Below are 57,671 nucleotides of genomic sequence, written 5' to 3' on the forward strand. Positions count from 1 at the left end.
CCAATTACAGTCATCGTTGCAGCGTGGGGCCTCTACATCGTCGCAGGGTTCGCCAAAGCGCTGCCCTTCATGCAGTCGGTGTTCTACGAACTAGGGTACTGAAAGCCCGGCCCCCTCACACGCGTTAGGTAGACTGCTGACAGAAGACGGAAGGACTCTCCCGATGAACCGCAAGGCCACTGCACTGGACGTCGCCAAGAGGGCGGGTGTCTCCAGGAGCGCGGTCTCCTTGGTTCTGAACGGCCGCGGCGACGGGAATGTGGCCAAGGAGAGCCAGGACCGGATCCGCGCGGCGGCGTTGGAGCTGAACTACTCCCCCAATGCGATCGCGCTGAGCCTGCGCAACCAGCGTTCCCGGGTTATCGGGATCCTGTCCGACGAAGTGGTGGTCAGCCCGTTCGACGGCAACATCATCGGCGGCGCGGATGACATTGCGCGCAGCCGCGGCTTTGTCACGGTTGTCATGGACACCGAGCGGGACAGCGCCCGGGATGCCGGCGCCATTGAGACCCTCCTGGACCGGCAAGTCGATGGGCTCATGTACGTCACAGTGGGCTTGAAACCGATCGACGTTCCGCAGGGCATGCTCCGCGTTCCGTCCGTGTTGGCCAACTGCTACGACGCCCTGCCCGAACCGCAGCTGCACCACGTGATTCCTGATGAGGTCACCGGCGGACGCGAAGCCACCGAGCACCTTTTGCAGCTGGGGCACCGGGACATCGCGCTGCTGGCAGGATATGAAGACTCGCCGGCCGCGCCACTCCGCGTTCAGGGGTACCGGGATGCGCATGCAGCGGCCAACGTTCCGCTACGGAGCGACCGGATTGTCATGGCCGGATGGGACATTGATGCCGGCTATCGCGGCGCCATGAAACTGCTCGACGACGTGTCCCCGGCTGATCGGCCCACGGCCATCATGTGCGCGAACGACCGCCTCGCCGTCGGAGTGACACTTGCGGCTGCCCGGCTTGGGCTCAGCGTCCCCGGGGACCTGTCCGTGATGGGCTACGACGATGAGACCCGGATCGCGGACACCATGGTCCCGGCGCTCACCACCATGGCATTGCCGCTGCGGGAGATCGGCCGCGCCGCGATGACCACGCTGCTGGACACCATCGAGGGAACCAACACCACAGGAAAGGGGACCACCGTGGAAACGATGGTCCCCTGCCGCCTTGTCATCCGGGAATCGACCGGCCCCGCGCCCACGCGCTAGGCCGCTGACGTCGCAAACACCAGAACAGCGCACGACGCCGGCCTGCCCCCTATACGGGAAGGCGCAACTCCCATACGTCGGCGGTCGCGCCGTGGGGCAAGGTGAGCTGCCATTCCTCTCCCGGAGCAGGGTAGGCCCGAAGGGTGGTGGCGACGGAACCGGAACGGTAGACCTCCACGAGGGAAGCATCGACGAAGATCCGGAGCTTCTCCCCCGCAGCCAGGGAACCTGAGTAGACCAGTTGGGCATCCGCCCCTGAACCAAGCACCAGCTCCACAGAGCCGGAACCAGAACCGGAGCCAGAACCGGAAGAACCACCGCGAACCAGCACCTCGGCAAACGCAGGCACAGCAACGGCACCGGCAGCACCCTCAGCCACAGCAGCACCCCGGTACGCCTCAATCTCAGGCGCAGGAGTGACAGCCAGCGCCCCGTCAACCACGGACAAAACGCGCGGATGCGTCAGGACACCCGACCACCCGGCGTCGTCGATTTCTTCCTGGGTGCGGCCCCGGCGACCGTCGCGTCCGGGACCTTCGTTGGCCCACCCCCACAGCAACGCTGCAGGCGCGGAGTCAGCAGAGCCATAGGAGAGCTGCACAATCTGCGGCGCGTAGAAGTCGCGGCCAAGATCCGCCTTCCCACCCGAAACGGGAGCAAACACAGGCAACCCCGTGGCAGGATCCGCGGACAGGGAGCCGGTCAGGTACCCCACCCCATTGGCGTGCTCGTGATCGTCCCCGGAGAGCCATAGCGAGAACATCATGACCCAGGTGGAGCCACCAGAAACGAGGGGTACCTCCACCAGCTGCGGGCACTCCCAGATCTCGGCCGGGGTGTGGACAGCAGCCACCGGATCAGCAGTGGTCAGCCAGATGCCTTGGTACTCCCAGACGTCAAGGGAGTCCACTGTGTACAGCAGCAAAGCGGCGCGCCCGTCGGAAAGCCCTGCACCCTGCATGGCGTAGCGGGCACCGTTGAAGTGGAAGATGAAGGGGTCGCGAACGGCGGTCACCAGCGGATCAGCCGGCATGGACGCAGCAACGTGCCCGTCCTGCTCCCAGGAAACAAGATCGGCGGAGCCACGGGCTATGACTACCTGTGAGTGCCCGCCGTGGTCCTGGATACCCGAATAACAAGCGGTGGGCACGCCATTGTCCGAGGTCACTACACCGGTCCAGCATCCGGCGGAGTCGGGCCCGCCCGCCTGGGGAGAAAGCGCCACGGGGTGCTCTTCCCAACGCACTAGATCACCAGAGCTCACATGCCCCCAGTTGATCTGAGAGTGCCGCGCGGACGACGGGTTGTACTGGAAGAACACGTGGTACCGGCCATTGATGTAGCTGATGCCGTTGGGATCGTTGATCCAGCCTTGCGCCGGGCGCGGGTGGAAGCGCGGGAAGGCGGGATCCGGGTGCGTTGCCGCCATGGAAAGCGAGGAAGAGAGTGCAAGGTCCGTCAACGGAACCCCTTTCAGAAAGACGACGAGAGAACTACTTGCCCGTACCGGCGGTGAGCCCGTCCTGCAGCGCGCGCTGGCCGAACATGAACACCACCAGCGCGGGAATCATGGAGAGGACAACACCGGCCAGGACCACTGAGATGCTTCCGGTGCCGAGGTTGCCTTGAAGGGAGACCAAGCCCAGCGGGAGGGTGAAGTTCTGCTCGGAGATGGTCATGATGAGTGGCCTGAAGAACTCGTTCCAGTGGAAGTTGAACGCCAGGATGCCCACGATCGCCAGGCCCGGCATGGCCAGCGGCGCATACACGGAGCGGAACGTCCGCCACGGCGAGGCGCCGTCGATCGCGGCCGCTTCAGCGAGCTCACCCGGCAACCCCATGAAGTACTGGCGCATCAGGAAGGTGCCGAACGCCGTCGGGATGGCCGGAATGATCAGCGCCAGAAGCGTGTCCGAGAGGCCAACACCGCGGATCAGCATGAAGACAGGCACGATCGTGACCTGTGCGGGCACCATCATGGTGGCCAGCACGATCGAGAACAGCGCGCCCCGCCCCCGGAACTTGAGGTGCGCAAACGCGTAGCCGGCCAGCGCGGCGGTGAGCATCTGCCCCACCGCGATCAAACCGGTCACCAACGCACTGTTCACTACCAGGGCCACGATGTTGAGCTGCTTGAACACTTGCTCGTAGGAGGTCAGGTCCGGGTTCAGCGGTAGGAAGGCGGGCGGCAGCTGGAAGGATTCCGACGGCGGCCGCAGCGAGGTGGACAGCGTCCACAACACGGGCCCCAGGACAAAGACGGACGCGATCAGCAAGACGATGACGCGGACGGCCACTGACCAGTCGCGCTTCTTTCGTGTAACTACAGGCGCCGTGGTGGTGACACGTTCTTGAATAGTGGTCATGACGGGCCTTACTGGTAGAAGACGAATCGTTTGCTGAGCCGGAATTGCGCGGCGGTGATGGCCATGATGATGAGCGTCAGGATCACGCCGATCGCCGAAGCCTGGCCGAATTCGAGGCGTTGGAACGCGGACTCGAAGATGACCATCACCGCCGTGCGTGTTGAGTCACCGGGCCCGCCGCGGGTCAGGACATAGGGCTGGTCGAACACTTGGAGGGCGTTGATGATCGCCATGACCGAGGCCACCAGCGTGGTGGGGCTCAGCAGCGGCAGGGTCACGAACCAGTGCTTGCGCCACCCGGTGGCGCCGTCGATGGACGCGGCCTCGTAGGTCTCCACCGGAATGGAGGCCAGCCCGCCGATGAAGAGCAGGAACGAGAACCCGAAGTTCTGCCACACATAGACAAGAATCACGACGGCGGCAGATCCACCTGGCGTCGTCAGCCACGGGACCGCTGGGATGCCGACGATGGACAGCATCCAGTTCACTACGCCGAACTGTTCGTTGAAGAGGTAGCGCATGAAGATGGACACCGAAGCCGCTGACAGGATCAACGGGAAGAAGAACGCGGAGCGGAAGAAGACCCTCAGCCACGCCGGAAGCTTCTCCTGCACCATGATCGCCAAGCCCAGTGCCAGTCCAAGCTGGAGTGCCACGGCCACCACAACAAACACGATGGTGTTCAGGAATGAGACCCGGACGGTGGGGTCCTGGACTACCTCGGCAAAGTTGTCGAAGCCCACGAACGTCGGCGCGGAGATAATGTCCCAGCGGAAGAACGCGAGCGCGATTGATGCCACGATCGGCAGCAGGGTGAAGATGCCCATGCCCGCGATGGTGGGCGCCAGGAAGGCCCACGGCAGCCAGCGTTGCTGCGCGCGGCCGAGTTTGGAGCCATGGCCGTTCTTGTGGGCGGCCTGGCGACGGCCCGGATCACTCCCCGTGCCCGTAGGCGTACTGGTTGCGGTGCTCATGGTTGCCTCCTCAGGGCAAGTTCGAGGTCACGCTGCATGGAGTTCAGGGCGTCTTTGAGTTGGCGCTCATCTCCGCTGACGGCAAGGCTCACGTTTTTCATGAGGGCAGTTTCGACGGCGGCCTGCTGGGGTGGCGCTGGAATGGGACCTGTGGTGGGGAACCTGTCCAGGGTGTCGTAGAAGACTTTCCAGTTCCGTGGACCAGTTCCTGCGTAGAGCTGCTCATTGACCATGGACCGCCGGGCCGGTGTGGTGTTCGGGGTAGGGAACACGATCTGCATGGCCTCAAGGCTGGAGCTGAACTTCACCCATTCCCAGGCGGCGTCCTTGTCCTTGGCGGTCTTCATGATCGCGTACCCGGCCGTGCCGAACTGGTGGCGCTGGGTCCGCCATTTCGGGAAGAACTGGACGTCGAATCCGTCCTCAGTCATCCCCGCCTCGTGGAGGCCTTGCACCCAATAGCCGCCCGCCGGCGTCGTACCTATCCTGTTGGAGGCGAAGAGGCCGATCAGCGCGCTACCGCCGCCTTCCTCGGGCCGGACACCCAGCCCGTCCTTCACCAGACCGCGGAGGTAGTCGAAGGATTCGAAGACCCTGGGATCGTCCGCGTTGGGTTCCAGCCACTGGTAGCCGCCGGAGCGAAGGCTGCGGGAGGGGTCGTTGGCGTAGAAACTGTCCCAGAGCCATTCGCCGCCCGGGGACTTGGTCTCCTTGAGGAAGCTTGTCTCGTTGGCGTAGAGCCACGGCACCACTCCGCCGAAGAGACGGTTGGTCCAGTAGTACGGCGTGAAGTCCTTGGGGTTGGCCTTCTTCATTGCCGCGAGTGTGCTGCGGAAGTCGGTGTGCGTCCAGTCATCGGCGGGCCGCTCCAGGCCTGCCGAACGAAGTGACGCGGTGTTGTAGTACATATTGGCCGCGTTCCAGTCGATGGGGAGCTGGAAGAGGCTGCCTTTGTACATGAACGCTTCCACCAGGCTGGGGTGGACGTCCTCGAAGTACTCCTTCATGTCCGCTGCGTCGCGGCGCAGGTACTCGTCCAGCGGGTGGGCCAGTTTTTCAGCGAAGAGCTGGGCACCTTCCGTGGCTACGTACACGACGTCCGGAGGGGTGCCCGCGGCCACCATGGTGAGGATCTTGGTGAAGAAGTCCTTCCAGTCCACGGCCTGGATCGCTTGGACCTTGACCTTGATTTCGGGGTGGACTTTGGCAAAGGCGTCGATGACCTTTTGGCGGGCCGCCGCGTCCGCCGCGGTGCCCATGATGGCGATGCTGAGGCTGTTGTCTCCCCGGCCTGGAATGTCCGTCCCGGTCAAGCGCGGCCACGACGCCGCGGTTACTCCAACAATCCCGGCGCCGAGGGCTGTGAGGGCACTTCTGCGTGTGAATTGACGCAAAGCCCCATTGGTTCCCGACATGTAGATTTCCTTCCCTAACACGTGTTAGGAAGCTTAAACCCGCCACCTAACACGTGTCAACCGTCACAGGAATGTTGCAGGCATCTCACTGAGCCCCGCCACGCGAAGGCAGTACTCACATGGGCCATCCAGAGAACTGTGGCACCCTAGACAGAATGAGTTCCCAGCAATTCCGCACCAGCGGGAGGTCGAGCAAACGGCCGCTTCAGCAGCGCAACGCAGGCGTTGGAACAGGATTCCTCTTCATCCTGGCCACGATCGCCAACGTGGTGGGCCTTGCCGCGACCTACTACTTCTTTGTTCGCACCACCATGGGCCAGTTCATCGACGAGTCAGCACTGGTTGAAGCCACGGTGTTGGGCGGAACAGCCGGCAGGGCCTCCACGGAATTCCTGGACATGCTCCCCATGCTTTCACTGGCGATCGCCGCCATTATGGTGCTCTTCGTGACCATCGCACGCCGCCGCTGGAAGGCTGCCGGCATCGCTGTCGCAGCCTGCGTCGCAGCCAACGTGGCCACCCAGATCCTCAAGTTCCTCATTCCGGACAGGCCCGACCGCGGTGTGCAAACCCTGGAACTGAACTCACTCCCCTCCGGACACACCACGCTGGCCGCCTCCGCCGCTGCCGCAGTGTTCCTCATGGTTTCGCCGCGCTGGCGCCCCTTGGCTGGCTTCCTCGGAAGCTCCTTCGCCGTAGCCACCGGGGTCTCCACGCTCATCAACCAATGGCACCGCCCGGCCGACGTCGTGGCAGCCTTCCTGCTCGTTGGAGCTGTCATGCTCCCCGCAGGGTGGCTCATCCTGCGCACCGGCAGCAGCTGGAATGTCTGGAAGGGATACGGCGAGCACTGGGCAGCATCCCGACTATGGGTATGGCTCACAGTGATCGCCCTGGTGATCGCCGGCATTGTTGCCGCATACTCCCTGCTTCAGGTCATGCCCGGCCTCAGCACCGACAGCACCATCGACTACTTCTGGGCAGGCACGGCGTTCATCGTGATCGCCGGATACCTATCAGCTCTCGGCGGCACCTGGCTCTTCGGCCTGGCGGCACGCAAGAGCTAAACGCGCTTCACGCTCGACGGCGGCGCACCACTTCGGCGCCGATCGCACCCGAGCCTATGGTGCGATTCGCGCTACCCGGCGCGCCTGGCCTGATCCTGGATGAAATGCCGGTCCTCATCAGTGAGCTGCGTCCCACCGTGGGCGTCCACGGTGTCGCTCTCCCCCGTCTCGCCATTGATGATCGCTGTGACGGTTCGGGGCACAATCATGGTTCCCGGGTTGTCGATGAGCCACTGTTGTGTGTCCGATGAGAGCTGGTCCCAGAATTCTTTGATGTGCACAACAATCAGCACTGCCCTTCATTGGTGGGGTGTGGATTCATGGAATGCGCCATTTGCGCCGGAGTGGTTCTCGGGTGATCGGGGGTGCAGGCCCTCCTTAAGGCTACGCCCGGCGCTACCTATCTTGACCCGAATGCGTCCGGGTTTCTGCGTGTGACGTCGACGGGGTGCAATCCATGGGTTACAGTTAATCCACTCGATGGATAAACAACGGCTAATCCCAGGAGCCCCCATGTCTTCCACCCTCAGCCCCGGCTTGAGCCCCACTGCCGGTCGCACTGCTACCGTTCCGGCATCCCGCGATCTCGTGGTGGACTTCATCCGCGTCGCTTGCATGTTTGCCGTAGTGGCCGTCCACCTGCTCATGATGGGCATCAGCGTGGACTCCTCCGGCGTCGGAGTAGGGAATCCCCTGACCTCCCTGAGCTGGTTCGCACAGGGAACGTGGTTTGGCCAGGTCATGCCGCTCTTCTTCGTGGTGGGCGGGTTCGCGTCGCTCACCTCATGGCGCAGCCTGCAGCGGAAGGGCGGCGACGCAGGTGACTACCTCCGGAACAGGGTGCTCCGACTGGTCCGCCCCACGGTCGCCTTGTACGCGTTCCTCGCCATTGCGTTGTGGAGTGCGACGGCGGCTGGCGTCCCGGGCGAGCTGCTGGCGGTTATCGCTGCGGGCGCTGGAGTCCAGCTGTGGTTCCTCGCTGCGTACCTGATCTGCCAAGCCATGGTGCCAACGATGGCCAAGCTCCATGGCCTGGCACCGTACCGGACCCTCGCAGCGCTGGCCGCGGGCGCCGTCGTCGTCGATGTCCTTCGCCTGGGCTTGGAGCGCAACCCGTGGGGCTTCGACTCGAACCCGATCGGCCTGTTGAATATGGTGTTCGTGTGGGGCTTGCTGCAGCAGCTGGGCTTCTTCTATGCCGATGGATTTTTTGACAGGTTCTCCCGTTGGAAGCTGGTCATGGCTGCCGCTGCTTGCTACCTCGTTATGGTTCCACTCACTCATTCCGGCCCGTATCCCGTGGATATGCTGACCAGCCAGAACCCGCCGATGTTCCCGCTCATCCTGGTGGGCTTGGCACATGTGTTGCTGGTGAAGGCCTTGTACCCGGTTCTGCAGCGGTTCGTGCACGTTGGCTGGGTGCAGAAGGTGATGTTCGTGGTGGGCAGCCGGGCGATGACCATTTACCTGTGGCACCTGCCGTTGATCATCGCAATGTTCGGCCTCGCTTTGATCCTGAGGCTGCCGTTCCCGGAGCCGGCCAGCACCGAGTGGTGGCTCACCCGGCCTCTGTTCTACGTTGCGGCTTGGGCCTTGGTGCTGCTCGTCTCAACCCCACTGGTCCGCTTGGAGCTCGCCACCACGGCCCTGGCTTCGGGTGCTTTTAGGCCCGCGATGTGGCGCATCGCTGCAGGGACTGTCCTGGCCATCATCCCGCCGTTCGTAGTGATGAGGACGGCCTTGGATGCGGCAAATGCGACGTGGGGCTTGGTGCTGCTGGTGATCGCGGTGGCCCTTGTTACCGGCAAAGTCCCGGACCGGGCGTGGAAGACGCCGCGGTTGGTGTCATCGGATTCGGTGGCCTCCTGACCCTCTTTGCAACGCCGAACGGCCGCAGAACAACCTGATGGGGTTGCTCTGCGGCCGTTGTTGGTCCAAACAGGGTCAGGAAGCAGCAGCTCCCAAAGGCTTATGGCATGCGGTAGAGGAAGGCGGCCATCGCGTCACGGTTGATGGGAGACAGCGGCCTGTAGTTTCGCTTTCCATCGGCTTCCACCCATCCAGTGGAAATTTCCATGTCCAGCATCCAAGCCATTTCCATATCGAATTGCTGCCCGTACGCAACGTCATTGAACGGCGACGGGTATGGGCTGCTGTATTCCGGTGAACCGGCCATCCGGTAAAGGAATGCCGCCATGGCATCACGGTTGATAGGCGTCAGGGGCCGGTATGTCCGCGAGCCGTCGCCTTCGGTCCAGCCGGAGGAGATCTTCTGATCCGCCAGCCACGCCATTTCCTTGTAGAACTGCTGCGTGGTCAGCACGTCCTTGAACGGGGACTTGGTCGGCGGAGTGTAAGCCGGCGAACCTGCCAAGCGATACAGAAAGGCGGCCATGGCGTCACGGTTGATGGGCGTCAAGGGCCGGTACGTTACGGATTTGTCCGCTTCCACCCATCCCGTAGAGATGCCTTCATCTGCCATCCAGGCCATTTCCCTGTAGAACTGTTGAGTGGTCAGCACGTCCTTGAAGGGCGAAATGGACGGCGGTACAAAATCCGGACCCTTGGCGCTGAAGCGTTCCGTCCACAATGTGGTGGCGCCGGGCAGAAGTACGTAGCCGTCCTTGGCCGCTGCCGTTACCGTGATGCGCCCCGTGGCCGAATGTATCCCCGGAGTAACTGGCTCGCCATCAATGAAGTAGTTGGTGCTTTCCGTGTCAGGAATGGCATAAGTGTCTTTGTCGGCAAAGGGAGCATCGGTAAACACCACAGGCTCAGGCGACACAGCCTTTTCCGCAGGGACCACCAAGGCAGTGGGTTCACTGACAACAGACAGCGAATGGTAGGCCTGCTTTGAACCGGAGACCTTGAGAGTAAGCGCCTTGCCGGAGTCCTCTTCAGTCGCCGTATACGTCTTGGCGGTGGCACTTTGGATAGGCTCCCCGTTCCGTTGCCATTGCAGGGCCAACTGGACGGGAGCAGGATCCCAACTGCCGGGGTCAGCGGTCAGCGTACCGCCAACATACGCATTACCGCTGATGGAGGGTACCCCGGCGCTTAGCGTTCCCACCCCGACTGGAGCTGTAGGAGCAGTGGTCACCGCCACGCTGGCTTGGTAGTTCTTGTTTCCGGTAACAGTCACAGTGAAAGTCGCGCCCAGGTCTCCGGGCCCCAGCGGATATTGGATCCCAGTGCCGTTGGTAAGGACGCCATTTCGCTTCCACTTGTAGTCCGTCCACACCTTGCCCGCAGGCTCCCAAACTCCGGGGGACAAGGTCAGCAACCCACCCACCACAGCGTCACCGGAGATGGTGGGAGTCCCGGGAACCACTGGGGAGGCGTCCGATGCAACGTCATTGAGAGCTGCCGTCGCATCCACCAACCCTGCTCCACAATTGCAGTTGTAGATCGGCCGCGCGGTCGCCTTCAGCTTCTGCTCTACGTCAGTGGGTGTAAGCGCGGGCAGTTTCGAATACATCAACGCCGCAATTGCTGCTACCTGCGGGGCGGCCATGGAGGTGCCTTCCTTGAGGTAGTAGTCCTCCGTGGTGGCAACATCCGTGCCGTTATTCAGGGTGGACACGATGCCGTCCGCACTGTTGTAAGTCATGTCCCCACCAGGTGCGGTGACATCGAGGTTGATTCCGAAGTTTGAGTATGAGGCCCTGTTACCGTCCCGTTTACTGGCACCCACCACCAAAACATTCGTGCAGTTTGCCGGGCTTACCAGCGATGCATCAATGTTTTCGTTGCCTGCTGCCACCACCACGGATGCGCCTTTGCTGCGGGCGAAGTCAGTGGCGTTTTGGTACACCGTTGAGCAGGCCGCGCGCCCACCAAGGCTCAAGTTGATGACGTCGGCAGGGTGGGTATTGTTCGGAACGCCGGCAACACTTCCTCCGGCTGCCCAGATGATCGAATCGGCGATATCGGAGGTGTATCCGCCGCAGATACCAAGGGCCCGGACGGGCACGATCTTGGCCTTGGGGGCTACTCCCGCAACACCCTGGGTGTTTCCAGCTACAGCAGCAATAATGCCGGCGACATGCGTTCCATGCCAGGAGGAATCCTCTGCCGACCATCCAGCACCGCACTGACCGTCGGAGGTTCTGTCGCCCTCATCCTGCGGGTTCCAATCACGGCCGTTGCCGTCACGGGCGGTTGCTGGGTCACTGATCATGTCGAAACCAGGGAGGACATTGGCGTTTAGATCGCTGTGGTTGAGAATGCCGCTATCGATGACGGCCACCACGCTCCCCTCGCCTTGGCTGACATCCCAGGCTCCCAAAACGCCCATCCCGCCGTTGCCAACCCCGTGGGCCCATTGCAGGCGGTAGTACTCATCATTGGGTGCCACAGCAAAAGGCCGCATGATGGTGTCGGGTTCGGCATATTCAACCCTTGGGTCTGCAGCGAGGGCAGTCACGAGCTCGCTGGCCTCTTCGGCGTCAAGCTTTCGTTCGGTCCGGACCACCTCCTGCCCCGTGGCCAGAGTACGAACCGCTTGGACTGGTACGCCCACGGTATCGGACGCCTCGCCAACGGCCGATCGGCGATCCGCCGACTGAATACCTGCCCGTTCCTTGAATTTCACGATGAACTGATCGGTCGGATCCGCCTCGGTGACCGTGGACTTCGACAGCGGTGCAGCACTGGGCCTGGGCTCATCGTCTGCAGAAGCAGGGAGGGCCGGCAGCACGGCGCCGGCCATCGCGATTACGACCATCAGTAGTACTCGAGAGCGCGCGCTGGCTCTCCGTCGGTTCTGCATAAACAGCGCCCTCTGCTCAAACGCCCCCAAGAGCGCGAAAAAATTGGCCGCGAGTCTACGGCCAGCATGAGTTTAGCCAGAGAGTTGAGATTCCTGCGAATTACCTGTGAGTCGAGTCTCGGATGCTGGGCAACGCCGAGGGCCGGCTGCAGAAGATTCTGCAACCGGCCCCGGTTGATTCGTACTTTGGTGTCGCTACGGCATCCGGTAAAGGAAGGCTGCCATGGCGTCGCGGTTGATAGGCGACAGCGGGCGGTATGTGTACTGTCCGTCAGCCTCCAGCCAGCCCTTGGAGATCTCTTGTTCGTACATCCACGCCATCTCCTTGTAGAACTGCGTTCCATAGGGGACGTCATAGAATGGCAGCCAATTTGGCGGCTGGTAGTCGGGCTTGTTCGCCAAGCGGTAGAGGAATGCAGCCATGGCGTCACGGTTGATGGGAGTCAAAGGTCGGTAGGTCCGTGAACCATCAGATTCCGTCCATCCCGATGAAATGCCTGTTTCAGCCAACCAAGCCATTTCCTTATAGAACTGCTGGGTGGTTGTCACGTCCTTGAACGGTGACTTGGCTGGCGGGGTGTAGGTGGGCGATCCCGCCATGCGGTAGAGGAACGCAGCCATCGCGTCACGGTTGATCGGGGTCACGGGACGGTAAGTCACGGACTTGTCCGCTTCGACCCATCCCGTGGAGATCTTCCGGTCGGCCATCCATGCCATTTCCTTGTAGAACTGCTGGGTAGTCAGCACGTCCTTGAACGGCGACTTGGCTGGAGCCGCGAATGCGGGGCCCTTTGAGCTGAAGTACGCCAGCCATTCGGAGGCTGCACCGTTAGCCAGTGCAAAGCCGTCCTTGATTTTGGCCGTTACCTTGACTTGGCCACGAGCTGAATATGTCCCGGCCGCAACGGTAGTCCCCGAGATTTGGTATTCAGTGCCAATGGATTCCGGGATCGTGTACTTGTCGTTCGCCATGTAAGGGGCCTCTGCGAAGCCAACTGCTTTCGGCGTGACCGCTTTGTCGGCCGTCACCACGGTCTGCGTAGCAGCGCTGGTCTTTACCACGGTGCCGTAAGCCGGTTTTGTGCCAGTTACCTTGACGGTCAGTGCCTTGCCCGCATCTGCATCCGCAAGGGTGTAACCCGTCCCCGTGGCGCCAGGGATGGCGGCACCGGCCCGATACCACTGGTACGAAAGCTCGACAGGTTCAGGTCCCCATGTTCCCGCGTCCATTGTCAGAGCGTTGCCGACATAGGCCGAGCCGCTGATGGTGGGAACGTTTGAGGACAACATCCCCGGCTTCACCGTGGCCGTCGGAGCTGAGGTGCCTGAGACCGTGGGATGAAAGTCCTTTTTGGCTGTAACAGTAAAGGTGAGTGTAGAGCCCAGGTCTTCCGGCAAGAGCGTGTACGAGTAGTCAGTGGCGCCGGGGATCGCCGCCCCGTTTCGGTTCCACTGATGCGTCCACTGAGTGAGGTGGTTGAAGGTCCAGTTACCGATGTCCGTCGAGGTCAACGTTTTCCCCACGAAGGGCTCACCCGTGATCACCGGAGTGCCACCAACAATTGGCTCAGCTTCCAGCTCAACGTCTCGGAGGGCACCGGTTGCGTTAATGAGCCCTGCCCCACAACCGCTGCACGTTGGTGCCTTGGACGTTGCCTTGAGCTTCGCTTCTACGTCCTCCGGCTTCAAGGCTGGCAGGACCGACAACATCATTGCTGCCACTCCTGCGACGTGCGGCGCAGCCATGGACGTGCCGGCTTTGAGGTAGTAGTCCTCCGTTGTGGCGCGGTCGGTACCGTTGTTGAGAGTGGACACGATGCCGCCCAGAACGTCCACGCTCATGTCGCCGCCGGGCGCCATGACGTCGATAGCCGCACCGTAGTTGGAGTAATAGGCTTTGCGCTCATCTTTAGTGGTGGCGCCGACGTTGATGACGTCCCGGCAGTTGCCGGGGCTCACCAGCGATGCGTCGATGTTTTCATTGCCAGCCGATACCACTACCACCGCGCCCTTGCCATGAGCGAAGTCCACGGCGTTCTGGATGGCTGCGGGACACGTGGATCGCCCACCAAGGCTGAGGTTGATGACGCGGGCAGGGTTGGCGTTCGCGGGAACACCGGGAACGGTTCCCCCTGCGGCCCATAGAATCGAGTCGACAATATCGGAGGTATAGCCACCGCACGTGCCAATGGTGCGGATGGGCACAACCTTGGCTTTCGGCGCCACGCCGGTGACGCCCTTACCGTTACCACCTACGGCCGCAACAATGCCGGCTACGTGCGTCCCGTGCCAGGAAGAAATACTGGCGGGCTCACCCGGCGCGCACTGACCAGCAGTGACGGCGTCTCCTTCATCACGCGGGTTGGAGTCGCGCCCATTCCCATCGCGTGCAACTGCGGGGTCGTTGATCATGTCGTACCCAGGGAGGACGTTTGCGTTCAGGTCACTGTGGCTCAGAATGCCGCTGTCGATGACTGCAACTACGCTGCCCTCACCTTGATTGATATCCCAGGCAATTGGCATGCGAATGCCCCCGCTGTCGTTGTCACCCACACCCCACTGAAAATCAAAGTAGGTGTCGTTGGGCCGGACATCGTGAAGCCGCATGATGGTGTCCGGTTCGGCATATTCCACAGTGGGGTCCGCCGCCAGCGTGGCAGCGAGCTCACCTGCTTCTTCGGCCCCAAGCTTTCGGTCGGTCTTGACGACCTCCTCGCCCGTTGCGGTGCTGCGAACGGCTTGGACAGGGACGCCTGCTGCACCGGCAGCCTGGCGAAGAGAAGACTGTCGGTCAGCCGATTGGATGCCCGCTCGTTCTTTGAACTTCACGATGAACTGATCGGTCGGTATCACCGACGATTGGGTGGCCGTCGACAACGGTGCCGCGCTCGGCGCCGGCACGGGCACGTCATCCGCCACTGCCGGCAACGCTGGCAAACCAGCTCCGACCAACGCGATAACGCCTACAAGTAGTACTTGAGAGCGCACGCTGGCTCTCCGTCGGTTCTGCATAGACAGCGCCCTCTGCTCAAACGCCCCCAAGAGCGCGAAAAAATGGCCGCGAGTCTACGGCCAGCATGAGTTTAGCCACTATCTGGAGTTTCCTGCGAATTTCCTGTGAGTCTTCTCCGGCAGCCGCCCGGGGTTAATGACCGAGGTTCCCTCCGCAGAAACCGAATCCCAACCTATTGGGGTTTCAGAACGCCCTCGATGGAATGAAAAGGGTCAGGAATCCACGCAGAGAAAGCTCAATAGTTACGCCGGTGTTTTAGCCGCGGAATTGCGACGGCGAACACCGCTGCCGCTGCGAAGCCCAGTACGCCTGTGGCCCAGATGCCGGCGGACAGTGAAATGGCGGCCGTCAGCCCGGAAAGGAGCACCGGTCCCCCGGTGGCACCCGAATCGGCGATGAAGCGCCAAATGCCCAGGAAGTGACTCCTACCGTTGTCCGGTGAGAAGTCGGCGCCGAGCGTCATGATGAGTCCGGAGCTGATCCCGTTGCCGAAGCCGATCAGCAGGGCAACCAGCAGCAACGGCACGAACCCGCCAGTGAACGGGATCAGGATCAGGGCGCTCCCCATAATCACCGTGGACGGGATGGCAACCCACTGCCGCCCCTTCCTGTCCATGAGCTTTCCGGCAGGGTAGAACACCAGCATGTCGATCGCTCCGGAAAGGCCGAACAACAGGGAAGCGTGGGTGGCGTCGAGGCCCAGGTGATCCGCCCACAACGGTATGACCACCTGTCGCGAAGCCCGCAAAGCACTGAGCAGCAGGATTCCGAAACCGACGGACAGGAACACCCCGGCATGGGACACCGCAACGCTCCGCAACGTGGACGCCGGAGGGCGAGGACCGCCGTCGGACGTGTCTGGGGCCACCAGGTCCGGGATGGTCAGCGACAAAGCCGCAGCCGCCATCATGCCCGCAAAGCCCACCCAGTAGGCCCCGCTGATTCCGGCGAACTGCATGACGCCGGCACCAACGAACGGCCCAATGAAGATGCCGATCCTGGTCACGCCGCCCAGCGTGGACAGTGCACGGGCGCGGTATAGAACGGGGACTGCTTCCGTCAGGAACTTTTGCCGGGCAAGGTTGAAGACGCTGGCGGACATTCCCACCAGAGTCATGGAGGCCGCCAGCAACCAGAGCCCGTGCTCCATTTGTGGTGCGAAGGCCGCGGCACCTAGCGCGATTGCGCCCAGGGCTCCGGCACCGACTATCGACCATCGTTCGCCGAACTTCTCCGTGATGATCGACGCCGGAATGTTGAAGATCCAGGATCCCAGTCCGATCAGCGTCACGATCAACGCGGAAACTGCCACAGAGGCCCCGAGGTCACGTGCCGAGAGAGCGATGACCGGAAGGACCGCCCCTTCGCCGATACAGAACAGCAGTGCCGGCCCGAAGGCCGGCAATGCGACGCTGCGAAGGCTGAACGCTTGATTCGTCTGGGTCTTGGTCATCCCTTTCATCCTAGGACTGCGGTTGCTGCGGTCGGGGCCAGCATTACGTTGTGCAATGCGCACCGGCGCACTAGTGGGGTTCGCAGTTGTAGCGGCTCCGGGATCCGGAGCCGCAACAACTACATGCGAAGCGGGGTTGCCAGCCGCGGACTACCGGCGGTTGGTTGCTGCCTTCCGGCGGCTACCTGCCGCCAGGAGCAGGCCCATCAAAAGCATGGCTCCTGCCCAGACAACGAAGGCGCCATTCAGCCCTGTATTGGCCAGCTCGCTTGAACTCCCGACGGCGGTGGAGGCTGCCGCGGTCATCGCGCCCTTTGTGGAAGCAAGGGCTACAACCGTGCCGGCTTGGGTGCCGGCTCCCGCACTGATGCCAGCAGCGGGAGTGTTGCCGCCAGCAGGCGGGTTGATAGTCGGCGGGTTCACCACGGGAGGCGCAACGACCGGAGGCGTAACGACCGGAGGCGCAACAACCGGCGGCGTGACAGTGCCAACCGAGCCGCCGCCGACGCCCACTGACGTGGACCCAACGGTTACAGGAGCAGTAATTGGAATGACCAACTGCGTGCCTGAGAGCAGCCCGCCGTTGCCGGAAGTAGTGCTGCCGCCCGTGGTGCCAGCCGGAGCAGTCCCACCCGCAGTACCGGTGTTGATAGCGGAGGATTCCCCCAGCACACCAGCCGAGGTAGCGCCGAGGTCCACCGGAGCCGTAATCGGAGCAACAACCTGCGTGCCCGAACCAATGCCATCCGAACCACTCGTCGAAGCACCCGAAGCGCTGCCCGCCGGAGCAGTGCCACCCGCAGTACCGGCGGTACCGGACGTGGCCGAGGAATCCCCAGCCACACCCACGGCAGTGGCCCCGATGTTAACAGGGACCGATATCGGAGCCACTACCTGAGCGCCGGATGCGATTGACTCTCCCCCCGACGTTGTTGCCTGCGTCGGCGCTTGAGCCGGCGCAGGAGTTGATGTTGCTGGCGTTGAGGTGGCAGATGAGTCACCCAGAACGCCCGCCGACGTCGACCCCACCGTGATGGGAACCGTCACCGGCGCGATCACTTGGGTTCCCGAGGCGATGCCGCCGGAACCGCTGGTCCCGGCTGCCGGCGTCGAACTTGTTGCCGCTGCTGGTGCGGCAGGTGTGGCTGGGCTCGCCACAGTGGAGCCCCCCAGCAGACCCACTGACGACGAGCCCAGGTTTATGGGCACCGAAACCGGGGCGACTACTTGTGTCCCGGAAGCGATGCTGTCGGAGCCGCTGGTTGTGGCAGCAGGCGCTGTGCCCGAACCTCCAGCAGTTGCCGGCGCGGACGCCGTAGCTGCTGAATCCCCCAACAGTCCCAGTGATGTGGCGCCGGTGGTGATCGGCGCTGTAACAGGCGCTACTACTTGGGTTCCGGAGAGGAGCCCGTCTTTGCCGCTGGTGGTATCCGCGGCATGTGCTGCGGTTGCGCTGAGGACAATCATGCCCCCGGCAAAGCATGTGCCGATGAGGCACTTGCGTAGGGTCGTGTTCATTGTGATCTTCTCCTGAAGGTCTTGTTCCCAGAGACGTCCGTTGACGGATCGCCTGAATTACCGTCTGCTGCGGGCTGATACGCAGCTGGGCTGGGGAACTAGTCAGGAGAGGAGCCGGGATCAAGACAGACCGGCTTTGGATGTTGTTCATCGCTGACCGTCACAAGGTCAGTAAGGGAATCTGCGGGAATGATCAGTCCGCCGTGCAGGTAGGCTGCCGCCGGGCTGGGAGGGCCATTTTGGGAGTTCCCGGATCCAGCGCCAGCCAGGCCAGCCGGCACAGCTTTGCGGTCCGCAGGCGATTCTGATGGTCCCTTCGGAGCGCCGGTAGAAGCTATTCCAGCGGCCGCCGCAGTGCCGGACGAGCCGAGCACGCGGGTTATGGAAAGCACCGGCGCAGCAGTCGCGAGTGCTGGCTGCTCGACTTGTCCGGGAGTTGATTCTTGCAGGACAGTTCCGGCAGAGCCCTCACCCTCCCGTGAACCCACGACGCCGGAACTTGGGATAGTGCCGACGCTCGGGGCCTTGTCTCCAGGCACAACGGGTGGAATGCCCGAGGTGACCGGCGGTAGGACGCTATCAACTACATCGACGATCGGCTGAACAATGGGGTTGGTGACGTCGGTGACGGGTTCCAGGGCAACGGGCGCCAGGGCATCGTTGACCGGGGGAACAACGGCTTCCACGGTCTGGTCAACGCTTCCAGTTATGGGTGTCACCACTGTGTCCGCAACAGTTTTGACAGTGTCGCCCGGAACCACGTTGTTGACGACAGGAACGGTCCCCACAAGGGTGTCCACCGAACCGCCAATCTGCTCCACGATGGGCGTCACCACCGGAACGTGGACCGATATCGGTTTCGCGGGCACTACAGCTTTGACGGGAGCAGGCAGCGGGACGTTCGGGACGGGGACGCTGATGATAGGAGCCGTCGCCTGTGGCACAGCAGCTTTTGCGACGGACCCAACGGCGTCCGTTGACGAGGAGACAGCGGTGGAGACGTTAGCCGTTACTCCACCAAGAAGTGTGTGGTTATCCGAAGCTCCGGTGTCGGCACTCGCGGCAGTTGCGGAGAGTGCTATCCAGATTGCCGTTCCGGCTCCAGCGATCATGACAGAGCGGAGAATGTTGGTAGCACGCGGGAATACGCGTGTGCCCTTCATCTCGACACCCCCAGGTAGTCGCGAACCGAATGGTCGCCTTCATCCTAGGACTGGAGCTACCCATTAGTCCATGGCTGGGAGTAAACAGGATTTCACAACGTGATTCAGGGAGGGCATTCTTCTCGCGGAATCCCTGCAGCCTGCACCGCGTGGACAATTCATGGTTGGTCCCACCCAGGGCGTCGAACCAAGGAACAAGAAAAGAACTCTTTACCCGATTCGGCAGATCTATTGTTTTAGCCTATTTCCGGACGGTACCGTGAGCACCACCGTAAGCACTCTTACGAGATCGTGTACGACATTCTGGGGAGAAATACATGAAACGTTCGCATGTTGCTTTAGTGGGGGCACTAACTCTTGCACTTGCCGGGTCGGCTACACCGGCACTTGCTGCAACCACGCCAGCGCAGGTAACCACCGGATTCTCGGGTACCGCGTATGGTTCCTACATTTTCAATACGGATAAGACATTAACTTCTGGTCCTACGGCGAGTTCAAGCATCAGTTGCACCGGCGCCACGGGAAAGACTTCCTCCAACACTGCGGCGGCACTAACCGTTCCCGCCGTGGGCAATGTCGGCGCAGCAACGACGAGCGTCAAATCCCTGCTGACCACCACGGGCAAACGGATCGAAAGCAAATCAACGATCAACGGAACCACCCTCTTGGGTGGGCTGATCACAGCCGGTGCCATCACCTCCGAAAGTTCTGCGGATAAGAACACTGCGGGCGCCTTTTCTGGCACGAACAAGACGACTATTGCTAATTTGAAGGTTTTGGGTGTGTCGGTCGGGGCCAACCCGGGTGCCAACACGGTGCTCGATCTCGCCATCCCGCTGGTGGGTTCGGTTGGCAAGATCACCTTGAACGGCCAGGAGAAGCGCCTGGTTAACGGGGCCTATCAGGTATCGACCACGGCGCTACGTGTCGAAGTTCTGAAGGCCGGGCTGCCTGGTCTCAAGATTGGTACCGATATCCGTTTGGGTGTCAGCACCGCCAATCTGACCCCTACGCAGTCGGGTTTCCTGTCCGGAACAGGTTTCAGCACCAGAGCCGTGCTGGCGTCAGGACTGATCAATTCGGGTCCAACCGCAGTTGCCTACCTCGGGTGCAGTGGCGGAGCCGGGTCAGCAAACGTGGCTGGAACCAACATCCCGGGCCTGTTGACAGTCGGAGCGTCTTCGACGAAGACCAGCGGCGTCCTGGCCCCGCAGCCGAAGAGCGTAGTGACTAACTCTCTTGCAGGACTCAACGTGCTCAACGGGCTGATCCAGGCCGATGCCATCAAGGCAGAGACAAGTGCAACTCGGGCTGCAGGCGCCACAACAGCCACGCTGACGGACACCTCCACCTTCACCAATCTGAGGATTGCAGGACTTCCGGCAATCAATGCTTCTGTCGCTCCGAACACCGTGGTACAGGTGGCAGGCCTCGGTCAGGTCACCCTGCACAAGGTCAGCAAGTCATCCAGTTCAATCATCGTCACCATGATCGATGTCGTGCTGAGCCAGCCACTCGGCGCACTGCCCACAGGGTCAAGAATCCAGATCGGCTACTCCAGCACAGGGGTCACACTCTAGCTGGCAGCTGTAGGCCAAGGTTCTCATTGTTGGTCAAAACATGAACGGTCCGTCACCAACATATCGGTGACGGACCGTTCGTCTGCTTCATTGGCTGGATTCAGCAGCTTGATTTAGGAAGGGTAGGTACCCGCTTTTCCTGGTCCGAAGTCTGGCGTGGCAAGCGAGGTCCGTCCTTGGGCGTTGGTTTCCTGGAGGCGCTTGATGAACCAACGGGACTGCTCCGGGCCGTAGGGCAGCACCGGAATCGCCTTGGTTGCATCGGAAGGCATGTCCCGGATGCTCTGCGTTGCTTGGCGGACTGCCGTGCTCATGGTGTCGGCCATGGTTTTGACGAACTCGTCGCTGGCGGGCTTTCCGTGACCGGGGACCAGGAACTCGTAACGGTGGCGGAGGGCCGAGATGTGCCGCAGGGCATCGGCCCACTCCTCGGGGTATGAATCCTCGAACGATGGATGTGCGCCCTGCTCCACCAAGTCGCCTACATACAGCGTGGAACTGGTGCCTACCAGGAGGTCGCCGTCAGTGTGTGCACGTCCAAGATAGAAGAGCGTTGCTGTGATTCCGCCGAGATCCACAAGGACCGGCTGATCGTGGACCAGCGCGTTGGGAACAACGATGTCGACGGCGTCCCCCTCCCCTGCTGCCATCTCCGGTTCGTTGGTGGCCACGAAGCGGCGCTGGATGTCGGCGTCCTTTTCGATGGCCGCCGCACAGTTGGCGTGCGCCCAAAACTCTGTGACGCCGTCGTCGGCAAAAACTGCGTTGCCGAAGAAGTGGTCATAGTGCGCATGCGTGTTCACCACTACCAGCGGCAGCTGGGTCTTTTCGCGGACTGCAGCAAGGATCTCCCGGCCTTGGCGGGGGCCGCAGCCGGTGTCGATGACCATGGCAAGCTCAGAGCCCACCACGAGCCCGGTGTTCAGTAAAGATCCCTCGGTTTCCAAGACGTAGTTGTCCGGTCCGAGTTCGAGCCAAGCTGACAATGAGTTCTCCGTATCCAGTGCAATCCGGCGATGTTCAGGCCTCTACTCTACCCACCAAATCCGAGGGGAAGCTGGAAGACTGGCGGGTCAGACCCGGAGCAACTTCAGGCGTCGTGCCACCCGTACAACAAGGGAGGTCTCGAGAGAGCGGAGCTGATTTTGGAGCTCATTGGATTCGGCCGCAGCTGCCGACAATTTCCCGGATGAGTCCTCCAGGGCAAGCCGCAGCTTCTCGTGCTCCGCTTCCACTGCGGCAAGAGTGCCCGTGGTGTCTTCCAGTGCATGGGTCAGCCGATACAACTCCACAGACTGGTGACCAATGTGCGACTCGTTGTTGGCCGTGAGTTTGGCGGCCGCAGGGTGCTCCCCAGAGTGCAGTTCAGGGAAGGCCGGTTCCGGAGTGCTGAGTACCGGCGCGGCCGGGGTGGCGCCTTTAAGGGTTTCGACGACGGCGTCCCACCATGCGCTTTGGAAGGAGCTTTGCGTGGGGCTCAATTTCTCCAAGTACGCCCGAATATCGTTCCGGCGGTTCCAGAGGAGGTCCACATAATCGTCAAACCCGGGGGTTACTACATGCCGCAATGACCGCAAAGTGTGGCCGAGGCCCCAGTTGGCCAGGGCACCGCCCAGCCGGACTTCTCCGTAGTAGTCAACGGCGATGCCGAGGCACGGAACACCAGCCGCCAGAGCGAAGACAATGGGGTGGTACCGGCTGGCAACCACGAATTCGGCCCGCATCGTCAGGGAGGCAGCCTCTTCCGCAGTGAACTGACCGCAGACAGTGACGTTCTCGGAACGCATGCGGCGGCGGATATCCTCGTGCATCTCCATATCCATGTCACGGTTCCCCGGACGGGACATGTGCGGAACCATCACGACGTCCACCTGGCCGGCGTCGGCAATTCTGTCCAGCAGGTCAGCTACACCCTGGTTGAAGTCATCCCTGTCCATCGCCCCCGTGCCGGGTGCGAAGCTCGCCACAATGTACGGTCGTTCGGGGCTCGGCTGGTACGCAGGAACAGCCGATGAATAGATTGCGTCGGCAGGGCCCTCTTTGAGGAAGCTGGCGTCATCCAAGGTCAACCCGGCCGGGACGTTTGCCTCACGCATCAGCTCGAAGGACGTTTGCTCGCGAACACTGGAAAGCGCTGCCGAGCGGAAGAGCTCCACAGCGGCGTCGTAGTCGGGTCCTGTTAGTACTGGACCCACGGTCTGTCCGGAGATGACCAACGGCTTGTCGAGTGCGTTCGCAATGGCGCCCACGGCCGCCCGTTCATACAGCAGCCAGCCATACGGGGAGTTCATGTTGCCGCCGCCTGCAATGACCACGCCATCAGAAGACTTGATTGTCTCGATAAGCGCGTGGACCTGATCCGTGGCAGGAAGGGCATCCATGTCACCCTCGAGAATGGACTGAATTTCTTTCAGGTACGTCTCGCGGCGGTTGGGAGGCCAAGGGAACTTCAAGGTCTTTACTGCCGCCGTGCCATACAGTTTGCTGCTCTGTTCAGGGTTCCGGGACAGGAGCACGATGTCCGTGATTCCGCGGGCCTGGAGTTCGTCCACTACGGCATGGGTCATCGCTTCGTCACCCACGTGATAAATGGATTGACCAATGTCTCCAAGAACTACAACTCGCACGGTACCTCGGTTTTAGAACGTCAAAAAGCAGCTTCCAGCCTACCGGGTCGGGCTGTGAGGACCGGACAGCGGTTTCTTGGCTGTGGAAAAGTACGACGCCGGCAGTCAGGTTCGAGGGGAAACCTGACCACCGGCGTCGTGACTACTATTTGTTGCGCCAGCCCGTTGCTCCAGCTCTAGACGTGGACTGGCAACTGGACTCTTTCGAATCCCATGGCCGCAAGCCCCGACTGCCAGTCTCGGCTTGATGCTACAGTCAGCGCTTCCACGTGGATTGGTTTGGGAGGAGCCACGTGGCCCTCACCCCACTCGCCGAGCAAGAGATGAATCTCGTTGTCCGGATGTGCTGCTGCCAGAAGTGGATTCATGTGATTCTCAACGTGGGCGGCGTCCGTGCTGTTTTGCATATACGCCACGACATTTCCCCTCGGCTCTTCGTAGAGCCCGAGAAGGTCGGTAGTGACGTCTTCAGGAAGCCGACTCATTGGATCCTCGCCACGAACGCCGTAGCAAACTTCAGCAAAACGTTCCACGGCCGCTAGCTCGTACTTAGCTACGTTCGTCTGCGGGTTGGAAACGATGGCCAACGAGCCGGGGAAGTGTGCCGAGAAAAACAGTGATGCAAAGCCACCACCGGACGCACCGTAGAAGACCAGCTGCTGCTCCCCCCACGTACCCGTTATGTGACCGATGATCTCCAACAGGCTCTTCTGGATGTTCATCCGCGAATTGCCTACGAACCAGCCGAGGTTCAGTCGGTCCGTAAGGACCAGGCTCGGATCCGAGATGAAGATACGGTTCACGGGAATGTCGGATGAGACACCCATGCCGGCGAAAGCGGGAAGTGTCCACTTCGGGTCGATGGCACCCTGGAAGAAGACAACGGTCGTGTCGAAACCCCTGTTTTGAACGTTAACGTCAATGGGGAGGCCGTTCTCGACGATGATCTGATAGCCCTGCGGGATGGCTGACGCTCGCAGGAACGACGCCACGCCCTTGTAGTTGGTGACCATATGCACTGCAGGATCGATAGTCCGGGGCCGCGTGGGACAGGGGTGGTCCAGGCCCTCATTTTGACCATTCAGGAAGTAAGCCTCAGCACACAGCTCACAAAATCCAAAGCCCATATCGAACGCATATGTACGACGTTCAGCGAAGTGTTCTATATTCCCCACCAAGATAAGATACCGGAAGCGCTCCGCCACCGACGAACCGACCAGCCTGCCCGGCGCTGAAGCTGGCGTGTCATCAGGGCTCCCCTCGTCTTGCTACGCTGGGGGAATTCTCTTCCGACAATGTGGGAGTTCATTTTGCCCGGCTTGTTCATTTACGGCAGCTGTGTGTCCCGTGACACATACCCCTTCCTCGACAAAGACTGGACCATAGTCGAATACGTCGCCCGTCAAGGGATGATCAGTGCAGCCTCCCCCAGGGGCGTTCTCCGTGGCGAGAGCGCACTCACATCCAAGTTCCAGAATCAGTGCGTCCGAAATGACATCCGTTCTTCCCTCTTTGCCACGATCGATAAGGCGGCGAGCGAGACAGATCTCTTTGTTCTGGACCTCGTGGACGAACGGCTTGGAGTGTATGAGCTCGGTGGTGGTTCATACATCACACAGAGCTGGGAGCTGGGAGAAAGCAAGCTTCTCCAGCAGCAGGACACCGAGCCTCGCCTCATAGCTTTCGGGTCCGAAGAGCACTTCAAACTCTGGTCAAAGTCGGCAAGTGTGGTGGTCCGTAAGATCAAGGACACTGGCCGACCAATTCTCGTCCTAGCCCCGGAATGGTCCGAGAGCTCTGACAGCGGACACACGGACCTCATATATCGGGGCCTCTACGCTGCAACTTACAACAAGGTTTATCAGCGCTATTTCGACCACCTACGATCCGAAGGCTGTGACGTGTTGTCCATCGGGCAGGACACTGTCAAGGCCGCCGCAGGCCACCAATGGGGCCTGGCGCCCTATCACTACGTGGATGCGGTTTATCACAAGATGCGGGACGCGATCACAGCCGCCGTAAAGTAGTGGCACGAAAACGCAGTTCCCAGTTCTGACCTAGCTACAACAGCAGGGACCACGATCCGGAAATCGTGGTCCCTGCTGTATTTGAGTTACGAACGCCGACATTACATATCCGCGAGCGCTCCACCCGGGTTCTCGATTGCGTCAGCCACGTACCGCAGGAAGCCTGCGGCCGTCTCTCCGTCGCACACGCGGTGGTCGAAGGCGAGGGTGAGTTCGGTGACCTTGCGGACGGCCAGCTCGCCGTTGACCACCCAGGGCTTGTCGATGATGCGACCTACGCCGAGCATCGCAACCTCCGGGTAGTTGATGATCGCGGCCGAGCCGTCCACTCCGAACACACCGTAGTTGTTCAGCGTGAAGGTGCCCGAGCCCAGTTCGGTTGGAGTCGCTTTACCTTCACGGGCGACGGCGGTGAGCCGCCGAATCTCCGCGTCCAACTCGCGGGCACTCAACTCATGCGCGTTCCGGACCGATGGGACGACAAGTCCGCGATCGGTCTGGGCTGCGAAGCCAAGGTTGATTCCGTCGAAGCCGACGATCTCCTGGGACCCATCGGAAGCTGTTTCAAAGCGTGTGTTCAGGGCTGGATACCTTTTTAACCCAGCCGTGACAAAACGAGCGATGAAGGCCAAAAGACCAGGGGTATCGTGCGGACTGCGCTTCTTGAGTTCTGCCCGCATGTCCAGCAAAGCCGTGGCGTCGACATCCACCCATACGGTCGCTTCGGGAATTTCCGAGCGGCTGCGGGTCATGTTCGCTGCAACAGCCTTGCGGACGCCACGGACGGGGGTCCGGGCCGATACGGCCAAGCCCGTCCGACTGTCAACGGAACCTTCGGCAGCGGCGGGCACCTCTGCCTTGGACGGAGCAACGGCAGGAGCTGCAGGAGCCTCCGGCGTAGAAATGGCTGCCTCCACATCCCTGCGCATGATCAGACCGCTGGCGCCCGACCCCTCGATGCCGTCGAGGGAAACACCGTGGTCGCGGGCCATCTTCCGGACCAGCGGCGAGATGACAGCACTCAACTTGCCGGGGATACGGGTCCCGGCAACCGCGGGTTCCATGACAGGTTCAGCAGCGGCCTCGGCAATACGATCAACGATGGCGACACTCGCCTTGCGCGGCCGGGTTCTTCCACCGGTCGCTCCACCAGGGGTGCCATAGCCGATCAGAACATTGCCGGAACCGGCCTTCTCCTCCGTGCGATACGTCTCCGCGGCAGCATCAACGGCGGGTGAAGCCTCGATTCCCGAGGAAACGGCGGTGGGAGCGGCAGACTCAGCGGCGACAGCGGGAGCAGCCGCCGCAGAACCAACGCGAGCGATCGAGATCAGCGGCTTGCCGACGTCGAGCGTTTCACCGGCCTGGCCGTGTAGCTCGGCAACAGTGCCGGCGTATGGCGAGGGAACCTCAACCATGGACTTGGCGGTTTCGACCTCGGCGATGGGCTGGTCAACCCTGACCTCGTCGCCAACTGCGACAAGCCAGTTCACCAGTTCGGCCTCGGTGAGGCCCTCTCCCAGGTCGGGCAGTTTGAAGACCTGCATATCTGAGCTCATGGTCAGTCCTCCCATTGAAGGTCGTCAACGGCGTCGAGGATACGGTCGACGCTTGGCAGGTAGTAGTGCTCCAACTTGGGAGACGGGAAGGGGACGTCGAAGCCGGTCACCCGGAGAATCGGCGCGGCCAGGTAGTGGAACGCACGTTCCTGAACGCGGGCCACGATCTCGGAGGACACAGACGCGAAGCCATGTGCCTCGGCAATCACGACGGCGCGTCCCGTCTTGCGCACGGACGCGCAGACGGTCTCGTCGTCGAAGGGGACGAGGGTGCGGACGTCGATGACCTCGAGCGAGCGGCCTTCTTCGGCAGCCGCCGCAGCCGCGGCGAGTGCGGTGGGGACGGACGGGCCGTAGGCGATGAGCGTCGCGTCGGTGCCGGGACGGGCAATAGCTGCGCGGCCCTCGGTGGAGGTGCCGGCGTCGTGCTCTGCTCGCAAGGCGCCCAAGTCCACCTGGTCCTTGGACCAGTAGAGCTTCTTGGGCTCCATGAACATGACGGGGTCATCGGAGTCGATGGCTTCGCGCAGCATGCGGTAGCCGTCGGCCACGGTGGCCGGCGTGTAAACCTTCAGGCCGGCAGTGTGGGCGTAGTAGGACTCGGACGAGTCGCAGTGGTGCTCCACTCCCCCGATGCCACCGGCGTAGGGAACGCGGATGACCATGGGCATTTTGAGCTTGCCCTTGGTGCGGTTGTGCATTTTGGCTACGTGGCTAACGATCTGTTCGAAGGCCGGGTAGGCGAAGGCGTCGAACTGCATTTCGATGACGGGACGCATGCCGTTGATGGCCATGCCCACTGCCATCCCGACGATGCCGGATTCCGCCAGCGGAGTGTCGAAGCAGCGCTGTTCGCCGAATTCGGCCATGAGTCCGTCGGTGATGCGGAAGACGCCGCCCAGCATGCCGACATCCTCGCCGAAGACCAGGACCGACGGGTCATTACGCATGGCATCAGCCATGGCGGTGTTGAGCGCTTTGGCCATGGTGAGGCTCTGCGGGCCAGTTGCCTCTGCGGTGGCCGCGGCCGAAGCGGCGGCGCTGGCAGTGGCTGCGCTGACGTTGGCTGTGGTGGTGCCGCTGGCAGCGGTGGTGACGGTCATTTTGCGCTCTCCTCTCGTGCGAGTTCGCTGGCGAGCAGTTCGGACTGTTCCTTCAGCTGTGGGGTGGGCTTGGCGAAGACGTACTTGAAGAGGTCCAGCGGCTGAACCGGAACATCCTCGCCCAAGCCCTCACGAAGCTGGGTGGCGACGGCTTCGGCGTGCTCAGCGATCCTGTTGCCGGCCTCGTCATCGAGGAGACCCTTGTCCGTGAGGTACGACTTCATGCGCGCCAGCGGATCCTTGGCCTGCCATTCGGCGACTTCGCTGTCCGGACGGTAGCGGGTGGCGTCGTCGGCGTTGGTGTGGGCCTGCATACGGTAAGTGTGGGCCTCAATCAGCAGCGGCCCGGAGCCTTCGCGCGCCAGCTTCACGGCCCGGTCCATCACGGCGAGCAGTGCGACAAGGTCGTTGCCGTCAACGCGCTCACCGGCCATGCCGTAGCCAACAGCCTTATGGGCCAGCGACGGCGCCACGGACTGGTGACTGAGCGGTACTGAGATGGCGTACTTATTGTTCTGCACGAAGAAGATCACGGGCAGGTGGAAAACGGCAGCGAAGTTCAGGGCTTCATGGAAGTCACCTTCGCTGGTAGCACCGTCGCCGCACATGGCCATCACTACAGTGTCTTCGCCGCGCAGCTTGGCCGCGTGGGCAACGCCGACGGCGTGCAGCAACTGCGTGGTCAGTGGGGTGCACTGGATGCCGACGTTGTGCTCTTTGGGGTCGTACCCGCCGTGCCAGTCGCCGCGGAAGATGGTCATCACCTCTACGGGGTCCACCCCACGGGTCATGACGGCGACGGCGTCGCGGTAGGTGGGGAATAGCCAGTCGCCTTCGCTGAGGCACATGGCGGCTGCAACCTGGCAGGCTTCCTGCCCGTGGCTTGAGGGGTAGACGGCCATGCGGCCCTGCCTGACCAGCGCAGAGTTCTGGTCGTTGACGCGACGTCCGACGACGAGCTTCTCGTAAGCGGCCATCAGTTCAGCATCGCTGGGTGTGGGGTACTCGTGGCCGGGTTCGGTGCCTTGCTCGTCATGGGAGCGGAGGGTACCGTCCGGATTCACCATCTGGATCTGGTGCCGGGCGGGGAGCATGTAATCCTCAACGCTGATGCCGAATTTCGTCCGAACGTCAGCAGCGTGGTCCTCTACAGCCGTTTCCGGCGCAGAGTGGTCTGCATGGATCGTCATTGGTCCGTCCTTCTCTAGCCACTATGTGCTTCCAGTATGTTCCCCGGCGATGTTTCGTATCCAGCTTTCCGCAGAATCATGGAAGAGCTTGTGAGAAGTGGCTATCCTGAAAGACAAATTGCAATTGTGAGCTGGGTAACGTGCCCGTGCTGTAGACGATTTGGAGTGCCATGAGTGAGAGTGAGGCGGAACAGACCGCCGTTCCCCTGGACAGAGTGGACCGGGACATCATCCGCGAGCTGACCACCGACGGGCGCATGTCCATCACCCAGGTGGCTGAGAACGTGCATATCAGCCGCGCTCACGCCTACTCGCGGATTGCCCGGCTCACCGGCGAGGGGGTGCTGACGAAGTTCACTGCCCTGGTAGACCCCATCAAGGCAGGCCTACGGTCATCCGCCTATGTGACGTTAAAGGTTCAGCAGCACTCCTGGCGCGAGCTCAAGGAACAACTCCGCGCGATTCCGGAGGTTCACCACATCGCACTGGTGGGCGGCGACTTCGACGTCATTCTCCTGGTCCGGGCCACAGACAACATCCACCTTCGCCGTGTGATCTTCGACCAATTGCAGTCCATGGATGGAGTGCTGGATACCCAGACTTTCCTTGTATTTGAGGATGTTGATACCCGGTAGGCACTTCTGGGGGGCCTTTGCTGGGAGGGGCACCCATTTTCGAACCTTAGACTGTCCCCGTGCCCCTCAAAATTGCCCCCGCCACGCGTGTCATTGGCGTTGTTATAGGGGCATGTTTTTTGGCGGGATTGCTTTGGCTGATCGCAGCCTTTCAATTCTTCTATGACCCCCCGCAAACAACCCCTCACCGCACGGACGCGATCGTTGTCCTGGGCGGCATGAGCAAAGAGCGGTTGCCGGTGGCCCAGGAGTTGCAGCAAGAGCTGGATATCCCCGTCCTCGTGGTCTCAACGACGGGCCTGGCCGGCAACGTGGAGGGCGATGCGCTCTGTCAGGAGGAGGCGGGCGAAGGCGATCCTGATCTTGTTTGCTTCCGTCCATCTCCGCTGAATACGAGGGGTGAAGCTGAAGCTCTTCGGGCCTTAATTGCGGAACATGGGTGGAAGTCTGTGACTGTGGTGACGTCCGAGTATCACGTGATGCGCGCAGGCACCCTGATTGGCCAATGCACTACCGCGGAGGTCCAAATGTTTGGGTCCCAGCCGGACCTTTCCGCGGGTGCATGGATGGACCGGTTTGTGATCGAAACCGGCGGATTAATCGACACTTGGGTGCGACCGGAGTGCACTTCTCACTAAGGTAGTGGGAGGAACAGTTCGATAGTCGGCCTTACAGCGGCCATCCAGGGAAGGTACAAACGGTGAGTCACGAACCCGCGCGTCCGCTTCCGGCTGGTCGCCATTTCAAGCGCCGCCGGTTCGGATTCCGGCTCCCCTCGGGCCCTGTCCGAGCAACTACCACGCTTCCGACCGACCATCCTCGGCCGTCTTCTGCAGCAATCCCGATAGTCCCGACAAAGGCGCACGAACAGCAGCAGTTTAAGCGCCGAGTGGCCTTGGTTCTCGTAGTCCTGGTCGTTGTCGCCGTCCCAACATTGCTGGCTGCCCTGATTTTTGCCGGCTAGCGTCCAGTCGGTTCCGAATCCGCTCGGATTCTGGCTCAGCGCCGTGCTCAGATAGGATGTAAGGGTCTCTGTCTGCCGCAAAATCGCTCTATGGGGGAAAATCGTGCCCAGCATCATGCCCATTTTTGGTACCCGTCCGGAAGCCATCAAGATGGCTCCCATTGTCCACGCACTCCACGAATCGGCAGAGTTCGATTGCATCGTCACGGTCACTGGTCAGCACCGTGAAATGTTGGACCAGGTCAACGAATTGTTCGGCATCACGCCCGACCACGATCTCGACATCCTCCAGCCCGGTCAGTCCCTCTCTGACATCATGACCCGCACCATCACCGGTCTTGACAAGCTCTTCGCCGAAAAGAAGCCTGACGCTGTCATCGTTCAGGGTGACACGACGACTTCAACGGCTGGCGCCATCGCAGCTTTCTATCACGGCATCCCCGTAGTCCACGTCGAAGCTGGACTCCGCAGTGGCAATTTGTACTCTCCCTTCCCTGAAGAAGCCAACCGCAAGATCACCAGCCAGATCACGGCGCTCCACTTGGCTCCGACGTCGACCAGTCGAGCAAACCTTCTCGCTGAAGGTGTGCCTGCTAAGGACATCGTCGTCACAGGTAACTCTGTTATTGACGCATTGTTCACCACGGTAGACAAGAAGATTCCCTTTACTGACCCCCAGTTGGAGGAACTTGCGGCCAGTGGCCGAAAGATTCTCTTGGTCACGACACACCGCCGCGAAAACCAAGGCGACGCCATGCGCGGCGTTGGCCGTGCGCTTGCCCGAATTGCCGACGCCGAGCCGAACCTCGTCATCGTCCTGCCGGCTCATAAGAATCCGGTCGTGAGGGAAGCCGTTCTGCCCGCGCTGGATGGCAAGCCGAACGTGATCGTGACCGAACCACTGGCTTACGGAGAATTCACTCGAATGCTCTCAATGGCCCACATCGTCCTCACGGACTCCGGTGGAGTCCAGGAGGAGGCTCCCAGCCTTGGCAAGCCCGTGCTTGTGATGCGCGAAAACACTGAGCGTCCTGAGGCCGTTGTTGCCGGCACGGTTACCCTCATCGGCACTGACGAGGAAAAGATTGTTACAGAAGTTGACCGCCTGCTGAACGACCCGCTTCACTTTGACGCAATGGCCAACGCGGTGAACCCGTATGGTGACGGCCGCGCTTCGGAACGCACTGTCGCCGCTATCGCTGAGCTCCTCGGAGTTGGCCAGCGAATCGATGAATTCGGCATGACAGTTTCCGTCTAACACCACCATATTGGTGATAGGGCCGTCACACACTTTACTGTGGGTTGACGGCCCTTTTTAGTGCATGAAGATTTCTGTCAAATCATTGAGTTTCGCCTGCCAGCCCGTCATTCTTTTGCCATAGGTCCAAGGTCTCACCCTACGAGCCCAAGGATCCGCCGTGGAAAAGTTCAGGTCCAAGACATCCACTGTTCGCATACCAACCGTCCGGCATCTCGCCGCCAGCTTACTGGCCGCATTCGTCCTGATAGCCGGCCCCCTTCATGGAACAGCAGCCCAAGCAGCCGCAGCACCCCCCGTATACCCCATTAGTGGCTATTTCATTTTTGGGAGCAGCAGCGACGCTATAAATGCACAAAAACTCGCCGACATCAAAGCCGTTGGCGGGGATACGGTCCTCACCTTTGGTTCGCGCATCAAGCCCGCCACATTGAGCGAAATCCCCTCCGATTGCAAGATCAACGGAATGAACTGCGCACAAGCTGCGGCATCGGGTGTAAAAGTCAACCGATACTTCAATTACTCCGACAGCGCCTTGTGGGGAACGCCTTCTCATGTCTGCCCTCGTGATGTGTCCCTCACGGGCAACGGCAAGCCCTTCACCGTGCTCGTACTTCCAAACCAAGGCAGCAACTGCACATCGTCGAATGGACTCTACGACGTGGTGGTTATTAGCGGTGCGACCGCGGCAGGTACTGCCGGAGTGAACGTCTCATTGGCAAAGGCAGCTACGACGCTGGGAATGAAATACTACGCGGGGATGCCCTTGCCGGTGGCACGGACCGACTACGGCTATCTGCCGGATGTCAGTTACCTTCCAGCCTTTACGCAGTTCACGGATCGCTTTCTGCGTTACCAATCCAAGGTCATCAATATTTCAGGATTAGGTGGCTTCTACTTGTCTTACGAAATGCCAGTCACCAGTGGATCAACTTTTGATCCTATATTGAATATCTACCGAATCCAGAACCAGGCTATTGCACGGATACATCCGGATCGAGGCGCGATTGTAAGTCCCTATTTGGATGGAAGGTACAACGTAGGTCTTACGACCACCCAGGTCCGCGATGGGGCTGAAAAAATTGCAAACACAGCCGGCAATAATCATCTCTCCATCGCTATCCAGGATGGAATGGGAACAGGAAAATCTGGAGCATTCTTCGGGAACGAAGCAAGTAACCCGGTGGATCAGTATGCGGCCTCCATCGTCGGAAGTGGATCGTGGGGAAGCAAATACCAGGCTCCCATCCGCGACTATTTCGCGGCTGCTGCAGAAGGAGTCGATGGCACAGGCGCCGAGCTATGGGCGAACTTGGAGGGCATGGCCCCGCTGACCAGCCAGAATCCATGCGATGCCAATACGCGGGGCCAGTCAACGAAAGCTCGAATTGACCGTCAACTTCAGCAACTCGGCAACGTTCCCATGAAGGTCATCTCTTACATGTGGGACGGCTTCTACACTTGCCAAGGGGTCTGGGGGCCACTGTCGGATCGAATGAAGGCCGGAAGCACCACACCCGTCATTACCGATTCGATCTTCTATGGCAACGGAAATGTTTTAGTCACAGGGCACAATTTGAGTGGCGGGACTGTAAACATTAAGTGGACGGATACTGCTGGTCGGACATACGAAAAGACCGTTACGGCTTCCAGCTATAACCCAGACTATGGTGAACAGCGCGGCATCAATCCGCGGCTCGAGTCCGTAATTGCCAGTCTCGGGAGCACCTCTCTGGGCATCGGCAAGTACTACATGATCAACGTCACCAACGGTTCAGGTGTGAAGAACGACGCCTTCTACTCGGACCGCGGTTAACAGCAAAGGCGTCTTCTACCCGTGACCGGGTGGAAGACGCCTTTGTAGTTCCAGCATTAGAGACTAGTGGGAGAACGTGCCGTTCCCCGAGCCCCAGGCAGACGTGGAAACGGTCACCAACGAATTCACATTCTCCAAGGCGGCCACCCACTCCAAATTGCTGACCTCCGCCGAAGGAAATGCTCCCGGGCGGACCTTCAAGGACTTGGAAGATGGAAGAATCGCGAAGGATACTTCAGGGCTCTTCTGGTTCTTGGGAACGTGGATCCGCAAGTTCCGCGTTGCCGGAGACTGCTTCAGCACCTCTGTGTATGCGGTGGAACCGCCCACACTGACTATGAGCTTGTAAAGCCCCGATGACTCCTCACTGACGCCGTGTGCAACCGTCGCCACCAAATCCGTGCCCTTGCCCTTGATACGTTCATGCGTTACTGCAACGGATCTCTGGTCATGACCCAGGGTCCAGCTAGGGTTCTGCTCGACGGAAGGAAGTTCGCTCGCCTTTTGTTGGGTAGCGGACTCAATTGTTTCGTCGACGAAGATCCGCTCCAGGAGCCCGTTGAACCTTTGTTCTGCATTCAACGGTCCCAACACCGTTGCTCGGGCCGCAGCAAGAATTCTTGAGGTGCTCGAATTGGAAGATGCAAGCCTGGCTAGTTTCATCGCCAGTTCGCCCTTCTCCCTCACCGACACCGATGCTGTACCAGCGGGGCAAATATTCATGGTGCCGACACCGCGGGGAACTACCACCAAAGAACCCGATGCCAGGGCAAACGGCAGGGCCTCCGAAGGCAGGGGACCAGGAATGCTGGCATCGAATGGTGCGACAACAACAGTGGCTTTCAGGGCTGCGGCCAAGGCCTCAAGGTCGTTGAATTCCTGTGGTGATTCCTCAATGAACAGCTCTATCGAAGGCCAATCGGCCAAGTCGCGGAACGCGGCAGCCTGCTTAGTGAAATGTAGCCTTCTCTTACCTGCAACTACTACGCGTTGTTGGCGTTCGCGAACTCGCTCCGTTGCCATCCGGAAGGAACGGTCTGCAAGGTGTGGGAGGTACTCGACAGTCTCGAAACCGTCACCCACCAACCCGGCGGCAACGGTTTCGTTCAGGACGCCTAGGTAATCCACTCTGGACGCCAGGCGCTTAACTTTCTCGCTGCTGTTGGGATACTCAGCACCGATTACTGCCAACCTGACACCCGCAGCGAGAAGCTGATCTCTCCCCGCTTGTGTTATTCCACAGTCAAGACCAGAAACGATCAGAAGCTCGGGCAGGTTCTTCACGGACTGAATAAACTTTGCAGCGTTGATGACGAATTTGAACTCACCATTGGGGTCCGGTACCAAGACGCTCTTATATTTGGCAAGGTCCAACGCTTCCACGTTGTGACCAAGTGTTTGGAGTGCACGCATGGCCACGGACGATGTTGAGGTTACTCTGCGGAACCCGACGCCAAGAACGGCAACAGAGCGCGCTGGTGAAGGGGCACTGATTTCAATGAGCTCCCGCGCGGCTGGGAGCTCCCCTGAACCCAATGGCTCGGCTCGCTCGCGGCCAGCCTCGATAGCGTCAAACTGCGTAAACCAGAGACTACGCTCCGTGGCATCCAGGCCCTTCCAGGAATCGTCCGAAAGCACGGACTCCAATGCCATGACGCGGGCAGCGGCAGAGTAGTTCCGAAGGAACCGATCGTGTGTCGATCGGCTCAAATCCTCCAGTGAAGGAGATGCAAGCACAGACTGAATCTTGGAATCCAGCTGGGCAATCGAATCAACGCAAATTATTTCAGGGAACGATGCCAAGTCTTCGGCGTCTGGTACGACAGACACAATCGGAATACCCATTGCCGCGTATTGGATAACTCGGCTCGGATACTGGAAGAAACCGAGCTTGTCCAGGCCGTCAAACCATGTTTCAAGGCCTTGGTGATCCCGGAAGTACTGAGGGATATTGATTGCAAGGGCAGTTCTGGCACCGGCCTCCACTACTTCCTCATCGCTATCCAGGAAGCCACCACCGATGTGATAGTAGTCCCGCCCTACGTTGCCGTGGATCCGGATACTTGACGACAGCGAGCCGAGGTCGAAGTACCTGGTGCGGCGAACTTCGTCGTGGACATTGCCCAAGAACATAGCGTCCGATTCCCTTGGCTGTGAACCAAAGACGTACGGAAAGGCAGTTTGATCTGTCCAGAATGGGAAGTTCACACCCGTCGGTCGCCCGAACATCGATTCGTAGAAATCCAAGACCCTGGCGGTTCCGCAGTGCAGTACGACGTCGTAGCTTTCTACGACAGGACCATACGAGAGGTCCCACAGTACTGGGTCATCGGACAACCATGCCACCAAACGTGCACCGGTGCGTTTAGCCCGCTCCAACAACGGCATGGGCAAACTGGCTGGTCGGAACACAAAGATCACATCGGGACGGAAGTCGATGACCTTGTCCAACGTGGCGTTGAGGACATGCAGTTGCCCCGGACCAGTGGCAAACTTGTACCCGTGTCCGACCTTGCCTGTGTTCAGCACAGTATGACCAGCTGCCACCAACGCCCGCTCCAGTGAGCTGGCAACGTGAGTTTCGACAATGCCATCAAATAAAGCAATTTTCATGATGATTCCCTAAACCGTCCAGGACGGATCTGAACTGGTAGATGCCTCACGAACGTTGAACCGATCCGCAATAGCGACCAGTTCCGAAGACTCATACACAGAGCCAGGTGCCAAGGCTTCCTGCACCAACAGCGGCTTCCAAGCGGCAGATGCAGGTGAAATCCATGCACCAGAGAGAACGCTGAAGCCCTCAGTGTCTTCTGGCCAACTATCACCGATATAGTCGCTATCGGCTTTCTTTGAACTAGCGGTAACGGCTTTGCCTGTGATGCGCGGCTGAGCGTCGTGAAGTGTGTATAGCTTCAAGTCACCGACGTAGTTGGGGGCGTAATCAAAGGCTTCAGAGAGAACTGCCATGAACGTGGTTTCCGGCTGGAAGTTCTCGATATCTTGCGGAGTCCGCAGAATGATAGTCGCATCAGAAAGTCCTCTGCGCTGCAAAACACCCCGAATTTGGCTGTCCTCTGGACCAATCCGGCAGACCACAACGAGGTTTGCCAGCTCTACAGTCTGTTCTTTTGCTTGGCTGATAAGCCTGTCCAAGGATGCCAGCGAAGATGTAACCAAAACAGCGGTGACGTCCTCATGGGCGACCCTCCACTCAAGCCCTGCCATGGAGTAGATCTGCTGCATTCTGTGGGCGTAGGTGTGCTCCTGCAGGGTCCTACGCCATGCCTTGTGGGTCGCCCGCTCGCGGAATACGTCGTCACCCACTAGACGCCCGAGAACTTCTTTTGCCTCTTGCTGAGTCCGGACGGTGAAGACTTCGTCGGCGGCATAAGCCCCAGAAATGGCCTCTGACTCAACGCTGACCACGGCCGTCTTGCTGCTGCTGAGCTCAAAGATTCGGCGCGCACACATGCTCTTAGACTGCGGGACGGAATTGACGTTAAGGAAGACCTTGTGGTGACCGTAGGCCCGAACCATTGCCTCATAGGGCAGGGATCCCACCACGAACTGGGCATAGGACTCTGGGAAAGCGTAATTTGGATCGCCGCCCAGCGCCCGAGAATATATGGACAAGCCAAGTTCCGCCGATGGGGGAAACAAGAGATCCATTTGTTCCCGGCGCTCCGGGAATTTGTGTGCAAAGTACTGGCCAGCGAAAGCTATATTCCCAACATTAGCCTGAGAATCACGCAGAGGCTTATGAATGCGAGGCTGCGCGGCAAAAGGTAATGTTGCCACGTTTCCGTGGCCCGCAGCGGAAGAGTACGCCTCGATCAATGACTCCTCTGATGTGAGGATAACATCGAACTCCTTTGCTGCAGGCAGGAATTCCTCAAAGTGGGGCGGATCCTCTTTGTTCCAGAAGACGGTAGGAATTCCCTGCTGACGGCAGGCTTGTATCAACGCGTGGAAAGCAGGCCTAGGGCCGCTCGGACCAGTGATGTGGTAGGCCCAGTCGCCGTCATTTCCATTCCAAGCCGATTCGATCAGCATGATGTCCGGGCGAAGACGCTCCAGCGCTTCGGAGTAGTCCCTAGTAGAGATCGGCCAGAGGCGTGCTTCCGGAGCGAAACACTGAGTGGAGAATTCGTCCAGCACCACGCCAACCGAAGGGAGGTCACTTGTGGAATCAGGTAAGGCGTAGGAAATCTCCAGGCCAAAGGAGTTATTAACAAGATTAAACAGGCCAAGGTGGACGTCGCTCGAGTTCATCACTTTCACGTTCCAATCAATTCTGCGTGGTTGTACGATTTCGATATACTCTTCACGAAAAAGCGCGGGTGGGTCTGCAAAAAGGCCTGTACTGCGGGACGGACATCGATAGCCGTCGAGTCGACAATAACTACGGGCGTTTTGGGTCGGAGCCAGTTGAAGTAGAGGGCAGGGACACTGTTCGCCAGCGTCTCATTGGAGGAAATTCCGCCGAAGTCAATAACGACGATGTCAGCCGAATGGGCAGTGATGCCAGAAAGTGAGGCGGCCGGGACAGGGCTGGATGGCAGGAGTTGGCAACTTGCCGACTCATTGGCCTGGGTAGCACCTGAAACTGCGCGGAAAGCAGCCACTTCGCGATCCGACTCCACTAGCCCTGCCACACGGGAAGGGCGAGGTTGGAGATGAGCCAAGCAGTTCGCAATCCATGCCGTTGAGATTCCAGATCCGACGTGCACTGCAGTAGTCGGCAAATGATGACTAAGGGCCTCAAAAATGCCGTTCGCGGCGGCCACCGAGATGTTACGGCCATCGGCGTGTCGAGTCATCCCAACCCAGTCGCGGATCTGTTCCGTTGGAAAGTGGAGGTCTGTTGCCGACGAGTGCTTGGGCTGGCCCGCGGCGGTGGCCAACTTAGCCACATCAGCGTCATTCAAACGAACACGCTTATCGATTGAGTCTGCCGACTTCGCAATACCCGCCAGGTGCTGGGTCTGTTCCGATGTTTTCTGCGTACTCTGCCGTACAGCTGCAAGCGAACGGCGAAGAGTAAACGTTCCTTCAAAAAGGACTGGAACGGCGATTGCTATACCTGTAATAACGAGAAAAATGCCCAGGTTTTTGGTTTCAACGAAGAAGATCAGGCCTCCGGCAAAAATCAGAGCACCGATCGCCAGACCCAGGATCCCTCTGGGCGTTCTTAAAAATCTAGCAAGCGGTGAGTCAATCTTGGGTCTTAACATTCTGCAATGCTCCGTGAAGTCGTTTCGTGCATCGAACTGCTCTGGGACGTATTAAGTTTTCTAAGCCAAACCGGCGACCGACCGACCGAACGCGACTCACAATCGGCAACATCTGCCTGCAAATCGCACTCATGAAAGGCGTCTTGCTGTCCCGGGGCAGGACAGCGGACTGGCCAAGACGACGTACAGCTATTCGCGTACGCGCCTTCCTCGACTGGTTGCGGCATCCATTCCATCTAGATTCGGCGTGGTAAATCCGAGTCCTTTAAGTCCAGCAGCCCAGTCATCGCTTGCTGCAACATTCAAGACGTCGGTTATCAGTGCCTTGGGCGGAGCCGCATGACCGTCTCCCCAATCGTCCCCCATCAATTCAAATACAGCGTTACTGTAGTGCAAATTCTCAACAAATGGATCTCTGTGGCCATTGATGTGAAATGTGTCTGTGCTGTTTTGCATGTAGGCAACGGTGTTGTCTACTGGTTTGCTGTACACCTGAACCAGGTCCGTCGTAACGCTGTGAGGAAGCCTTTCCATGGCATCACTTCCCGTGACCTCAAAGCATGTCGCAGCAAAGTTGGCCACGGGATCGGGCTCATACCGAGCGATATTAGTCTGGGGATTGGCCACGATCGCAAGTGAGCCCGCGAATTGGGACGAGTAATAAAGAGAAGCGAACCCGCCTCCAGAAGTCCCGAAGAAGACCAACTTCTCGCTGCCAAAAGACGAAACGATCTTAGCGATAATGTCCTGCAGAATTTGCTGGAGGCGTTGCTTCGAGTTTCCGGCATACCAGCCAAGGTTCATTGTTGAACTAATGATCAAGCTGGGATCGGATATGAAGATCCTGTTGACGTCCACATCGCGGGAGACTCCCAAGCCAGCGATCATTGGAAGTCTGTATTCCGGCCGGACGGCTCCATGCAAAAAGACCGCAGTCGTCTTATGCCCACGGTTTTGGACCAAGACATCAATGGGCAGTCCACCATGGTCAATCACGTGATAGCCGCCAGTGATGCTACGGGCGGCCAGGAATGCCCCAATGGAGGGGTAGCCTGTGATCGCATGGACTTTGGGATCAATATTTCTTGCGCGGGTCATTCTCTACTCTCATGTCTATCGCTCCCTCAGAAGGCAAGCAACTCGAACCGTTGATGGAGCCTAGACTGCCGCCGCGGCTGGAGTGGGTTCAAGCGTCAGGGCACCCCGGGTATCAATGACAATTTTGCCGGCCAGGAGTTCGGGCGATATCGCTTTGACGTCATCGTGATCAACCAAGACAACCACTACGTCAGAACGCTTCACGGACTCTTCGATCGATACCAATTCAACGTTGTTGCGTCCAGCCAACTGCTTGGGCAATTCCTCGACGTGGGGTTCAGCGACGTTGATGCGGCGGTCCGACAGAGCTTCGGCCAAGTGGGCTGCAATCTCAATTGCCGGCGATTCGCGGAGGTCGTCGATGTTGGCCTTGAAGGCAAGTCCCAGGACCGAAACCTCGGCGGTGCCGGGAAGCGATTCCAGTGAAGCAACGACCTGCTGGAAAACCCACTCCGGCTTTGCATCGTTGACTTCGCGGGCAGTCCGAATGAGCCTGGACTCTTCTGGTGCAGCGGCAACGATGAACCACGGGTCAACTGCAATGCAGTGGCCGCCAACGCCTGGTCCCGGCTGCAGGATGTTCACACGCGGGTGGTGGTTAGCCAAACGGATGAGCTCCCAGACATCAATGCCGAGCTTATCGCTGATAACGGAAAGCTCGTTGGCGAACGCAATATTGACGTCACGGTAGGAATTCTCTACCAACTTTGCCATTTCTGCTGTAACAGCATCGGTGGTGAGGATTTCGCCTTGGCAGAACACAGCGTAGAGGTGTTTGGCAGTTTCGGCCGCCTCGGCCGTCATGCCTCCAACAATCCTGTCGTTGGTCACGAGTTCGATCATGACTCGTCCTGGCAGTACGCGTTCGGGGCAGTGGGCCACCAGGATTGCGGGCTTCGAGTCGGCACCGTCAAGGCTCAGATCCGGACGCAGGTTCAGGATGTAGTTGGCCATGTGTTCCGTGGCGCCGGGAGGGGAAGTGGATTCCAGAATCAGAAGCTCCCCTCCTTGCAGCTGGGGTGCAATACCGCGCGCAGCAGACTCAATGTAGCTCAAGTCTGCCGAACGGTCTTCCCTAAACGGTGTAGGTACTGCCACGATGTAGGCCTCTGCCTGCGGGGTCGAGGTGCTGGCACTCAGGTTGCCTTGGCTTACCGCACCCGCCACGTGCACACCCAGGTCGGGCTCGACGAAAGGAACCTGACCTGCATTGACGGCGTCCACCGTGCGCTGGTTGACGTCAACGCCGATGACCTCGACGCCATTTGTTGCCAAGATGGCTGCAGTTGGCAGCCCGATGTAGCCCAATCCGATGACGGCTACGCGATTAATGGTGTTCAACGCAATGCTCCCCACATTTGTGTTTGAGATTTTTTCTAAAGAGTGACGTGCTCTGTGGGATTCCCCCAGAACTGGATCTCCCCGGAGGCGAGGAGCTCATCGTCGGAGGCGGTCCAAGTGTGACCCGACCCGCCCCGGTGTTGGTAGTAGTTATATCGGTCTGAGGAATAGATCTTTCCCCCGGACTCAATGATGGCCTTGAGAAACTCTGTGTCTTCCCCGCGGTTAATGTCGTCGAAAGGATGCCGTTCGAAGACTTCGCGATGGGCCATGATCGTGGGGCCCATCACCATGTGGCTGAACCGGTGCTCCATATGGTCAAATCTCAATACTGCAGCGTTTCGGCTGGCTATGTACATGAAATGGGCAAGCTTTCCAACGACGTCGGCACCGGAATAGGTCAACGCGTGCAGTTGGTCCGCCAGATAGTTCGGCCCGTAATAGTCGTCGTCGTCCATCTTGGTCAATACGGAATGGTTCGCCGCACTGGCACAAGCATTGAGGCAAGCTCCCAGACTGGTGGTTTCCGGCTCCTGAAGAAGGATCAGGTTCATCACGTCGTACTTCTCCTGCAGCGCACGGATTTCACTCTTGCCAGGTGTAAAACCGTGAGTCAAGAGGACCAGCTCGACCGCGACTCCACGTTGTGCCCCAATTGTCCTAAAAACGTGTTCCATCTGATGGGGCCGAATGGTGGACACAAGGGCGCTGACAGGGTTGGCAACGATGGGTCGCCGGCGGTGCGGCATGGCGAGTTCAAGGACTTGCTCAGCGCGGTGGGCATACGTGTGCTCAGCCCATATCCGCCGCTGCGCCAGGTGGACAGATCGGTCGTTAAGTTCCGAGCTACGTATGAGCGCCTTGATTACATCTGCGGCTTGTTCGGACGTCGATACGCTGTGTATCTCGCCGTCGGGGAAGAACCGCGGAAGGGCATGGCTCTCTGTCGTCACCACAGGAGTACCAGAAGCGGAAATTTCGAAGATACGTCGGGCGCACATGCTCGGAGAATCCACAACGGAGTTTACATTCAGGAATACCTTGTAGGCCTTATAGGCCGTGAGCATCCGGTCGTAGTCCAATGACCCCACGACATGCTCGTCATAGGGCGCCGGGAACTGATAATTCGGTTCCCCGCCAAACTGGCGAGAGAAGATCTCCAATCCGGTCTTCAGCTTTTCCGAACCCTCGATGGCTCCGTCAAGAAGCAAGCGCATCTGTTCTCGACGCTCTGGATATTTATGCGCAAAATACATACCAGCGAATGCTACGTCGCGGGCATGCCTACCCTCCGTCGGACGAACCGGATTGTGAATGGCCGGCTGGGCAGCGAATGGAAGGACCGAGATTCGGTCATGTCCTAGAGCTTTTCGATACTCAGGAACTTTGTTCTCATCTGAGGTGAAGACGACGTCAAACTCTCTGGCCGCTGGCAGGAAGTCCTCGAAGTGTGGTGGATCTTCCTTGTTCCAAAAGACCGTTGGTACGTCGTTCTCACGGCACCAACGCAAAAGACCGAGGATTTCGGGCTTTGGCCCGGAAGTGCCCGTCAACTGGTACTTCCAGGACCCGCCGTTGCCGTTCCAGGCGGACTCTACAAATAGGAAGTCAATGCGCTTATCCTGGAGATCCTTCAGCCAGGTGTCCTTCTTGAGTGCAACGATCTCCCACTCATATGCGAACGCTCGAGCGGAGAAATCATCCAAGATCACGCCCACTCTGAGATCTGCCCTGCGCGGAGACGAAGAGGGAAACTCAAACGGCTCGAAAGACAGCGAACGACCATCCTTGTTACGGACCATAGTTCCCTTAGCAGTGCCAAAGGTGCCCGCGGAGTTCGCTTTCTGGCGCCGATACCACTGCCGCAGTTGTGAGAGGCCACCCTTGCGTAGGTGCCATGCAGCGGTTCTAAGAGACGTTGAACTCCGCGTCATGCCCGGCTCCTGCGCATCTTACTTCTAGCCAAGACTTCGGTCATCTGGAGATTCGCACGCGCTTCGTCCCTAATTTTGGCAGCGGACAAGTTGTTGCCCTTCGCCAGTTGGCCGGTGAAATCCTGGTAGGCCTTGACGGTTTCAGCCGGATCACCGTCCATGATGAGGTGGCCTTTATCCAACCAGATAACCCGAGTACACATCTTGGTGATGGTGTCCAGCGAGTGGCTGACCAGGAAGACGCAGCCAGCCTGTTCCCGAAGTTGATCCATTCGTCGCTTGCTGCGATCGCCAAACTGGGCATCACCGGTGTTCAGGGCCTCGTCCACAAGTAGAATTTCCGGGTCGATGCTCGCCGCAATTGCGAAGCGCAACCTTGAGGCCATGCCGGAAGAATACGACTTCATCGGCAAATAAATGGAATCTTCCAGCCCGCATAGCTCGACGATGCTCGCAAACTTTTGGTCGATTTCCTGCCGACTCATCCCCATGGCAAGGCAGCCCAGCACAACGTTCTGGTGCCCGGACAAGTCAGGCATGAGAGCAGCGTTGACGCCCAACATGATAGGCGTACTGGAAGCGAAGACAGCGCCCGAAGATGGTCTGACCTGTCCGCTGATGAGCTTCATCAGCGTGCTCTTTCCGGAACCGTTCCGACCAATGATTCCCACGGACTCGCCCCGTTCAACAACGAGAGAGAGCTCGTAGAGCGCGCGCACAGTGACCGTATTGGGTCTACGCCCCAACCTGCTCATAAAACTGGTATCCCGGCGTTCCTGAGCAACCGCCTCTGAGTCCGTCGTGACCACCCGGTACTCCATGGCCGCCCGGTCCACGACTACACACGGATGCCCTTCAACGTCCAGGACTTGCTCAGCCGCGACCATAGGATTCCTCCCCTTGCCAGAAGAAGACGAGTCCGACCACAAGCGCGCCCAGCGCCCAGACTGCGAGGGTTGCCCAAGATTGCCAGGTAGGAGGCTGGGCATAGAGAATGCAATTGCGAAGGATGTCAATGACGTTGAAGAGCGGATTCATCTTCAAAACAGCCAGCAATTCCGGATGCGTTACGAAGCGCTCGTACGAGTAGAAAATGGCGGAGCCGTACATCCACGCACGCATGAAGAACGGCAGCAAATGCGTTGCGTCATGGACCCGCGAGATGATGCGCGCCAAGATCAACCCAACACCAAGGTTGAAGAGCGCCTGGAGCAACAGAGCCGGAATGATAAGCACCCACAGCCAGGTAATCTTCTCCACTGGCGGGATCAACACGATGATCAGGAGCATAGCCAGGATCAGGGGTACGTTTGCCATCATTTCCCTGATATTCAGGCCAATGGGCAACGTAGCGCGTGGGAAGTTGAACGCTTGAACCACGGACTTATTGCTGTGAATGGACCTGGCGCCGCTGGTGATGGCCCCAGAGGTACCTTGGAAGATAAAAATTCCGATAACCAGGTAGCCAACATAATTCTCAATGCCACCGCTTGTTTGAAGCAGCAACCCAAAGATCACGTAATAGGTCAGTCCGTTGAAGATCGGGTTGAGTAGGAGCCAAGCGCTGCCCAAGCGGTCACGGCGAGTACCGCTCTGGACTCTAGCTCGGGCGTCGTAGTAAATAAACTCCCGGAAGTCCCAAAGCTGGACAAGATAGTCCAAGAAGCCAGGGCGCGCGCCGACGCGCGTCAAGCGCCGCATATCCACAGCCAGCGGCTGCACCACTGCTGGCTCTGGCAAAAGTGCCTTTTTCGCCGACATCAGCTGACCCTCCTCCTATAGTTAGACGCCAAAGTTTCATAAGCCTGGCCGTACGCCTGAGCGTTGGCCTGCCACGTCCTCGTGGCTAATACATACTCCCTGCCCGCGATTCCCATTCGCCGGCGTAATCCTTCATCGTCCAGCAACTCCAGCAGAACCTCCGCCAGCCGCTCAGGATCCTCGGCCTTGGCCATCCTGCCGTTGACGCCGTCTTGCACTATTTCCCGGAGAGCATCCAGGTCGCTGGCCACGACCGGCCGGGCTGAGGCGAGTGCCTCCACGGGCTTCAGCGGCGTTACTGCCTGGGTCACTGCCGAATCCTTGCGAGGCACTACGAAAACATCCAATGCCAAGTGAAAAAGTCGCGCCTGTTCAGGCCGAACCCGCCCGGTGAAGATGGTTCGATCGGAAAGTCCCAAACGCTCTACTTGGTCCTTGAGTCCAGGAGCGGCCGTGCCATCCCCTACCAAGACCAGCTTCAACTTTGGCAGCCGTGGCGCTAACAGCGCAAATGCTGTGACGAGGTCGTCAAGGCCCTCGTAGCCAACAAGGCTACTGACTGTCCCCATATATAGGGCGTTGGGATCCAGCCCCAGCGCTTGTCGTGCGTCCCGATGCCCCAGCGGAGGTTCCAAGTAGGAACCGCCAACGGCGTTGGGACTAATCAGGATTTTGTGGTCTGGTACACCGAGCGCAGTGATGTTCCGCTTCATGGACTCGCCAAGGGTGACAACCAAGTCAGCCGAGTGCATTACGTCGGATTCTCGTGCAGTAAAGAGCTCATAGCGTTCGCTGCTGCGTGCTGCTTCATCGCGGCTGGATGCCCACGTATCTGCCAACTGACCACGGACTTCGTAGACCCACGGAACTTCCAGAGCATTGGCCACTTCCCGGACCACAAGTCCGTTGACAAAGTGCGTAGTGGTGTGGATGACCGAAGGCCTGAATTCACGGGCGATGGTGAGAAGCGCGGACGCCTGCTGCTGTAAGCGGCCGTCCATGGTGCTGGATATATGGCCAGGAAGAATCCGCTCGTATCGAACCCCATCCACGATGTCCCGCTTCTTAGCGGTCAGTGCTCCAATCTGAACGGGGTACCCCAAACGGGTGGCTGCCAGAGTCTCCCAGCCGGCTTCCTGCTGCGCAGTCAGTATGGAATGGGTCCGCCGCGCATATCCGCTTCCCGTGTGAGGTACCGAGTTTGTCAGCAGGTGGAGCACTCGACGCGGTTCCGCTTCCACCGGGGCCGCTGGCAGCGCTGGACTCCAGCTGCTGAACACCTTGAGCTCCGACTCAAGCCGCCGCCGTTGCTTCTCCATGCTGCCTGTTCGGCCTTGAAGAACGGCGATAGCTCCGCTCATATCGCCGTCGTACCATTTACGTCTGGCCACCGTCGCTGGTGTCCGCTTAGAGCTGCCAGCCAGCCTCAGGAGAGTGTCTGCCCACTGAGGCTTGCCGGCTGCGACGGCGACCTCAGCAGCTTTACGTGCGGGCTCTGGTTCGACGCCGGACGCTTGCAAGGTCTCAAAGCGCCGGATTAGTCCCGCTTCCTGTCCCGCGGCAAGGCTGGCCAGCAGGAAAAGAGGTCGACCTGACGACGGCGAGAGCCGTGAGATGAAGCGTGCAGCAGGCCTTGTGAAACCAGGCGGCAGCTTTCTCAAGATTTGAAGAACCAAGACAAACGGAGCCTCGGTTATGTGCTCAGATAAAGTTCCGGCAGTCAGCCTGACATTGCGAAGGAATTGGATCACGACGTATGCTCCCGGTCTCGGATGTAGCCCGGACGCACAAGAGCAGAGATTGTCTCCATATACTTGACCGCTAGCTGAGCGTAATCCGCGTTGTCGCGAACCCACTCACGTCCACTGGCGCCGGATGCCAACCGGCTACGGTCAGCTGCGAGCTCACGCCATAATTGCGCCACGGCCTCAGGGTTGGCGGGTACCACGTCGCCCCCTCCAGCCTCAAGGATGATCCGTTCAGCTTCCCCCCGCACGATGGCTGTGACGTGCCTTCCAATGGCAAGGACTTCATACGTCTTGGACGGCACTGTGGTCTCAAAGGACTTCCAGTCGTCGCGGAGGGAAACGATACACGTATCCGCTGCACGATATTTTTCAACCACTTCCGGCCCTTGAAGGGATGGAAAGAACGTGACCGGCGCATTCAGTTCACGCGCCAGCTTCACCAATTGGGGGCGACTGGTGCCGTGGCCGACGAGTGTCAAATGGAACGCGTCACCTAGGAGTGCGCTCGCGCGTATGAGTATATCCAAGCGCTGGCTTTTACCGTGGTTTCCTAGGTAAAGGGCGTGAAAGGTGTCTCGATGTGTTGCCGGCGGTTCCAGCAAGGGTATTGAGTTGAGATCGAGTCCGTTGCTAACTGTAACCACATTTTTCAGGCCACGATCCCGCAACGTGTCTGCGAAGCCCTCTGTTACTGTCACCACCAGATCTGCTCGCTGTTGCACGTATTCCACAACGCGCTCAACCAGGCTCTTCACGCTGCCTTGGACCATTCGTGCATCTCGCGCAAGATCCGGCCAAGCGTCCCGCATCTCGACAATGAACGGCACCCTACGGAATTTGGAGAGGATGTATCCGGTGGCCAGCGTGGGGAGACTCGGCGCGGTGGCAAGAATTGCGTCTGGTTTCTTGCCGCCCAGCCCTGCAGGAACGGACATGACGGCCGAAAAAAGCTGATCTATAAAGCGCGCCAGGGACGATGTGCCTAGGTGCCGCAAGTACGGGACACGGCGGATAGTTTCGCCGTGGGGTCCTCTTTGATGTGAGAAGGCAATCCCAGCTTCCCTGCGGGGTAGGTTGCGCCGGCCGTTGGGATAGTGCGCCACGGGAGCCACAACGTCTACATCCCACCCAGCCCGCCGAAACTCCCGTGTCAGGGACATCCACCTGCGCTGCGGAGGACTGTGTTCTGGCCAGTAGGAGTGAGTGAGGAGCATGAGGCGCATCGGTAATGCAGGATTTTCCGCGGCCTTCTTCCCGGGGAGGGAGTAACCCATCGGCCTACTTGCCGTTGAGGCGGGGTCCGGGGACTCCCTTGGATCGCAAAGCGCGGAAGTAGGCCACACCAAGAAGGATCAACACGAGGACGGTAAGGCCTTGCACAATAGGGTTATTGTCAGCAACGGGTGCCAAAGCCACCTTCAGGGGGCCTGCGATGTCCGCACTGACAACTGGCGGAGCGACAGTCTTTGTAGCCGCTGGCGTGGGAGTGGGCGTCGGCTCAGGGGAAGTCGTCATGGACTCCACCGGCGTTTCCGGTTCGACGAAGTAGCCTTGCACCCCAGCATCGGTGGGAGTCACAGGAACTGGTGAGCCCTGAGCCGGCGCGACGGGAACGACTGGTTCAACCACAGGCGGAGCCGGGGGCTGGGTGACGGCCGGAACGACAGGTGCGGGCTCCTCGGTAGGCTGAACCGGTGCGGGCGTGGGCTCTGGATCCAAGGGCGTCAGAGTCGGAACTGGTTCAACAATGGGGGGTACAACTACTGGAGGTGTCACCGGCGTCGTGGGCGTTCCCGGGTCGACCGGTTGCCCGGTTTCCTGCCCAGGTCCGGGTTCCGTTTCGGTAGCGATGGCAGGCTGGATTCCAAGGAACCCGAGAATGGCCAGCATCAAGACCAAAAGTGCGGCTTGAACACGTTTGATTCCGGTGCCCAACTTTCCCCCCGTTGTATGTGTTTCAGAACGCCGTAAGAGTTCCATCGATCGCAACCGCCTGAGACTTGGCGGGGCAGGACGTCCACCATCGGAGGGCGACCCGGATTAGTTTATCGTATGGATTAGAGTCGGTCCTTCGCCGCTACATTACGGCCATCAACTTCGGGGGGCTCCTACAGTCCTCATGTTCATGGCGGTCCCCTGCCTTGCTAGAGTCGTACCTGCCCGCAGCCGAAACCAAGGAAGACATGCCGCTACGCAAGTTGCCTGAGTGTGAAGCATCTCCCAATTGGTCCAAAAAACTGCGTTTCCTCACGGGAATCCGACGTTCATTGGCCGCACTCGCTGGGCTCTCCGTTGCGATACTGGCTACCGCCGGGCTCAGTTCCGTCCAACACGACGGAGCAAAAGTTGAAACTGCTGAAACACACAGCTCCGAGGCCGCTAGCAAGCCCACCCCAAAGTTAGCCGACCCGACCTATCCAATCACCGGATACTTCATCTCGGCTAGTTCCCGAGACGCTACGAACTATAAGAAACTTGCAGACATCAAGGCATCCGGCGGCGATACCGTCATCACCTTCGGAATATCGCTCCAGCCTGCCACCCTCGAATCGCTTCCCCACGACTGCCTGATTAACGGAAAGAATTGTGCCAGGGTCGCCGCTGAATCTCTTAGCGTTGATCGCTATTTCACGTTCTTGGATGGAAGCAATTGGGGAAGTTCGGCTCTAAAATGCCCGAACGATCGCAAAGTCACGCACAAGGGACAATCCTTTTCCGTGTTGGTCCTGCCCAAACTGGGGCAGGGCTGCATCTCCTCCAACGGCAAGTATGACGTTGTAGTTGTCGGTGGCAGCAGTTCATCCGCAATTGATCCAGCTCACTCGCTGGCAAAAGCAGCCACCCAACTAGGCATGAAGTTCTATGCCGGCATGCCCGCTCCTGCGAAGAGAACTGAGCTTCCATATCTGCCGGACATCTCCTATCAGGAAACGCTCACTGCCTTTACTGAGCGATTCCTCTCCTACCACGCCACAACCAACGACATGCCAGGACTGGCTGGTTTCTACCACCACACCGAGATGCCACTGACCGACAGTCCCGCCTTCGACTCGGTCCTAGCCCTATACAGAGTCCAAAATCGTGCCATTCATCGTTACCTCCCCACACGTCAGGCGGTCGTGAGTCCCTACATCGACGCTCGAGTTGACGGGGGAATCAGTCCAGAAAAGGCGCGAAAGGGGATCCGCAGAATCGCCCAGACTGCCGGAGGCCTTGTGCTAAATATCGCGATCCAGGACGGCATGGGCACCGGCAAAGGCGGGGCGTTCAGCGGCAGCGATGCCAACTCCGCAGTTGACCCCTTCGCGGCAACAATCGTGGGCGAGGGTAGTTGGGGCAATAAGTACCTCGCTCCCAACAAGGACTACTTTTCCGCAGCAGCAGCCGGGATCTCAGGAACAGGAGCCGTGCTTTGGGCCAATCTGGAAGGGATGGCGCCCGCAACGACCGCAAACGGCTGCGCTGACAGTCTTCGCGGACAGACAACCAAGGCGAGGCTGGACCGCCAGCTTCAACAGATGGGTACAGCCAAGAAAGTCGTTTCCTTTATGTGGGATGAGTACTTCACCTGCGAAGGAACCGGCACTCCCTTAAAGAAACAAATCGAGTCGGGACTAAGAACCCCCATCATCACCGACACGTATTTTTTCCCCGAATCTGGACGAGTCGAGATTGTCGGTTTCAACCTAAGGGGAAGTACAGCAACACTGAAGTGGGCCAGCCGAAAGGGGCAGCCGCTTGAGAAGGTGGCAAAGGCAATCAGTCTAAACACCGCGTACGGACTGCAGAAAGGAATGAATCCCAAGCTCCAAATGATCACGGTCAACATCGGTGCCACAACCACCACGGCCAAGGGGACCTATTCCGTCAACGTAACCAATGGGTGGGGCGTCAAATCGACGGAGTTTCGTTCCCAGGTCCACTAGCAACTCCGTCCAGCGACCTCGTCCGAACGGTCACTGAGCTGGCAACTTCTGCACCTTGATAGAATCATCACTGCTGATGCCAACACCAAGGAACACATGACGCTCCCGACAGACACCCAAACTCCCTCTGCAGAGTCCCGTCCCCGACGTCAGAAAAGCGGCAAGAAAACCGCGCGGAATGTACTCCTTGGCTTCGCCGCCGCCGTGCTGGTTGCTGGCCTCATAGGAGGCGCCTACATTTTCAATCTGGCGCAGACTTTCAACTCGGGCACTACCAAGATCGAGACTGCATTTCCTGAAGAATCGACACGACCGCAGAAGGCCGAACCCGTCAACGGCACCGCTGCGATGAATATCCTGGTGATGGGCAGCGACACCCGCGGGTCTGCTGAACTCGATGTCGACACCCCAGCGTCCACTGACCAGCGGGCCGACACCCTGATGCTCGTACACATTCCGGCAGACCGTAAGAATGTCTACGCCGTGTCACTGATGCGTGACCTGTGGGTGGATATCCCCGGCAAGGGCGAGTCCAAGATCAACGCTGCCCTCGCACTCGGTGGAGTGCCGCTGATGGTCCAGACGGTCGAATCCCTGTTCCAGCAGCGTGTTGACCACGTTGCCATGGTCGACTTCGAAGGCTTCAAGGGTCTCACTGATGCATTGGGCGGCGTCGAAGTTGACGTGAAGATTCCGTTTGCTCCGGCCAAGGGCCCCATGAAGGGCCATTATTACGAAGCAGGCAAACAGACCCTGAACGGCGACGAGGCCCTTGCATTTGTGAGGGAACGCATGTCCTTCAGTGACGGCGACTACCAGCGCGTGCGAAACCAACAGGCCTACATGAAGGCGATCATCAGCAAGACAATCGCTCGTGAGACACTTACCAACCCCGTAACTGTCAACAGTATGGTCAGCGCAGTCTCTCCATTTATCAGCGTCGACAAGAGTTTCGACGCCGCAGCCATCGGCAGCCTCGCACTGGGAATGAAGGACCTTCGAGCGAACGACACCGTTATGTTTACTTTGCCAACCCTCGGGACGGGAACTTCGACGGATGGTCAGTCGATCGTCGTCGCAGACACCACAGCCATCTCCGAGATCGCAGCGGCTCTGTCAAAGGACCAGCTGGGCGCCTACGTAACTGCGCACGCACTCGAAAAGGGCAACTGATAGTCGAGTAGAACGCATCCGAATGTAGCAGCCCCTGCACTGAATTTCAGATGTGCAGGGGCTTTGCTTTACCTCCTCCCCCTCCGGAACAGGTTCAGCTACAGGGAGCGTCAACGAGGGCCGCCCCGCACCTCACCCAAAAACCCCGCCACATCCCCCGCCACCCGCTCCGGGCACTCCCACAGCACCAAGTGCCCGGTCTCCTCGTAGACCTTGAGCCGGGATCCCGGGATGCGCCGTGCCAGGGTCTCCTGATGGTGCCGAGGCACCAGATGGTCGTGGGCACCCCAGAGAATCAAAGTGGGGGCTGAAATGGTCCCGGCTTCCGTGGGTGGAACGGCTTCGTAATAGCCTCGCAGCGACGATTTCCAGACGGCAGCCGGCATGGCCATGCCGTCCTGCACGCGGTCCTCGATATAAGAGGCGGGAACCGTATGCAGCAGCCGATACCAGGACAACGACCCGCGCACCCACTCCTCTGAAATCGGGTCAGTGAGGGAATCCACTTCGGCGGCGAACGCCGGCTTCCCACGGAGACTCAAAGGCGCACCCACAAGTATCAGAGATGCCACCAGATCGGGTCGTGTCACCGCCAGTTGCTGCGCCACATATCCCCCGCTGGATGAACCCAGCACGTGCGCACGGACAAGACCCAGGACATCAAACAAGGCCACGACGTCTTCGGCTACCTCCACCAGCGAATAACCGCCCGAAGGTTTGTCAGCAAGACCGTGCCCACGCAGGTCCGGTGCCACCACAACCACATCCGGAAGTGCGGCAATCAGCCGCTCAAAACTCCGCCAGGATTCACCCCAGGCGTGCAACAGGACCAACGGCGCGCCGCCGTCGTCGAGCGTTTGCTCAAGGTGACCTTGGACAAAGCAGGGAACGCTGATGCCGGTTCGCAGGGCGACAGTCCTGACCTCGGACTCCATGGACCCAGAGTACGCCCGCCACGCCGGAGTCACGAGGTGACAAGGTTCCTGACGGAACCCATCCCGCCTGTAGCATCCCATGATGTATGCGCTGCTCAGAGCGCTCTAATCGAATATGGGGAACCCAGATGCCCAAGGCTCTTTCGTGGTTGGCGATCCTATCGCTGACGGCGTCGGCGGCTGTCTTTTTGCCGCAAACCGCGACTGCTTCGGACAAAGCAAGCGTCGCTGTCCTTCTCTCATCCTTGACCGTCGCCGCTGAATCAAACACCGGCTACAACCGCGACCTGTTCCAGCATTGGGTGGACGCCGACAGCGACAGCTGCGACACCCGGTCCGAAGTCCTTCAACAGGAATCGCTGACACCCGTGACGTTCAGCTCCGGCTGCACAGTGGCCACAGGTAAGTGGACGTCCTGGTACGACGGCGGGACGTGGACAAACGCGTCCGACGTCGACATTGACCACTTGGTCCCCCTCGCCGAAGCATGGGGTTCCGGCGCAAGCGCCTGGACAGCCGAACAGCGCCGCGACTACGCCAACGACCTCACCTTGGACGTGGCCCTCGAAGCTGTGACCGACAACGTGAACCAGTCCAAGAGCGACCGCGACCCGGCCGAATGGATGCCGCCGCTGGCAGGAACCGCCTGCCGGTACGCAACGGACTGGATACTGGTGAAATACCGTTGGCAGCTGGCCATCGACCAAGCCGAGTCGGCGGCCATCTCGTCGGCCATCCAGGGCTCCTGTGCAACCACGCAGGTCGCTGTTCCGACGATCGCCGTGGACGCTCCTCTCACAGAACCGATCACGTTCAGCGACGTCAACAGCTCCACGCAGTTCAACGCAGAGATCTCCTGGCTCGCATCGCAAGGAATCTCCACGGGCTGGGTGGAAGCGAACGGGACGCGCACCTACCGTCCGCTCAGCCCCGTAAACCGTGACGCCATGGCAGCGTTCCTCTACCGCCTGGCCGGCAAACCTGCGTTCACACCGCCGGCGACGTCGCCGTTTACTGATGTGACGCCGTCGAGCCAGTTCTACAAGGAAATCACCTGGCTGGCCACGAGTGGCATCTCAACGGGTTGGACCGAAGCGAACGGTTCCAAGACCTTCCGCCCGCTCACACCCGTCAACCGTGACGCCATGGCAGCCTTCCTGTACCGCTTCGGCGGCAACCCGGACTTCACCGAGCCCGGCACTTCCCCGTTCGAGGACGTCCCGGTGGGAACCCAGTTCTACAAGCAGATCACCTGGCTTGCAGCGCAGGGCATCTCCACCGGTTGGGACATCGGCTACGGCTGCCGCGCGTACAACCCGCTCCAGCCCGTGGCACGTGACGCCATGGCAGCGTTCATGTACCGCTTCGTCAATGGCGGCACCGGAGGAATCACAGGCAACACGTGCTCTCCTCCCCCGCCGCCCGTGACGCCGACGCCGCAGCCACCTGTGACGCCGCCGGTTACGCCCCAGCCGCCGGCGAATCCGGGCAACAGCAAGAACTGCACGGACTTTGCCACATGGCGCCAGGCCCAGGACTGGTTCGACTACTACTTCCCGTGGTACGGCGATGTAGCCGGTCTTGACAGCGACGGCGACCGCATCGCCTGCGAGAGCCGCCCCGGTCACCCCTAGCGGAAAGCACGACGGCGGACCCTGCCTTTGCGGGCAGGGTCCGCCGTTGCAGGGGCCTGACACGAGCAAAAAGTATCGGCACCCGGTCAATTACCAGCTAGCACCATTAGAGTTGAAGTGTCCCGCCTGATCCCCCATCAGGCGGGACACTTTCGTTCCAGCTGTTCTCAGATGACCGGTCTGTGGGTCCCCCAGTCGCGGAACCCGCTGGCGATCTCTGCCGCATGGGTGTGATGGAGGTAGTGCTCCCCCGGAAGGGGCACCACGGTACCGTCCGCAACGCTCGCCGCCTGCCTTTGGTGCAACCCCAGCCATTCCGGATTCTTCGCATTCTCCGAAACGACGAAAAGCAGCAGCGGCAGGTCCTTGGGGAACCCGGTCCCGAGTGCGCGCTCGAAGTTGGTGCGAATGTGGGTCATCTCGTTGAGATAGGTCGGGCTGATGGAGTTCCGGTTGGTCAGCATCTTCATCTGCTCACGGGAGTGAGCGGAGTATGCGTCGCTGTAGCTTTCGCCGGCAGCGGCCGCGAGGCGGAGAAGGCCGAGGTTCTTCGCAGCGGACAGGAGTCCTGTGGGGAACTGCGTGTCCATGCCAGGTTGTCCGGGAACGCTAGAGTCGATGCCCACGAACGCCGCCACTTCTTCCCGATAGCGGGCGGCGTACTCAATCCCATAGATCCCCGCGATGGAGTGTCCCATCAGGATGTAACGGTCAACGTCGAGTTTCGCGAGTGCCTGATGGACCTCCTGCACGATGTTCTCCGTGGTCCTCTCCCGATCCGTGCCATCGCTCAAACCGTATCCAAACGGTTCCACCACAATCACGCGATGATCCGTGGCGAGGTCCCGGACCAGTGGCGCGAAATCTAGGACCGGGGAAGAAGTACCAAATCCCGGCAAGAGCACGATAGTCTCCCCGGCTCCGCTGACGAAGACGTTCATCTGGCCGCCGTCAATGTCCACTCGCTGGCCGTAGGATTCGATCCGATGACTCTCGGACTCACTCGCGACCACATCCACCACAGTGGTGGTAGCCAGTCCCACCGCGAGCACGGCTCCGACGGCAGTCACCGCCACGAGCAATTTCTTAACTGACCTCTTCAACCATGCCTCTCCAGAGCACACGGTGTGCTCTCCATCCAGCCTCGCCTTTTGCAGCGCCGGACGCGTCACCCCCAGGTGTTCACTTGCGTACTACTTTCGTGGTACGTGGGTATCGTGTCCTGGTCAGCGGGGAAGAAATTGGCGTGTTGAACTGTGGGAGCCAGCGCCGAGGACGCTGGAGCCCTTGGCACCAGAACCCTATCCACCCAAACTCGAGGAGCCCTGTGATCACTGACATTCCCTGGAACCGAGGCGAATGGACCAACCAGCCAGCCGCCGTCGTCGAGCAGGAAGGTGACCTTCTGGTGACTGCAGCCGAAAGCAGTGACGCCTGGCGCATCACGTCCTACGGCTTCATTCACGACACCGAACATGCGCTGCTTGCCCCGTTCCCACAGGACAGCGCCATGGAAGTTGAGTTCACTGCCGCATTCTCCCAACAGTTCGACCAAGCAGGCATCTTCGTCCGCATCAGCGCCGAGCATTGGGTCAAGGCGGGCGTGGAATTTGCCGACGGCGCCGCTCAACTGGGCGCGGTGGTCACGGACGGCTTCTCGGACTGGTCCCTGGCGCCTGTCCCGGAATGGACCGGCGGACGGGTCCGAATCCGGATCAGTCGCCAAGGCGACGCCCTCACCATCCGGGCCGCTTCAGGCCGCAACGAACTCCAACTAGTGCGGGTCGTCCCGTTGGCGCCTGGGTTGGCCGCAGCCGCCGGACCGTTCACCTGCGCACCAACACGCGGAGGGCTGACCGTCCCCTTTCACTCCTGGCGGGCTACGCCAGCGGACAGCCAACTGCACTGAGATGGGATGCGGGCAAAGCGCTCCGTCCTACCCCGCACAGTCCAGCCCCGGCGGTACTCATGTAACCTAGTAAGTAAGCTGACTACTTTGGGAAAGCTGGGGTGCCTCAATGCCTGACATGGACCGATGGCCAACCAGCCGGTTGCTGTCCACTGCGGCGCGGCTCGTGGAGCTGGCATGGAATGAGAAGCTGCGACCCCTGGGGCTGACGTATCCGGCAGTACTCACCCTTGATACGGTGGCAACCGCAGGGCCCATCACGCCGGGGAAGCTTGCAGAAAGCGTACGCGTCCAAGCCCAAACCATGGGACCACTGCTGTCCAGGCTTGAATCCCGAGGCTACATTCTCCGCCAGCCCAACCGCTTCGACCGCCGCAGCCAACTGGTGTCGATTACCGAAGTAGGGCTGGCGCTGCTCGAACAGTCCCACCGCTTGGAGAGCATTGTGCTGTCAGCCATCAATCTGGACTCCGGCAGTCTCCGCGAGGAACTCCTGGCGATCGTGCGTCACTCACCCTAGGGTTGCTGGGTTTCGAGCCGGGCCGGGCCCCTTACGTGCCGCAGAAGGTCCGGTAGGGACCGAAGCTCTCCGGCGCTGGCTCAGCATATCTTTCCAATCCCGGGCGTTCGTTGAACGGATCGGACACCGCCGCCAGCAACCGCTCCGCCGGTGCGGTGTCCCCCTCTGTTGCGGCGGACAGGGCCTCCTCCACCAGGTGGTTGCGCGGGATATAGATCGGGTTGACCCTGTCCATGGCATCGGCATCAGGCGCCAGGGCGCGCCACCGTTCCAGCCATGCATCGAACGCTGCCAAGTCCAGAATCATACCGCGAGAGGGTTCACCCTGCCCGCGGGCCGCTTCGCCGAGGCTGCGGAAGAACGAGGTGTAATCCGCGCGCGACTCCTGGACCAGCTCAAGAAGGTCATCCACCAGAGGTGAGGCAACGCCGTCGTCAATTCCCTCAGGCAGCCCAAGTTTGGCCAGCATGCCGCTGAACCATGTGGCGCTGTACTGCAGGCGGAACGCGTTCAGCGCCTCAACAGCAAGGGCCACCGCCTGCTCCTCGTCCTCGTGGATCAGCGGCGCGAGCGACTCGGCGAAACGGGCAAGGTTCCACTCCGCAACCAACGGCTGGTTGCGGTAGGCGTAGCGTCCCTGTTCATCAATGGAGCTGTAAACCGCCCCGGGATCAAAGCCATCCATGAAGGCGCACGGGCCATAGTCGATGGTTTCGCCGGAAACTGTCATGTTGTCGGTG

The 57,671-nt window shown here is 60.0% G+C and carries 44 protein-coding genes (2 of these 44 cut by a window edge); 15 read left to right on the forward strand and 29 right to left on the reverse strand.

The window, feature by feature from the left end; genetic code table 11:
* Nucleotides 1-102, forward strand: partial view of a DUF2510 domain-containing protein gene (locus J3D46_RS22045; protein WP_253468830.1) — the 3' end only. 408 nt of this gene lie to the left of the window's left edge; the window shows 102 of its 510 coding nt (coding positions 409-510); its start codon lies off the left edge, out of view; it ends in the stop codon at nucleotides 100-102.
* A 61-nt stretch (nucleotides 103-163) separates the two neighbouring features.
* Entirely contained in the window at nucleotides 164-1,216 is a 1,053-nt protein-coding gene (locus tag J3D46_RS22050) for a LacI family DNA-binding transcriptional regulator (RefSeq protein ID WP_231340093.1), read from the forward strand.
* 49 nt (nucleotides 1,217-1,265) lie between these two features.
* Here the strand turns inward: J3D46_RS22050 and J3D46_RS22055 are convergent, their stop codons facing one another.
* From J3D46_RS22055 to J3D46_RS22070, 4 genes are read right to left on the reverse strand one after another with little or no spacing between them, the layout of a single operon-like run.
* Entirely contained in the window at nucleotides 1,266-2,678 is a 1,413-nt protein-coding gene (locus tag J3D46_RS22055; protein ID WP_253468832.1) for a glycoside hydrolase family 32 protein, read from the reverse strand.
* Nucleotides 2,679-2,709: 31 nt separating this feature from the next.
* Complete coding sequence (locus J3D46_RS22060; RefSeq protein ID WP_159700934.1) at nucleotides 2,710-3,582, reverse strand: carbohydrate ABC transporter permease; 873 nt, start codon at nucleotides 3,580-3,582, stop codon at nucleotides 2,710-2,712.
* A gap of 8 nt (nucleotides 3,583-3,590) precedes the next feature.
* Nucleotides 3,591-4,556, reverse strand: coding sequence for a carbohydrate ABC transporter permease (locus tag J3D46_RS22065; RefSeq protein ID WP_253468834.1), 966 nt, complete (start codon nucleotides 4,554-4,556; stop codon nucleotides 3,591-3,593).
* Nucleotides 4,553-5,971: an extracellular solute-binding protein gene (locus J3D46_RS22070; RefSeq protein WP_253468836.1), complete on the reverse strand. Its 1,419-nt coding sequence runs from the start codon at nucleotides 5,969-5,971 to the stop codon at nucleotides 4,553-4,555. Before J3D46_RS22070 ends, J3D46_RS22065 begins: the two co-directional genes overlap by 4 nt.
* 119 nt (nucleotides 5,972-6,090) lie before the next feature.
* Here J3D46_RS22070 and J3D46_RS22075 point away from each other — a divergent pair, with 119 nt between their 5' ends.
* Nucleotides 6,091-7,038, forward strand: coding sequence for a phosphatase PAP2 family protein (locus J3D46_RS22075; RefSeq protein WP_308292033.1), 948 nt, complete (start codon nucleotides 6,091-6,093; stop codon nucleotides 7,036-7,038).
* Nucleotides 7,039-7,109: 71 nt separating this feature from the next.
* Here the strand turns inward: J3D46_RS22075 and J3D46_RS22080 are convergent, their stop codons facing one another.
* Entirely contained in the window at nucleotides 7,110-7,331 is a 222-nt protein-coding gene (locus tag J3D46_RS22080; RefSeq protein ID WP_253468841.1) for a hypothetical protein, read from the reverse strand.
* Nucleotides 7,332-7,551: 220 nt separating this feature from the next.
* Between J3D46_RS22080 and J3D46_RS22085 the strand changes: the two genes are divergently transcribed.
* Nucleotides 7,552-8,907, forward strand: coding sequence for an acyltransferase (locus J3D46_RS22085; protein WP_253468843.1), 1,356 nt, complete (start codon nucleotides 7,552-7,554; stop codon nucleotides 8,905-8,907).
* 100 nt (nucleotides 8,908-9,007) lie between these two features.
* Here J3D46_RS22085 and J3D46_RS22090 read toward each other — a convergent pair whose 3' ends face one another.
* From J3D46_RS22090 to J3D46_RS22110, 5 genes are all read right to left on the reverse strand, one after another.
* The gene (locus tag J3D46_RS22090; protein WP_253468845.1) at nucleotides 9,008-11,764 is read right to left on the reverse strand and encodes a S8 family serine peptidase; all 2,757 of its coding nucleotides are present in this window, start codon (nucleotides 11,762-11,764) and stop codon (nucleotides 9,008-9,010) included.
* A 240-nt stretch (nucleotides 11,765-12,004) separates the two neighbouring features.
* The gene (locus J3D46_RS22095) at nucleotides 12,005-14,821 is read right to left on the reverse strand and encodes a S8 family serine peptidase (RefSeq protein ID WP_253468847.1); all 2,817 of its coding nucleotides are present in this window, start codon (nucleotides 14,819-14,821) and stop codon (nucleotides 12,005-12,007) included.
* 236 nt (nucleotides 14,822-15,057) lie between these two features.
* Nucleotides 15,058-16,275, reverse strand: coding sequence for an MFS transporter (locus J3D46_RS22100; RefSeq protein ID WP_253468849.1), 1,218 nt, complete (start codon nucleotides 16,273-16,275; stop codon nucleotides 15,058-15,060).
* A gap of 150 nt (nucleotides 16,276-16,425) precedes the next feature.
* Nucleotides 16,426-17,793, reverse strand: coding sequence for a cell wall anchor protein (locus J3D46_RS22105; RefSeq protein ID WP_253468851.1), 1,368 nt, complete (start codon nucleotides 17,791-17,793; stop codon nucleotides 16,426-16,428).
* 98 nt (nucleotides 17,794-17,891) lie between these two features.
* Nucleotides 17,892-18,956, reverse strand: a complete 1,065-nt coding sequence (locus J3D46_RS22110) for a hypothetical protein (protein ID WP_253468853.1) — start codon at nucleotides 18,954-18,956, stop codon at nucleotides 17,892-17,894.
* Between the two features lie 317 nt (nucleotides 18,957-19,273).
* Here J3D46_RS22110 and J3D46_RS22115 point away from each other — a divergent pair, with 317 nt between their 5' ends.
* On the forward strand, nucleotides 19,274-20,536 hold the full coding sequence (locus J3D46_RS22115; protein ID WP_253468855.1) for a choice-of-anchor P family protein: 1,263 nt from the start codon (nucleotides 19,274-19,276) through the stop codon (nucleotides 20,534-20,536).
* A gap of 113 nt (nucleotides 20,537-20,649) precedes the next feature.
* Here the strand turns inward: J3D46_RS22115 and J3D46_RS22120 are convergent, their stop codons facing one another.
* The 3 genes from J3D46_RS22120 to J3D46_RS22130 all read right to left on the reverse strand — a co-directional run bounded on the left by J3D46_RS22120 (nucleotide 20,650) and on the right by J3D46_RS22130 (nucleotide 24,182).
* A complete protein-coding gene (locus tag J3D46_RS22120) occupies nucleotides 20,650-21,522 on the reverse strand; it encodes an MBL fold metallo-hydrolase (RefSeq protein WP_253468857.1) in 873 nt (290 codons plus the stop codon).
* Nucleotides 21,523-21,609: 87 nt separating this feature from the next.
* Nucleotides 21,610-23,118 carry a polysaccharide pyruvyl transferase family protein gene (locus tag J3D46_RS22125; RefSeq protein ID WP_253468859.1) on the reverse strand — a complete coding sequence of 503 codons (1,509 nt, stop codon included), beginning with the start codon at nucleotides 23,116-23,118 and terminating at the stop codon, nucleotides 21,610-21,612.
* A gap of 221 nt (nucleotides 23,119-23,339) precedes the next feature.
* The gene (locus tag J3D46_RS22130) at nucleotides 23,340-24,182 is read right to left on the reverse strand and encodes a hypothetical protein (RefSeq protein WP_253468861.1); all 843 of its coding nucleotides are present in this window, start codon (nucleotides 24,180-24,182) and stop codon (nucleotides 23,340-23,342) included.
* A 276-nt stretch (nucleotides 24,183-24,458) separates the two neighbouring features.
* Here J3D46_RS22130 and J3D46_RS22135 point away from each other — a divergent pair, with 276 nt between their 5' ends.
* Complete coding sequence (locus J3D46_RS22135; protein WP_256491768.1) at nucleotides 24,459-25,190, forward strand: DUF6270 domain-containing protein; 732 nt, start codon at nucleotides 24,459-24,461, stop codon at nucleotides 25,188-25,190.
* A 101-nt stretch (nucleotides 25,191-25,291) separates the two neighbouring features.
* Here the strand turns inward: J3D46_RS22135 and J3D46_RS22140 are convergent, their stop codons facing one another.
* From J3D46_RS22140 to pdhA, 3 genes are read right to left on the reverse strand one after another with little or no spacing between them, the layout of a single operon-like run.
* Complete coding sequence (locus J3D46_RS22140) at nucleotides 25,292-26,749, reverse strand: dihydrolipoamide acetyltransferase family protein (RefSeq protein ID WP_253468865.1); 1,458 nt, start codon at nucleotides 26,747-26,749, stop codon at nucleotides 25,292-25,294.
* 2 nt (nucleotides 26,750-26,751) lie between these two features.
* Nucleotides 26,752-27,852 (reverse strand): alpha-ketoacid dehydrogenase subunit beta, encoded by a 1,101-nt coding sequence (locus J3D46_RS22145; protein WP_253468867.1) that lies wholly within the window; start codon nucleotides 27,850-27,852, stop codon nucleotides 26,752-26,754.
* Entirely contained in the window at nucleotides 27,849-29,042 is a 1,194-nt protein-coding gene (gene pdhA / locus J3D46_RS22150; RefSeq protein WP_253468869.1) for a pyruvate dehydrogenase (acetyl-transferring) E1 component subunit alpha, read from the reverse strand. Before pdhA ends, J3D46_RS22145 begins: the two co-directional genes overlap by 4 nt.
* Nucleotides 29,043-29,212: 170 nt before the next feature.
* On the opposite strand from pdhA, the gene J3D46_RS22155 reads away from it, so the two are divergent.
* The 4 genes from J3D46_RS22155 (at nucleotide 29,213) to J3D46_RS22170 (ending at nucleotide 33,715) form a co-directional block, all read left to right on the forward strand.
* Nucleotides 29,213-29,677, forward strand: coding sequence for an Lrp/AsnC family transcriptional regulator (locus tag J3D46_RS22155; RefSeq protein WP_253468871.1), 465 nt, complete (start codon nucleotides 29,213-29,215; stop codon nucleotides 29,675-29,677).
* 59 nt (nucleotides 29,678-29,736) lie between these two features.
* Nucleotides 29,737-30,315: a YdcF family protein gene (locus J3D46_RS22160; RefSeq protein ID WP_253468873.1), complete on the forward strand. Its 579-nt coding sequence runs from the start codon at nucleotides 29,737-29,739 to the stop codon at nucleotides 30,313-30,315.
* A 429-nt stretch (nucleotides 30,316-30,744) separates the two neighbouring features.
* Entirely contained in the window at nucleotides 30,745-31,899 is a 1,155-nt protein-coding gene (wecB, locus tag J3D46_RS22165) for a non-hydrolyzing UDP-N-acetylglucosamine 2-epimerase (RefSeq protein WP_253468875.1), read from the forward strand.
* A 160-nt stretch (nucleotides 31,900-32,059) separates the two neighbouring features.
* The gene (locus tag J3D46_RS22170; RefSeq protein WP_253468877.1) at nucleotides 32,060-33,715 is read left to right on the forward strand and encodes a hypothetical protein; all 1,656 of its coding nucleotides are present in this window, start codon (nucleotides 32,060-32,062) and stop codon (nucleotides 33,713-33,715) included.
* 63 nt (nucleotides 33,716-33,778) lie between these two features.
* Here the strand turns inward: J3D46_RS22170 and J3D46_RS22175 are convergent, their stop codons facing one another.
* The 10 genes from J3D46_RS22175 to J3D46_RS22220 all read right to left on the reverse strand — a co-directional run bounded on the left by J3D46_RS22175 (nucleotide 33,779) and on the right by J3D46_RS22220 (nucleotide 48,108).
* A complete protein-coding gene (locus J3D46_RS22175) occupies nucleotides 33,779-36,328 on the reverse strand; it encodes a glycosyltransferase (protein ID WP_253468879.1) in 2,550 nt (849 codons plus the stop codon).
* A 9-nt stretch (nucleotides 36,329-36,337) separates the two neighbouring features.
* The gene (locus tag J3D46_RS22180) at nucleotides 36,338-37,990 is read right to left on the reverse strand and encodes a glycosyltransferase (protein WP_253469274.1); all 1,653 of its coding nucleotides are present in this window, start codon (nucleotides 37,988-37,990) and stop codon (nucleotides 36,338-36,340) included.
* A 5-nt stretch (nucleotides 37,991-37,995) separates the two neighbouring features.
* A complete protein-coding gene (locus tag J3D46_RS22185; protein ID WP_253468881.1) occupies nucleotides 37,996-38,952 on the reverse strand; it encodes a hypothetical protein in 957 nt (318 codons plus the stop codon).
* A gap of 189 nt (nucleotides 38,953-39,141) precedes the next feature.
* Nucleotides 39,142-40,050 carry a hypothetical protein gene (locus J3D46_RS22190; protein ID WP_253468883.1) on the reverse strand — a complete coding sequence of 303 codons (909 nt, stop codon included), beginning with the start codon at nucleotides 40,048-40,050 and terminating at the stop codon, nucleotides 39,142-39,144.
* Between the two features lie 60 nt (nucleotides 40,051-40,110).
* Entirely contained in the window at nucleotides 40,111-41,391 is a 1,281-nt protein-coding gene (wecC, locus tag J3D46_RS22195) for a UDP-N-acetyl-D-mannosamine dehydrogenase (RefSeq protein WP_253468885.1), read from the reverse strand.
* Nucleotides 41,392-41,426: 35 nt separating this feature from the next.
* A complete protein-coding gene (locus tag J3D46_RS22200; protein WP_253468888.1) occupies nucleotides 41,427-43,193 on the reverse strand; it encodes a glycosyltransferase in 1,767 nt (588 codons plus the stop codon).
* A gap of 128 nt (nucleotides 43,194-43,321) precedes the next feature.
* A complete protein-coding gene (locus J3D46_RS22205; RefSeq protein ID WP_253469276.1) occupies nucleotides 43,322-44,080 on the reverse strand; it encodes an ABC transporter ATP-binding protein in 759 nt (252 codons plus the stop codon).
* 118 nt (nucleotides 44,081-44,198) lie between these two features.
* Entirely contained in the window at nucleotides 44,199-45,086 is an 888-nt protein-coding gene (locus J3D46_RS22210) for an ABC transporter permease (protein WP_253468890.1), read from the reverse strand.
* Entirely contained in the window at nucleotides 45,086-46,447 is a 1,362-nt protein-coding gene (locus J3D46_RS22215; RefSeq protein WP_253468892.1) for a glycosyltransferase family 4 protein, read from the reverse strand. Before J3D46_RS22215 ends, J3D46_RS22210 begins: the two co-directional genes overlap by 1 nt.
* A gap of 386 nt (nucleotides 46,448-46,833) precedes the next feature.
* A complete protein-coding gene (locus J3D46_RS22220; RefSeq protein WP_308292034.1) occupies nucleotides 46,834-48,108 on the reverse strand; it encodes a glycosyltransferase family 4 protein in 1,275 nt (424 codons plus the stop codon).
* A gap of 909 nt (nucleotides 48,109-49,017) precedes the next feature.
* On the opposite strand from J3D46_RS22220, the gene J3D46_RS22225 reads away from it, so the two are divergent.
* Both J3D46_RS22225 and J3D46_RS22230 read left to right on the forward strand, forming a co-directional pair.
* On the forward strand, nucleotides 49,018-50,760 hold the full coding sequence (locus J3D46_RS22225; protein ID WP_253468894.1) for a hypothetical protein: 1,743 nt from the start codon (nucleotides 49,018-49,020) through the stop codon (nucleotides 50,758-50,760).
* Between the two features lie 96 nt (nucleotides 50,761-50,856).
* Nucleotides 50,857-51,933, forward strand: coding sequence for an LCP family protein (locus J3D46_RS22230; protein ID WP_253468896.1), 1,077 nt, complete (start codon nucleotides 50,857-50,859; stop codon nucleotides 51,931-51,933).
* A 110-nt stretch (nucleotides 51,934-52,043) separates the two neighbouring features.
* Here J3D46_RS22230 and J3D46_RS22235 read toward each other — a convergent pair whose 3' ends face one another.
* On the reverse strand, nucleotides 52,044-52,868 hold the full coding sequence (locus tag J3D46_RS22235; protein ID WP_253468898.1) for an alpha/beta fold hydrolase: 825 nt from the start codon (nucleotides 52,866-52,868) through the stop codon (nucleotides 52,044-52,046).
* A gap of 128 nt (nucleotides 52,869-52,996) precedes the next feature.
* Here J3D46_RS22235 and J3D46_RS22240 point away from each other — a divergent pair, with 128 nt between their 5' ends.
* Nucleotides 52,997-54,502, forward strand: a complete 1,506-nt coding sequence (locus J3D46_RS22240; protein WP_253468900.1) for an S-layer homology domain-containing protein — start codon at nucleotides 52,997-52,999, stop codon at nucleotides 54,500-54,502.
* Between the two features lie 167 nt (nucleotides 54,503-54,669).
* Here J3D46_RS22240 and J3D46_RS22245 read toward each other — a convergent pair whose 3' ends face one another.
* Nucleotides 54,670-55,578: an alpha/beta fold hydrolase gene (locus J3D46_RS22245; protein ID WP_253468902.1), complete on the reverse strand. Its 909-nt coding sequence runs from the start codon at nucleotides 55,576-55,578 to the stop codon at nucleotides 54,670-54,672.
* Between the two features lie 251 nt (nucleotides 55,579-55,829).
* Here J3D46_RS22245 and J3D46_RS22250 point away from each other — a divergent pair, with 251 nt between their 5' ends.
* Entirely contained in the window at nucleotides 55,830-56,411 is a 582-nt protein-coding gene (locus tag J3D46_RS22250) for a DUF1349 domain-containing protein (protein ID WP_253468904.1), read from the forward strand.
* 118 nt (nucleotides 56,412-56,529) lie between these two features.
* Nucleotides 56,530-56,931 carry a MarR family winged helix-turn-helix transcriptional regulator gene (locus tag J3D46_RS22255; protein ID WP_253468906.1) on the forward strand — a complete coding sequence of 134 codons (402 nt, stop codon included), beginning with the start codon at nucleotides 56,530-56,532 and terminating at the stop codon, nucleotides 56,929-56,931.
* 31 nt (nucleotides 56,932-56,962) lie between these two features.
* Here J3D46_RS22255 and J3D46_RS22260 read toward each other — a convergent pair whose 3' ends face one another.
* On the reverse strand, nucleotides 56,963-57,671 hold the 3' end of the coding sequence (locus tag J3D46_RS22260; protein ID WP_253468908.1) for a YdiU family protein. The gene runs 755 nt beyond the window's last position; 709 of the gene's 1,464 nt are visible here — the last part of the coding sequence; its start codon lies off the right edge, out of view; the stop codon is at nucleotides 56,963-56,965.

Origin of the sequence: Paenarthrobacter sp. A20 (assembly GCF_024168825.1) — a bacterium.
In the GTDB taxonomy this organism is placed as follows: Bacteria; Actinomycetota; Actinomycetes; order Actinomycetales; family Micrococcaceae; genus Arthrobacter.

Excerpts from the sequence above, each read along its gene's own strand:
- J3D46_RS22050 (WP_231340093.1), top strand. The coding sequence starts at position 164 with ATGAACCGCAAGGCCACTGCACTGGACGTCGCCAAGAGGGCGGGTGTC.
- J3D46_RS22060 (WP_159700934.1), bottom strand. The coding sequence starts at position 3,582 with ATGACCACTATTCAAGAACGTGTCACCACCACGGCGCCTGTAGTTACA.
- J3D46_RS22065 (WP_253468834.1), bottom strand. The coding sequence starts at position 4,556 with ATGAGCACCGCAACCAGTACGCCTACGGGCACGGGGAGTGATCCGGGC.
- J3D46_RS22070 (WP_253468836.1), bottom strand. The coding sequence starts at position 5,971 with ATGTCGGGAACCAATGGGGCTTTGCGTCAATTCACACGCAGAAGTGCC.
- J3D46_RS22075 (WP_308292033.1), top strand. The coding sequence starts at position 6,091 with ATGGGCCATCCAGAGAACTGTGGCACCCTAGACAGAATGAGTTCCCAG.
- J3D46_RS22085 (WP_253468843.1), top strand. The coding sequence starts at position 7,552 with ATGTCTTCCACCCTCAGCCCCGGCTTGAGCCCCACTGCCGGTCGCACT.
- J3D46_RS22090 (WP_253468845.1), bottom strand. The coding sequence starts at position 11,764 with ATGGTCGTAATCGCGATGGCCGGCGCCGTGCTGCCGGCCCTCCCTGCT.
- J3D46_RS22095 (WP_253468847.1), bottom strand. The coding sequence starts at position 14,821 with ATGCAGAACCGACGGAGAGCCAGCGTGCGCTCTCAAGTACTACTTGTA.
- J3D46_RS22100 (WP_253468849.1), bottom strand. The coding sequence starts at position 16,275 with ATGACCAAGACCCAGACGAATCAAGCGTTCAGCCTTCGCAGCGTCGCA.
- J3D46_RS22105 (WP_253468851.1), bottom strand. The coding sequence starts at position 17,793 with ATGAACACGACCCTACGCAAGTGCCTCATCGGCACATGCTTTGCCGGG.
- J3D46_RS22110 (WP_253468853.1), bottom strand. The coding sequence starts at position 18,956 with ATGAAGGGCACACGCGTATTCCCGCGTGCTACCAACATTCTCCGCTCT.
- J3D46_RS22115 (WP_253468855.1), top strand. The coding sequence starts at position 19,274 with ATGAAACGTTCGCATGTTGCTTTAGTGGGGGCACTAACTCTTGCACTT.
- J3D46_RS22135 (WP_256491768.1), top strand. The coding sequence starts at position 24,459 with ATGTGGGAGTTCATTTTGCCCGGCTTGTTCATTTACGGCAGCTGTGTG.
- J3D46_RS22140 (WP_253468865.1), bottom strand. The coding sequence starts at position 26,749 with ATGAGCTCAGATATGCAGGTCTTCAAACTGCCCGACCTGGGAGAGGGC.
- J3D46_RS22145 (WP_253468867.1), bottom strand. The coding sequence starts at position 27,852 with ATGACCGTCACCACCGCTGCCAGCGGCACCACCACAGCCAACGTCAGC.
- pdhA (WP_253468869.1), bottom strand. The coding sequence starts at position 29,042 with ATGACGATCCATGCAGACCACTCTGCGCCGGAAACGGCTGTAGAGGAC.
- J3D46_RS22155 (WP_253468871.1), top strand. The coding sequence starts at position 29,213 with ATGAGTGAGAGTGAGGCGGAACAGACCGCCGTTCCCCTGGACAGAGTG.
- J3D46_RS22175 (WP_253468879.1), bottom strand. The coding sequence starts at position 36,328 with ATGAAAATTGCTTTATTTGATGGCATTGTCGAAACTCACGTTGCCAGC.
- J3D46_RS22180 (WP_253469274.1), bottom strand. The coding sequence starts at position 37,990 with ATGAACTCGAGCGACGTCCACCTTGGCCTGTTTAATCTTGTTAATAAC.
- J3D46_RS22185 (WP_253468881.1), bottom strand. The coding sequence starts at position 38,952 with ATGTTAAGACCCAAGATTGACTCACCGCTTGCTAGATTTTTAAGAACG.
- J3D46_RS22190 (WP_253468883.1), bottom strand. The coding sequence starts at position 40,050 with ATGACCCGCGCAAGAAATATTGATCCCAAAGTCCATGCGATCACAGGC.
- J3D46_RS22200 (WP_253468888.1), bottom strand. The coding sequence starts at position 43,193 with ATGGTCCGTAACAAGGATGGTCGTTCGCTGTCTTTCGAGCCGTTTGAG.
- J3D46_RS22205 (WP_253469276.1), bottom strand. The coding sequence starts at position 44,080 with ATGAGCAGGTTGGGGCGTAGACCCAATACGGTCACTGTGCGCGCGCTC.
- J3D46_RS22210 (WP_253468890.1), bottom strand. The coding sequence starts at position 45,086 with ATGTCGGCGAAAAAGGCACTTTTGCCAGAGCCAGCAGTGGTGCAGCCG.
- J3D46_RS22215 (WP_253468892.1), bottom strand. The coding sequence starts at position 46,447 with ATGAGCGGAGCTATCGCCGTTCTTCAAGGCCGAACAGGCAGCATGGAG.
- J3D46_RS22220 (WP_308292034.1), bottom strand. The coding sequence starts at position 48,108 with ATGGGTTACTCCCTCCCCGGGAAGAAGGCCGCGGAAAATCCTGCATTA.
- J3D46_RS22225 (WP_253468894.1), top strand. The coding sequence starts at position 49,018 with ATGCCGCTACGCAAGTTGCCTGAGTGTGAAGCATCTCCCAATTGGTCC.
- J3D46_RS22230 (WP_253468896.1), top strand. The coding sequence starts at position 50,857 with ATGACGCTCCCGACAGACACCCAAACTCCCTCTGCAGAGTCCCGTCCC.
- J3D46_RS22235 (WP_253468898.1), bottom strand. The coding sequence starts at position 52,868 with ATGGAGTCCGAGGTCAGGACTGTCGCCCTGCGAACCGGCATCAGCGTT.
- J3D46_RS22240 (WP_253468900.1), top strand. The coding sequence starts at position 52,997 with ATGCCCAAGGCTCTTTCGTGGTTGGCGATCCTATCGCTGACGGCGTCG.
- J3D46_RS22255 (WP_253468906.1), top strand. The coding sequence starts at position 56,530 with ATGGACCGATGGCCAACCAGCCGGTTGCTGTCCACTGCGGCGCGGCTC.